Genomic DNA, 46,513 nt, shown 5'->3' with positions numbered 1-46,513 from the left:
GTCCGGTTGCGGGGGACGCCGTAAACCCATCCCTGGGGGCTTGGCCGCGGCATCCATGCCGCGGACACCCCCGCAACCGGACCCACCCCGCCTTCGACAGGTTCACGCGGCTGTTGGTGGGTGTCGACCTTGGTCGACGCGTAGATCCACGCCATGCGTGGATGACATCCAATCCATTCAATGATTTCGAAATCGGTATGAACATCCATCCACGCACGGCGTGGATCTACCAGATGGCCGGACACTGTCAGGGGTGGGGCGGTATGGGCAGGCAGGACCGTTGGCGCCATGGATGGCGCCATCGAGCCCCCATGGATGGGTTTACGGCGTGTCCTGCCTGCCCATACCGCCCCGCCCACCTCGGTAGCCCGCTTTCGCTGTTGCTTCGGCTCCGGCCTCTGCGGGTGCCGGGCGGCAGCCCGGCCAGCACCCCGCCACTTTGGTCTACACATCGGTGGTGCATTCCGCTGCGATAATGCCGCCAGGGGCGACGCGCAGTGGGCGCGGACGTAAGCAGTAACAGGACGTGGCGTGGGCGGCAGGCAGGTGCGTTTCGAAACAGGGGCGGTGCTTGTCCTGCTGCTGGTGTGGTTGGCATTGCCGTGGCTGGGCCATGCGCGCAGCGTCGACGCCGGCCGCGATTACCTGCTGGTCGGCACCGCGACGGCCGAACCTACGCCCCATCGCGCGTGCACGCCGGAGATGCTGGCCGGGCCGCGCCAGCAGACGCAGGTGAATGCACCGCCGGAAGGCTGGTCCGGCGAGCCGCAGGCGCTGGATGTCTTCAATGTCTTCGCCGGCGAAGTGCGGCTGCAGCACGGTGACCGCGAGATCTGCGGCAACATGCAGGACGCGCGCACCCGCGATTCGCGCTTCCGGGCGGGCATTGGCATGGTGGCGGTACCTGCTGCCGGCAGCCACGAACCCTTCCTGGTCTCCTGGCAGACGCCGCTGAAGGCGCGCTGGGTGCCGACATTGCAGCTGGGCGCACCCAGCCCGGTGCAGCAGAACGACACGGCCCGGCTGCTGGTGCGCGCCGCCTGCATCGCCGTGGCAATCGCGCTGGCGCTGTCGGCGCTGATGGCCTATCTGACCACCCGTGACCGCAGTTTCCTGATGTACATCGGCGCCACCCTCGTGCTGGTGCTGTGGCAGTCGATCCTCGGTGGCCTCAGCGGCTATCCCGAACCCTGGCTGCGGGTTGGCGGGCGTGGGGACGGGTGGCTGCTGGCGCTGACTGCGGCGACCCAGGCACTGGTGTTGCCGGCGTTGTGGCGCCTGAACGGCGGTGACCGCGTACTGCCACGTTCGCGCCTTGGCCAGCAACTGGTGTTGTGGTCCCTGCTGATGCTGGCGGCGGTGGTGCCGTGGTTGCAGCGCGATGGACTGGGCGTGGTCGCGCAGATCCTGCAGGGGACCTTCATTGTCGGTTGCGCACTGTCGTTGGCGATGGGCATCTGGGCCCGGCTGCGCGGCGATGTCTGGTCGCTGGCAGGACTGGCCGCACTGGCGCCGATGCTGGTGCTGATCGTGGCCGACGCTGCAAGTGCGCACTGGTTGATGGAGTACCGGGTGGAGGCCCTGCAGCTGGCGGTCACCTGGCTGCTGATGATGGCGGCCTACGCGCTCAACCTGCGCCTGGGCCGGCTGCGCCAGCAGCGTGACGAAATGCGCCAGCTCGCCGAGACCGACATGCTGACCGGCCTGCCCAACCGCCGCGCCGGTCTGCACCAGCTGGCCCAGCATCTGCAGGGCGGCGAGCGCGAGCGGGGGCCGCTGGTGATCGGCTTCCTCGATATCGATCTGTTCAAGGACATCAATGATCGCCACGGCCATGAGGTCGGCGACCAGGTGCTGGTGGCCGTGGCCCGCGCGCTTCGCGCCGCTGTCCGCAGCGAGGACCAGGTGGTGCGGATGGGGGGCGAGGAGTTCCTGCTGCTGTTGCCGGGCATGCCGCGGGAGATCGCGGCCGCCCGCCTGGAACGCCTGCGCCAGCGCATCACCGAGACCTGCCGGGACCTGCAGGTGCATGGCCTGGAGGTGACCGCGAGCATCGGCCTGGCGCAGTGGCGGCCGGCCGAAGATGACCTGGCGGCCCTGCTGCGGCGCGCCGACCACGCCATGTACGTGGCCAAGCGCAGTGGCCGCAACCGGGTGTTCGATGGAGAGACCGAAGATCCATTGACCACGGCATGAGGCGGGAAGGGCGACGATGCCGGATAATGGGGCGATGACCAGCCGACTCAACAAATACATCGCCGACACCGGCTTCTGCTCCCGTCGCGAGGCCGATCGCCTGATCGCCGCCCGCCGCGTCACCGTCAATGGCCATGCCGCCGGCACCGGCGCGGTGGTCGGCGAGGAGGACAAGGTGCTGGTCGATGGCCAGCCGTTGCGCGTGCGCACTGCCCGCAAGCCGGGCGCCCGCCGTCACGTGTACATCGTGCTGAACAAGCCGGTGGGCGTGACCTGCACCACCGAAAGCACGGTGAAGGGCAACATCGTCGACTTCGTCGGCCACGAACAGCGCATCTTCCCGATCGGCCGCCTCGATAAAGAGTCGGAAGGCCTGATCCTGATGACCAGCAACGGCGACATCGTCAACCAGATCCTGCGCGCCGAGAATGGCCACCAGAAGGAATACCTGGTGGCGGTGAACAAGCCGGTCACCGACGAATTCCTGCGCGCGATGGCTCGCGGCGTGCGAATCCATGACCAGATGACGCTGCCGTGCAAGACCTCGCGGATCGCCAAGTTCGGTTTCCGCATCATCCTGCAGCAGGGCCTGAACCGGCAGATCCGGCTGATGTCGGCCGAGTTCGGCTACCGCGTGACGCAGCTGCGGCGCGTACGCATCGACAACATCAAGATCGGTGCGCTGAAACCGGGCCAGTGGCGCAACCTGACCGAGCAGGAGCTGCATGGCCTGCTGCCGCAGCAGCAGGACTGGTAAACGACGTGTGTAGAACCGAGCCTATGCTCGGCTGCCGTTGCCCGGGTGCAGCCGAGCATGGGTGCGGCTCTACATCAGCTAGACTTTGCGGCGACCTGCCGGAACGTGACGCTGCATGATCAAGCCCGACAAGCCCGCCAACGAAGCGCTGCGTCTGGAGGCGCTGTACCGCTACCGGATCCTCGATTCCGAACGGGAACGCTCGTTCGATGATCTGGTCGCCATTGCCAAGGCGGTATGCGGCACGACGATGGCGGCCGTGACCCTGATCGACGTCGAGCGGCAGTGGTTCAAGGCGATACAGGGCATCGATGCGGCCGAGAACCTGCGCAGTGAATCGATGTGCGGCCATGCGATCCTGCAGCCGCAGGAGATCATGGTGGTCGAGGACGCGCTGCAGGACGTGCGCTTCCACGACAACCCGGTGGTGACCGGCGACCCTCACGTGCGTTTCTATGCCGGTGCGCCGTTGATCAGCAGCGACGGCCTGCCGCTGGGAACCCTGTGCGTGTTCGACGCGCGGCCGCAGCAGCTGGCGGCCGACAAGGCCGAAGCGCTGGCCGCGCTGTCCCGGCAGGTGATGGTGGTGATGGAGCTGCGCCGTTTCGCGCTGGATATCCAGCGGCACATGCTCGAGCGCCACGATTACGAACGCCTGTTGTCGGAGTACCACGATGTGCTGCTGGCCCAGAACGCCGACCTGGCCGAACAGAGCCGTACCGACGCCCTGACCGGCCTGCCCAACCGGCGTGCGATGGCAGTAGCGCTGGAGGAAGCGATGGCCGCCGCCGATGGCAGCCATCGGCAGACCTGCGTAGCGCTGGTGGACATTGACCATTTCAAGCACATCAATGATTTCCAGGGCCATGCGACCGGTGACCGGGTGCTGGCCGAACTTGGGGTACTGCTGCGCTCGCACTTCGCCGGGCGCGGCATGGCCGCACGCTATGGCGGTGAGGAATTCGTCGCACTGATGCCGGACGTGGACCTGCGCACCGCAGAACTGCAATGCGAGTTCCTGCGCGTGGCGGTGTCCAACCTACCACTGGGCTTTCCAGTGACGATCAGCATCGGTGTGGCCCAGCACCAGCCCGGTGAAACGTCTGAACAGACCCTGGTCCGTGCCGATGCCGCGTTGTACCGGGCCAAGGGCGCCGGCCGCAACCGGGTGGAAGTGGCGCCCTGAGCGCCCGCGCGGCTGCGGTAGACCCACGCCATGCGTGGTTGGCCCGCGCCTTCCAGTGCTGTCGCAGCCATTGCGATACCCGTGCTGCACCCTCAACGTCTCACCGCAAGGACGTCGACCATGCTGCAGACCCTGGCCATCGCCAACTACCGATCACTGCATGCGCTGGTGCTGCCGATGCAGCGGCTCAACGTGGTCACCGGCGACAACGGCAGTGGCAAATCCAGCCTGTACCGCGCGCTGCGCCTGCTGGCGGAAACCGCGCAGGGCGGTGTTGCCGCAGTGCTCGCCCGCGAGGGCGGATTGGGTTCGGCACTCTGGGCCGGTCCGGAAAAGATCGACCGCCGCGTGCTGGCCGGTGAGATTCCGCTTCAGGGCGGACCGCGGCAGGAATCGGTGGGGCTCAAGCTGGGCTTCGCCACCGATGAATTCGGCTACGCCATCGACCTCGGCTATCCGCCGCCAAGCCGATCGGCCTTTGCGCTGGACCCCCAGATCAAGGCCGAAGCAATCTGGGCGGGCCCCTTCCTGCGCAGCGCCAATCTGCTGGTCGACCGCCGCGGTGCGCTGGTGCGGCAGCGGCACGCGCGCGGCTGGGATCTGGTGGACGACCGACTGTCGCTGTTCGACAGCCTGTTCACCCAGGTGGGTGATCCGCAGCGCATGCCGGAAGCCATCACCTTGCGCGAATACATCCGACGTTGGCGCTTCTACGACCACTTCCGCAGCGATGCCGATGCCCCGGCGCGACAACCGGCAATGGCGACCCGCACCCCGGTGCTGCACCACGACGGCCGCGACCTCGCCGCCGCCTGGGTGACGATCCTGGAAATTGGCGATCCGCAGGCGCTGGCGCGCAGTGTCGAGGATGCATTCCCGGGGGCGACGGTGAGCTTCGAGGAACTGGATGGCCGGCTCGCGCTGCGCTTCCACCAGCCCGGGCTGCTGCGGCCACTGTCGATGGCCGAACTGTCCGACGGCACGTTGCGTTTCCTGTTGCTGGCAGCGGCGCTGCACACGCCTCGGCCGCCGCCGCTGCTGGTACTCAACGAACCAGAGACCAGCCTGCATCCAGACCTGCTGCCGGCGCTGGCACGCTTGATCATCGCCGCCAGTGCGCGCAGCCAGGTCTGGGTCGTTTCGCATGCCACGCGCTTGATCGCCGCGCTGGAGCAGGCGCCGCACTGCCACTCGATGCACCTGCTCAAGGAGCACGGGCGGACGCTGCTGAGCGGGCAGGGCCTGCTGGATGCGCCGGCCTGGCACTGGCCGCAGCGCTGAGACGGGTACCGGGAAGATCCGCGCTATGCGCGGACACACTCAATCGGCGATGTTGCGCGCTTCGGATGTGCCGAGGATCTCCGGATGCTGCACGCGCTTGCGGCGGTTCAGCAGCGGATGCAGGAACACGGCACCGACGATGATCGCCACGCCCAGGTAGAACCACGGGGTGACTTCATGCTGCTCGCGCAGCAGCACCACGGCCAGCAACACGGCGTAGACCGGTTCCAGGTTGGTGACCAGCTGCACGGTGTAGGCGCTGAGGTGGCGCAGCGCGACCAGGGCCAGGGCGAACGGCAGCAGCGTGCAGACACCGGCCAGCACCAGCAGCAGGATGCCGTCGTGCAGGTCGGGAACGATCCACAACGGACTGGCCAGCGCCGGCAGCAGGTACGGCATCAGCGGTGCCAGCAGGGTCAGGGTGATGGTGCCGGCGCCCAGTTCCAGCGCGGTGACCGTCAGCGGATCGGCATGGCTGACCATGCGCTTGTTGAGCGAGCCGAACACCGCCACCAGCAGGGCCGAGAGCGCACCGATCAACACGCCCAGGCGCATGCCGTCGGGCACGCCGCCCACCACCAGCGCCACACCGGGCAGCACGGCCAGGCCAAACGCCAGCTCGCGCATCTGGAACGGGCGTTTGGCCACCCAGGGTTCGATGATCGAAGTGAACACCGGTGCCAGCGCGATGCAGGTCGCAGCAACCGAGGCATTGGCCAGCTTCACCGCGCCATAGAACGTGAGCCAATGCAGCGCGACCAGTGCACCGATGCCGGCATAGCCGGCGACCAGCCGCAGCGGCAACGTACGCAGCCCGCGCCAGACCCGCGGCAGCAGTGCCAGCATCGCCACCACCAGCAGCATCCGCCACCACACCAGCGGCAGTGCGGGCAGGGTGATCAACTTGCCCAGGATGGCGGTGACGCCCCACAGCAGGACACAGAAGTGGATCTGCCAAAGCGCTTTGCGGGTGTCGGGTGTGGTCATCGCCCTATTGTGAGGCAAGGCCGCGCGCAACGCCCATCTGCAGGCGTTCAGTCGCCCTCGATGAGCCGTTGCAGCGCCATCGCCGCCGCTGGGTTGCGCACCTTGCCGGCGCCGATGCACAACAGGTAGACCTCGCGCGGCACAGCAGCGGCCGGTGGGGCCAGGCAGGGCAGGTCATCCACCGCCTCGCCTCGCGCCCACCTCCGCGCGCGACCGGCCCAGCGCTGCTGCATCGGCATGGGAAGACCTTCGGTCAGCCGGGCCTGGCTGCGTTTGATCCGTGCATAGACGAAGCCGGCGGTGATGTCGCCGTGCAACGGTGACTCGTCGCTGTCTTCGATCACCAGGGCCACGCCATGCCGGCGCGCCGCTTCAACCAGTTCCGGCCCATGGACGCTGGCGTTGCGCACCTCCAGCGCATGTTGCAGCACTGTTCCCTCCCGCTGCTGTGGCAGCTGTGCCATGAAGGCGTCCAGCGCCTCGGCATCGGCCGGGTGCTGCGGGTCGAACTGCCAGAGCAACGGGCCGAGCCTGTCGCCGAGAGCGATGGCTGCCTGCAGGAACGAGCCCGCTGCCTCGACCGTGGACGACAGATCGCGGCGCTGCACCAGATGGCGCGGCGCCTTCATCGAGAAGCGGAAACCGTCTGGCGTCTGCGCGGCCCACTGCGCACACTGGGTCGCTGTCGGGGTGCGGTAGAAGGTGCCGTTGATTTCGATGCAGCGCAACGCGCGACTGGCGTAGGCCAGCTCTTCGCGCTGGATCAACCCTTGTGGATAGAAGGCGCCACCACGCCATTGCGGGTACACCCAGCCGCCGATACCGCAGCGGACCGGCAGCGCAGACGCTGATCGTGCCGTCATTGCGCGTGTTCCGCCCGCCACGGATCGTAACTGCCGAACCACCACAGGTAGCCTTCCGGGTCGGCGCAGGCATAGCCACGTCCACCGTAGGGCTGGTCGGCAATATCGATGACGATGCGTGCACCGGCGGCCTTGGCCCGCGCGTAGTGGGCGTCGGCGTCGGTGACGATCACGCAGGCGCTCTGGGTCTGCCGGCCACCGACTTCATCGGGCATCACCGCCAGCTTGGCCCATTCGCCGCTGTTGCTGGCAGATCCGAGCATGATCATGCCCTGGCCGAACACCAGCTGTGCGTGGTGCACGGTATCGCCGTCGGCATACACGGCCTGCGCATGGAAACCGAACGCGCGCTGCAACCAGTCGATGGCGGCCAGCGCATCGCGATAGCGCAGGCACGGAATGATGGTGGAGCCGTTGCTGCTCTGGCCGTTCGCACCCATGACACCCCTCCTATGGCACAGGGCAGGCTGCACCCGGGACCGTTACCATCGCGCGAAACCCCGGTGACGGCCTGCACATGGCCGCTACCCCTGTTCGGAGATGGTGCTGGATGAAAACCTGGATCGGAGGAGCCGTGCTGCTCGCGTGCACGACCATGGCCAATGCGGCGACGCCGCAGCAGCTGCAGGACCTGGATGCGACCGTCGAGCGCGTGCGCGCGCAGTTCGACGTGCCCGGTATCGCCGTGGCCGTGGTCAAGGACGGGCAGGTGGTGCTGGAGCGCGGCTGGGGCGTGCGTGAACTGGGCAAGCCGGCGCCGGTCGAGGCCGATACCCTGTTCGCCATCGCCTCCAACACAAAGGCCTTCACTGCCACGTCGCTGAATCTGCTGGCCGAGGACGGCAAGCTGAAGATGGACGACAAGGTGATCGATCACCTGCCATCGTTCCGCATGTCCGATCCGTTCGTGACCGGGCAGATGACGATCCGCGACCTGCTTTCGCATCGCAGCGGCCTGAGCCTGGGCGCGGGCGACCTGCTGTTCTGGCCGACCACCTCCTACAGCAATGCCGAAGTCGTGCAGCGCCTTGGCCAGGTGCCGCTGAAAGGTGGTTTCCGCGAGCGCTATGCCTACGACAACATCCTGTATGCGGTCGCCCAGCAGGTGATCGAGCACGTCTCGGGCATGAGCTACCAGCAGTTCCTGCAGACGCGCATCTTCGACAAGGTCGGTATGGCCGGCACGCGTTACAACGCCGATCACCTCAGGGCCGGCGACAACGCTGCGGTCGGTCATGCCAAGTACGATTTCAAGGATCTGCGTACCGTTGCGCCGTTGACCTGGTCGAACAACGCCGGTGCCGGTGGCATCTATTCCAGTGCCCATGACATGGCACGCTGGATGCAGGTGCAGCTGGCCGAAGGCAAGCTGGCCGATGGCACGCCGCTGTTCACCGCCAAGAGCCAGCAGCAGATGTGGCAGATGATCACGCCGCAGACGATTCCGGCGCCAAGCGTGCCGGAGCTGGCGCCGGCGCGGGCCAACTTCGCCGGCTATGGCGAGGGCTGGAGCCTGAGCGACTATCGCGGGCAGAAGCTGGTCTGGCACACCGGTGGCTGGCCGGGCATGGTTTCGCGGCTGACCCTGGTGCCGGGCGAGAAGCTGGGCGTGGTGGTGCTGACCAACCAGGAAGTGGGTGCGGCGTTCAATGCGATCACGCTGAGCGTGCTCGATGCCTACCTGGGCGGTGAAAAGCACGACTGGGTGGATGCCTATGCCAAGGGCGTGGCCAAGGGCCAGGACAAGGCCGACGAAGCCTGGGCCAAGCACCAGGCGGAGCGTGACAAGGGCAGCAGGCCGTCGTTGCCGCTGGCCGGGTATGCGGCGACCTACCGCGACCGCTGGTATGGCGACATGGTCATCCGCGCGGAAGGCAAGGGTCTGCGACTGCGCTTTGCGAAGACCTCACAGCTGAGCGGCCGCCTGGAACACTGGCAGCACGACACCTTCATCGTGCGCTGGGATGATCGCTCGCTCAATGCCGATGCGTTCGTGAATTTCAGCCTGGACCCGGATGGAAAAGTGCGCGAGGTGCGCATGCAGCCGATCTCCGACCTGACCGATTTCAGCTTCGATTTCCAGGATCTGCTGTTCACTCCGGTGAAATAACGCCGCCGGGCATGGCCCGGCGCTACCCGGGAACGGGGGCGATCGTCGGCCGGCGTACACACGCGGCGTGGGATACTCCGCCGGCTATCGATGGCGAGGGAATGCGATGTTCCGTTGGTTTGAATCCCTGATTCCGGTGTTCCCGCCCATTGACGGGCGCATGCCGCCGCGCACCGTGGTGCCGTTCTACCTGCACTACCTGCGGCCGGTGTGGCCGGTGCTGCTGGCCACCCTGATCGCCGGCCTGCTGCTGGCGCTGGTGGAAGTGGCGATGTTCGATTTCCTCGGCCGCATCGTCGACATGGTCGCCGAGCAGCCCGGCGCGGACTTCTTCCAGCGCCATGCCGACACCCTCGGCTGGATGCTGTTCATCACGGTCATCGCGCGCCCGATCCTGGTCGGCCTGCACAACCTGCTGGTCAACCAGGCCATCGTGCCGGGCCTGAGCAATCGCTCGCGCTGGTTGATGCACAACTACGTGGTGCGGCAGAGCCTGAGCTTCTTCCAGAACGACTTCGCCGGCAGCATGGCCAACCGGGTGATGCAGACCGGCACCTCGCTGCGCGAGTCGGCGGTGCAGATGGTCGATTCGCTGTGGTACATCGTCGTCTACACCGGCACCGCGCTGTACCTGTTCGCGCAGGCCGACTGGCGGTTGATGGTGCCGCTGATCCTGTGGCTGCTGGCCTACGTGGTGATCATGATCTACTTCGTGCCGCGCGCGAAGGAGCGGGCCTGGATCGCGTCGGAGGCGCGCTCCAAGGCGATGGGACGCATCGTCGACGGCTACACCAACATTCCCACGCTGAAGCTGTTCGCCCACGGCGGCCGTGAGCAGGCCTATGTCGCCGATTCGATCCAGGAACTGGCGGTCAAGCACCGCGCGCAGACCCGGATCACCACCGGCATGGACCTGACCATCGCCATCGTCAACGGGTTCCTCATCGCCGGTACCTGCGGCCTGGCGTTGTGGTTGTGGAATGGCGGACATATCACCGTCGGCGCGATCACTTTGGCGACCGGTCTGGTGATCCGCATCCACAACATGTCCGGCTGGATCATGTGGACCATCAACGGCATCTTCGAGGACATCGGCACGGTGCAGGATGGCATCACCACCATCGCCCAGCCGCTGACCGTGCAGGACCGCGGGGATGCGGTGCCGTTGCAGGTGACACGTGGCGGTGTGCATTTCCAGGACGTCCATTTCCACTACGGCAAGAAGGGTGGCGTGATCGCTGGCCTGGACCTGGTGGTGAAGCCGGGCGAGAAGATCGGCCTGGTTGGCCCGTCCGGTGCCGGCAAGTCGACGCTGGTGAACGTGCTGCTGCGGCTGTACGACCTGGAAAGCGGGCGCATCCTGATCGACGACCAGGACATCGCCTACGTCACCCAGGAAAGCCTTCGCCAGCAGATCGGCGTGGTGACCCAGGACACCTCGCTGCTGCACCGTTCGATCCGCGACAACCTGCTGTACGGCCGCCCGGATGCAACCGATGAGCAGCTGCGCGCGGCGGTGGCCAAAGCGCGCGCGGAGGCGTTCATCGATACGCTGGTCGACGGCGAAGGGCGTCGTGGTTACGACGCGCATGTCGGCGAGCGCGGCGTGAAGCTGTCCGGTGGCCAACGTCAGCGAATTGCGATTGCCCGCGTGCTGCTGAAGGATGCGCCGATCCTGGTGCTGGACGAGGCCACCTCGGCGCTGGACTCGGAAGTGGAAGCGGCGATCCAGGACAATCTGGACGAGCTGATGGGTGGCAAGACGGTGATCGCGATCGCCCATCGCCTGTCGACCATCGCGCGCATGGACCGGCTGGTGGTGATGGACCAGGGCCGCATCGTCGAGACCGGTACCCATGCCGAGCTGATCGAGGCCGGCGGCCTGTACGCGCGCTTGTGGGCGCGGCAGACCGGTGGGTTTGTGGCGGCCGAGCAATAACGGACCTTGGACGGTGGCTGAGCAGCAGTAGATCCACGCCACGCGTGGATGCCGTACAACACAGATGAAAACGGCCCGGGTCTCCCCGGGCCGTTTTCATTCAACTCACAACCGATCCATCACTCGATCGGCTGGTCCAGCATCAGCTGGCGGGCGAAGCGCACCGGCGGTGCGCCGTAGGACAGCATCTGGTCGTGGTAGGCCTTCAGGTTGAACTTGTCACCCAGCTTGTCCTGCATCGCCTTGCGGGTGTCGAAGTGTTCCTGTGCACCGACGAAGTAGGTCGGCAGCTGTGCCGAGGTCAGCTGCGCGCGCACCCACTTGCCCGAGGCTTCGCTTTCCTGCTGGAAGGCGTCGTGGGTCATCAGGTGCATCGCCTTCTCGCGATCCCAGTTGTCCACGTGCACGCCCTGGTCGAGGATCGCGTTGGAGATCGTGCGCAGGTAGAACTTCAGCTGCACCAGGTGGAACAGCGGATCGTTGTTGAGATAACCCTGCTCCTGCATCATCCGCTCGGTGTAGACCGCCCAACCCTCGGCGAACAGGCCCGAACGCAGCACCGCGCGCAGGGTCGAGGGGAACTTGGCCGAATGCCAGCCTTCCAGGTAGTGGCCCGGGGTGCCTTCGTGGATGCTCAGCAGGTGGATCATGCGCGAGTTGTACTCACGCAGGAACGAGTCAACCTGCTTGTCGTTCCAGTCGTCCGGAATCGGCGAGACGGCGTAGAACGTCTTCAGGTTCTTGTCCAGCGGGCCCGGTGAATCGCAGTAGGCTACGGCCACGCCGCGCTGGAATTCCGGCATCAGGATGATGTCCACCGGCGCGTCGGGCAGGGTCATCAGATCGTGCTCGCGGACGAACGCGGTGGACTGTTCCAGTGCCGCCTTGGCATCGTCGACCACCTTGTCGCGCGCCGGCTTGTCAGCGTAGGCCAGCTCCAGCGCGGCCTCGATCGCCTTCTGCTGCTGTTCGTCGCTCGGCTGCGCCGGCATTTCCGGTGCGCCCGGCTTGTCCTTCAGCACGGTCTGCGCGATGCCGTACATGTCCTCGCGTACGCGCTTCAGCTCGGCACGTGCACGCTCACCGATCTCCTGTCGCGACAGCGAGGAATTCAGCGCGAACTTCAGCTTCTGGTCGTATTTTTCCGCACCGATGCGGAAATCGCCCTTGGCGTTCGGCACCAGCGTCTTGTCCAGCCAGGTCTGCTGCTCGTCCACGGCCTTCTTCAGGCCATCGATGGCAGCCTGCAGGCGCTGCTGGTCGGCCTGCGGCAGCTCGCCGATATGCGGGGTGATGAAGGTATCGACGATGCTGAGGATGCCCTTGTTCTGCTTGGCCACGGTCTCGGCATGGATCTTCGGCACGCGTGCCGGATCCAGGTTCTCGCGGGCCTGGGCAAAGATCGCCGGCAGCTTTTCCATGCGCGCGGTGGCCGACTTCAGGCGCTCCGGCAGCGGCGCGAACTCGCGCGCCATCAGGCCGTAGATCGCGCTGCCGGCGATACCGTTGTACAGCTGCGGGTCCCACTTGCCGGACTGCATCACCTCGGCATTCCAGATTTCCGACTGCAGCTGGTTGCGCAGGATCGCGGCATCCACCTGGTTCTCGCGGCCCAGCTTGGCCACCTCGATCTTGTCCAGCTCGCCCAGCAGGCCCTTGTAGGCATCCGCGGTCTTCTGCTGGCCGGCGGCGCTCAGATCGTCGATCTCGCTGTCATAGCGGTGGTCGCCGATCTGGGTGGCACTGACCGGAGACAGCTGCATCCAGGTGTCCAGGGCACGCTTGGACAGGTCTGCGAAGGCGGCATCGACCGCCGCGTCCCCAGCCTGCTGGCTGGCGGCCGGGGTGGAACCGTTGGTCGGGGCATCGGCCGGCTGGCAACCGGCGAGGGCGGCGACGAGGGCGAGGGCAAGAAGATGCGGGCGCATCGGCATTCCTGTACGGGGTCAATCCACGAGCATAGGCCCCCGGGGCTGCTTTGTCCCCGTGCCATAGGATTACCATGGGCGCACACAAGGACCCTCCAGCGGAGCGCAGGACATGGAATACCAGGGAAGCTGCCATTGCGGCAGGATCGCATTCACCGTGCAGGCTGATGCCCCCATCAAGGACGTCATCGACTGCAACTGCTCGATGTGCCGTCGCCGCGGCAGCCTGCTCTGGTTCGCCCCGCGCGAGGCGTTCCAGCTGGGCACCGACATTGCCGACGTGGCGACCTACCAGTTCAACACCCACAACATCGATCACCATCACTGCCGCGCGTGCGGCACCGCGCCGTACAGCGAGGCGGTGGATCCGCGCAGTGGCCTGCCGATGGTGGCGATCAACGTGCGCTGCCTGCCGCAGGTCGAGCTTGGTGGCTTGTCGATCACCTCGTTCGACGGAGCTTCGCGATGACGGCGCCTCGCGTGTGGACGCGCGTGGTGATGGCGCCGGCATTGCTGCTGGCGTTGGCGGCCTGCGCCAAGAACGGTGAGCGAGCGCAGGAGGCCGGTGCAGTCGCTGCCGATGCCGATGCCGCTGTCGCTGTCGCTTCGCCGGAAGGCGCCTTCCTGGCCTATGAGCACGATGTGCAGGTGCAGCTGGAAGCGGCGCAGATCGCGCCACGCATTCAGCAGGTGGCACAGGCCTGCCAGAACGCGAAGTTCGGCGAGTGCGCGGTGCTGCAGGTGGATCAGCGCAGCGGCGAACAGCCCAGTGGCGAGGTCAAGGTACGCATCGCGCCGAAGGGCGTGGAATCGCTGATCGGCCTGGCCGGCGAGGGGGGCAAGCTGCAGGCGCGCAATACGCGTGCCGAGGACCTGGCCCAGCAGGTGGCCGACACCGCGCTGACCAAGGCACGGCTGGAGAAGGAGCACGCTCGGCTGCTGTCCTACCAGGACCGCGGCGATCTGAAGATCGAGGATCTGATGGCGATCACCACGCGCTTGTCGGAGATCGAGGCGGGTGTGGAGCAGGCCACCAAGGACGCCGCCCAGCAGCGCAGGCGCATCGATACCCAGCTGGTGACGATGCATTTCGATACCACCTCGGGCCAGCGCAGCCGCAGCGAGATCGGCGAAGCCCTGAGCGAGTCGGGAAGCATCCTCAGCACCAGCGTGGCATTCCTGATCCGTGCCGCAGCCGCATTGCTGCCGGTGGGCGTGGTGGCGCTGGTGATGGCCTGGATCGTCCGTGTGCTGATCCGTCGTCGCCGTCGTAAAGCCTGATCGACACCGGGCGATGCGCTCGCCGGTCGTGGACCGGCGCTACCGAGGTGCCTCGAGCATCGGGTAGCGCCGGGCCATGCCCGGCGGACGCTCAGCCTTCGTCGGTCTCGTATTCGACGAACACATCCAGTTCCAGCGCAAGTTCCTGCACCGCATCGCGCACCTTCTGCGCGGTGCTTTCGTTGCCCACTTCCACTTCCAGTTCGTGGGTACCCGGGCCGATGTCGTCGGACAGGCCAGCCGAACTGGAATCATCGTCATCCATGTGCGGCATCAGGTCGTCGGTCTCTTCGACGTGTTCGATGCCTTCCAGGCCGAGCAGCAGGTCGCTGATCGCACGGGCATCGTCTTCGGTTCCGGTAATTCGCAGTCGCAGCAGGGCCATGGCGGAAGCACGTTGTGGGGTTCGCCTGCAGCCTAGCCAGCGCCGGGCAAAGATCGGGTGAGGGCGCAGTCAGCCGGGTGTGCTCGGGCGCCCCAGCAGGCTGTCAGGCAACGCGGGAACCGGCGTGCGTTCGTCCTGCGCCTGGACCAGCAACCAGTCGATGAACAGCCGCGCGGCGGGGCTGGGCGGCCGCCCTTCGGCATGCACCACGTAATAGGCATAGCGTGCTTTCAGTGCAGGACCTGGCAGGCGCACCAGCTCATAGCGCTGCAGATAAGGCTGAGCGACGTGGGTGCGTGCCAGCACCGCGCCCATGCCATACACCGCCGCGCGCATCGCGTCGGTACTGTCGGCGAAGGTGTGCATCGCCGGCAACGGCGACGGCGGGCGCACTCCGGCGTGGCGGAACCAGTCACGCCAGCCCTGTGGTGACAGATCACTGAGCAGCGGCAACTCAGCGATGCGTGCCGGATCTTCCAGTACTTCGACACCGGGCAGCGCCGGGGACGCGACGGGAAAGAGGTTGTCGTCCATCAGGTGCTGCGCGTGCAGTCCGGGCCACTGGCCCAGTCCATAACGGATGCCCACCTCCGGGCCGTTTTCGTCGTAGCGGTCCAGGCCACTGCCGGTGTGCAGTTCGATGCGGATGTGCGGATGGGCCTGGGTGAAACGCGGCAGCCGTGGCAGCAGCCAGCAATACGACAATGAGCGCAGCGTAGAGATCCGCAGCGGCACGCTGTCCGCATCCGGCTGCAGATGGTGGGCGACGGCGGCGACATCGGTGAACGCCGCGCTGGCGGCGTCGGCCAACTGCCGGCCCTCGGCCGTCAGGCGTACCCCACGCGCATGGCGCAGGAACAGGCGCGTGGCCAGCACTTCCTCCAGGCGACGCACATGGTGGCTGACCGCGCTGGCGGTCAGATGCAGTTCCTCCGCCGCCTGGGCGAAGTTCTGGTGGCGCGCGGCGACCGCGAATACGGCCAGCGCAGGGAGCAGGGAAGGACGCAGCAGCATGTCGAGCCTCAAACCATATTTGTGGCCAGCAGCGATACTACGCGCTTGTGCAGTGGGCGTCTGCGGCCGATCCTGTGTGGCCAGGCCAGCGCCACGTTGACGGACGGACATAGAAGATGAATGCGATATCCCAGGCGACCGAGCGCGATTGGCGCACACCGCTGGAATTGACCCTGCTCGGCGCGATCTGGGGCTGCTCGTTCCTGTTCATGCGCGTGGCGGTGCCCTCGTTCGGTCCGTTCGCCCTGGTCGAGGTGCGGCTGGTGCTGGGCGCACTGGTGCTGCTGCCGTTCCTGTGGCGCGCCCGCGCGCAGTTCCCGCCACGCCGCTGGCTGTGGCTGGCACCGATCGGTCTGGTCAATTCGGCGTTGCCGTTCGTGCTGTTCGCTTACGCCGCAGAGCGTGCGCCGGCGGCCATCGGGGCGATCTGCAATGCGATGACGGTGCTGTTCGCCGCGTTGATTGCGTTCCTGTTCTTCGGCGAGAAGATCGGTGTGCGTCGCGCAGGCGCACTGCTGGTCGGCTTTGCCGGCGTGGTGGTGCTGGCTACGGCCAAAATCTCGGGGTTGAGCATCGGCACGGCAGTGCTGGCCGGTGCGGCGGCGTCCCTGCTGTACGGCCTGGGCGTGAACCTGGTGAAGCGGCACATGACCGGTCTGCCCTCGGCTGCAGCAGCCGCTGCCACGTTGTCGTGCGCCTCATTGTGGTTGTTGCCGATGGCGCTCACGCATCTGCCGCAGGGCCCGATTCCGGGCAAGGCATGGGGTGCGGCGATCGCGCTGGGCGTGGTCTGCACCGGGTTCGCCTTCCTGATGTTCTATCGCCTGATCGGCCGCATCGGGCCGTCGCGTGCGTCAACGGTGACCTACCTGGTGCCGTTGTTCGGTGCTGCGTTTGCCTGGCTGTTCCTGGGCGAAGCGGTGACGGTGCAGATGTTGATTGCCGGTGCGTTGATTCTGGGCAGCGTGGCCGTCAGCCAGAAGGGCTGAGGCATTTTGCACGTGGCACGTGCTGAAGGTGCTTCATTGTTCATGGGCGTTACTTTTCTTTGTACGCAAAGAAAAGTAACCAAAAGAAACGTTCCGCCAGTCACGAGCCGATGCGCGTTGCGCATCGGTACCCTGCGCTCCTCGGTCCGCCGAGGGACGGCGCGGGAACTCGCTGCGCTCAGACACCCGCGCCTCTTCGCCCTCGCCGGACCTGCGGTGCTCGGCTCGCTCAAGGCGGACCCAGATCAAAGGCCACAGCTGCACCCAGTAGATCCACGCCATGCGCGGAGGCATTTGCTGTTGATCTTGACCTTTCAGTCCGCCTTGAGCGAGCCGAGCATCGCAGGGGACCGACGTGCGAAGCACGGCGGCTCGTGACCTGGCGGCGCGTTTTTTTGGTTAATTTTCTTTTCGCGCGAAAAGAAAAGCGACGCCCATGGACAGTGAAGCACCTTCAGCACGCGCCACGCGCAGAACCCCCGACGGCGTTACTTCACCGGCACCGGAATATTGCAAAGATCGATATGCCCGGCCGGGCGCTTGTAGAAGTCATCCACGCGATTGCGCCGTGCCTCCACCGTGTCGGCGAAGGTCTTCGAATCGGTGCGCAGCACCTGGATCGGTGTGCGTTCGGCCACAGGTACATCACTGACGCGACGGATCGACACGATCGGCGTGCGCAGCTTCGGGTCGACGTAGAAGCCCATCGGTGCCGGTCCACGCGGGATCGCGCTGAGCAGTTCCATGCCCTTCCGCACGCGGCCGACCAGGGTGATGTTGCGGTCCAGCTGGCGCGGCGATTGGCCGGTCACCACGTAGAGTTCTGCACCGATGCTGCTGTCCTCTTCGTTGCTGCGGCCCGCACCCAGCATGCCGTAGCAGTGCGCCAGCCAGGCCTTGCCGGCCTGCGGGTCCTGACCGACCGGGAAGCCGTCGACGAAGCCGGTCTGCGCTGCCCAGCCATCGCGATCCGGCAGCACACTCACCTTCAAACCGCTGTTGGCACGCTCGAATTCGGCCGGCAGCTTGCGCTGCGCGCTGCCGAACGGCTTGGCCTTGGTCGCATCGTCGGCGTCGGCATCGCCGAACTGCACCACGAAGTTGTCCTGCGAGCGGTAGATGCTGGTGCCGTCCCAGAAGTGCTCGTGGGCGAAGGTCTGGATGTTGCCGACATGGCGCGGGGCGAACTGCGGCGCCAGCTCGATGATCACCCGCCCGGCCGGCAGGTCCATGTACAGCAGGTTGGCCGGGTCTGGGGTGCGCCAGTCGCTGGCCGCCGAGGCATCCAGGATCTGCTGCGGGCTGCGGTAGGGCGTGGCTGCGCTGGCCAGCGAGGGCAGCAGGCAGCACAGGGCGAGGGCGGTCAGGGCAAGGCGACGGCGGTGCGGCATGGTAACCCCGGAACATGAACAAGGCTTCGATTCTGCGCGACGAGATACCGTATCGCCAAGTGACATGCGGGGCATTCGCGTCAGCCTGCGCGCCACCTCTTGGACGATCCAATCGGTCTGGCATCAACGCCTATCTTTCTTCTGCAATTAGACCGGAGTAATGGCCGAAGACAGGAACAGGTTCATAGTTGCCTGTCGGATCGTGCGTAGTTGAAGACTCTTCCAGATGATGAGGCGAGAAATTCTCCCTGGTTATCGTAAGCCGACCATCTTCATTGAAGAGGTAGCTGGTCCCTTCGGCAATGCTTTCACTCTTCTCATCGAACGTTGTATGTACCGCCATGCTCAGGAACAGATTTCCCGGTGCTACCTGCTGGAACTGATACGTCAGGCGCTCCCTTAGATGTTCATCCAGAAAGTCGACGCCAATCATGTCTTTGCCCAATAGCACATCGATAATCGCTGATGGCGTGGTGGGGGAGCCAACGAGAACCGTGTAGCGGGCCTGGTTCTCATGTCTCGCTTTGGCCTCGGATTCACTGATTATGTTTCGGGCGGACTTCTTTGCGCCAAACCAGAAGTCGCAATAGTAAAACTCAGTCATAAGTGGATGATCCCGGGATCGTCGTGCTCGCAGGAGCTGGATCAGCCGCTGCGCGTTGGAAGGTGACGGTATGTCGCGGCTCGCAGAGGGGCAAGCCAGCCAATGGGCCTGCCGGCCAGGTGGTCAGCCGGCCCACGCCAACCGGCAGAGTGACTAACGACACATTCGCTATAGCGGACTTCGCACTACTGTTGACTTCAACGTAGTGGAGGGCCGGTCATGTCCGAAGACGATGTCCACCTGAAGAAGTTCCAGAAGGAGCTCAGCGCCGGCACGGTCTCGTTGGCCCTGCTGGCGGTGCTGGCCCGCGCCGGTGAGCCGCTGTACGGCTACCTGATCGCCAAGGAGCTGGAGCGTGTGGGCGAGGGCGTGCTCAGCGGCAAGCAGAGCGCGCTGTACCCGGTGCTGCGCAACCTTGAAGGCGCCGGCCTGCTGGAGAGCCATGTGGAGCCATCCAGCAGCGGGCCGCCGCGCCGCTACTACCGCATCAACGCGCGTGGCCGGGAGGTGCTGGAGCAATGGCGCCAGGCTTGGCGCGACACCCGTGATTCCGTCGATTCCGTGTTGGAGGGGGTACCGCAATGAACGACCTGAACCTGGCAGGCAACAGTCTGCCCAGCACCATTCCGCAGTACCTGGCGCAGTTGCGTGCGGCACTGGACGGTGCCGATCCGGCGATGGTGCAGGACGCCCTGTACGACGCCGAGGAATACCTGCGCTCTGAACTGGCAGCGCAACCCGGCCGCAGCGAAGCCGAGGTCATCGCCGATGTCGCCGGCAGCTACGGTGCACCGGACGAGGTGGCGGAGATCTATCGCGAAACCGAGCTCACGGTGAACCGCGCGCTGCGTACGCCGCGGGCCGACACGGGCCCGGTGCTGCGTGCAGCGGCCGAGGCCAGCGGTGCTGCGCCGGCGGCGCAGCCGGCCGCCACCGTGCAGCGCTCGCTGCTGGCGCGCTTCTTCGGCGTGGTGACCGACCCGCACACCTACGGCGCACTGTTCTACATGCTGTTGTCGCTGGCCACCGGCATCTTCTTCTTCACCTGGGTGGTCACCGGCCTGTCGCTGTCGCTGGGCCTGCTGATCCTGATCATCGGCGTGCCGTTGACCGTGCTGTTCTTCGGCTCGGTGCGTGGGCTGGCGTTGCTGGAAGGGCGGCTGGTGGAAGCGCTGCTGGGTGAGCGCATGCCGCGCCGGCCGCAGTACACCGACCGCAGCCGCAGCTGGCTGCAGCGTATCGGCGACATGTTCACCGATGGCCGTACCTGGCTGACCCTGCTGTATTTCGTGCTGATGCTGCCGCTGGGCATCATCTACTTCACCATCGCGGTGACCCTGCTGTCGCTGTCGCTGGGTTTGATCTGGGCGCCGGTGGCGGCGATCTTCAGTGGCGATATCCCCGGCATCTACATCAACGACGTGAACGTGCTGCCGATGGCGGCCTCACCGCTGGTGGCCATCGTGGTTGCAGCGGTGGGCGTGTTGCTGCTGCTGCTGACGATGCACCTGGCACGCGGCATCGGCAAGCTGCACGGCATGCTGGCCAAGAACCTGCTGGTGCGGTTGTAACGGACCAGGGGTCGGATCCCTGTTCTGCGAACAGGGCTCTGACCCCGCATCCCATCATGCTGGGGTCAGAGCCCTTTCCGTTGGAAAGGGCTCCGACCCCAAGGCGGGGGATTACCCCGCCTTGCGGCGCAGCGGGGTGACGTTGCTCTTCTTCTTCGTCGCCTTCGCTGCCGGGGCTTCGGCATGCGCGGCGAAGAAGTCACGCACCTTCGGGTAGACCACTTCGCGCCAGCGGCGGCCGCTGAAGATGCCGTAGTGGCCGGCACCATCGACGATGAAGTGTTCACGGCGTTCTGCCGGAATACCGCTGCACAGGGCCTGCGCCGCTTCGGTCTGGCCGAGGCCGGCGATATCGTCCAGTTCGCCTTCGATGCTCAGCAACGCGGTATCGCGGATCGCCGACGGATCGACCTTCTCGCCATTGACCACCCACTCGCCACGCGGCAGCAGGAAGTCCTGGAACACCACGGAAATGGTGTCCAGGTAGTACTTGGCCGGCATGTCCAGCACGGCGTTGTACTCGTCGTAGAAATTGCGATGCGCGTCGGCATCCTCCAGGTCGCCCTTCACCAGGTCGGTGTAGAAATCCCAGTGCGAACTGAAGTGGCGGCTGGGATTCATCGACAGGAAGCCGGCGTGCTGCAGGAAGCCGGGATACACGCGGCGACCGGCACCGGGATAGCTGGCCGGCACGGTGTGGATGACATTGTTCTCGAACCACGACAGCGGGTTCTGCGTGGCCAGATTGTTGACCGCGGTCGGGCTGCAGCGCGCATCGATCGGGCCGCCCATCATCACCAGCGTGCGCGGCGTCGGTTCACCGCGGCTGGCCATCAATGACACCGCGGCCAGCACCGGTACGGTCGGCTGGCAGACACTGACCACGTGCAGGCGCTCGACGCCGAGATGGCGGATGAACTCCTGGATGTAGGCGATGTAGTCGTCCAGCCCGAACTCGCCTTCGCTGCCGGGCACCATGCGCGCGTCGACCCAGTCGGTCACATACACGCGGTGGTCGCGCAGCAGCGTGCGCACGGTGTCGCGCAGCAGTGTGGCGTGATGGCCCGACAGCGGCGCCACCACCAGCACGAACGGCTGGTTGAGCATGGTATGCAGCTGGTCGGCTTCATTGCTGTGGCGCTTGAAGCGCAGCAGCTTGCAGAACGGCTTGTTGAGTTCCTCGTGCACCACGATCGGCACGCGCTCGCCCTCGACCTCGATTTCGTTGATGCCCCATTCGGGCTTCTCGTAATCCTTGCCGATGCGATGGAACAGCTCATTGACCGCCGCCAGGCGATCAGCGCCGGGCATCTGCGACCACCAGTGTCCCTGGTTGGCGAAGAACTTGGCGTTGGCCTGGGCCTGGTGCACCCAGGGGGCGAGCAGGTTGCGGGTCAGTTCGTGCAGTTGATAGAGCATGCCGACCGAATATGTATGGTCTTATGTTGCCGCGCAGCATAGCGCATCCGACTGTCCCGGACGTTAAGCAGACTCACAGGCCGTATTCAGCGGGTCGCCTGCTCCAGCGCGGCCGCTTCACCGGCCAGTGCTGGCCCCAGCCAGAGGTGGGAACCGACTGCCTGCAGGCCTTGCCGGGTCAGCTCGAGCCGGTACCAGCGGGCCGGTCGCGACTGGAAGCCGTCATGGTCGCCCTCGAATTCATCTTCAGCAGCGAAGGTCTCGAGGAAGGCCACGCCTGCGGTCAGCTCGGCGACGCCGGCCAGCCCCGCGCGCAGTTCGCGGTTGGGCACGTAGTGCATCACGTCCGAACAGACCAGCAGATCGACCGGGGCACAGGGCCGCAGCCAGGCGAAATCGCCGAAGCTGGCCAGGTGCAGGTTGCGGGTCCGGCCGTAGCGGCGCACAGCGTACTCGCTGCTGTCGAAACCGAGGTATTCGACCTTCGGACGCAGTTTCAGCAGCGGCGCGCGCCAAGCGCCTTCGCCGCAGCCGATGTCCAGCACGCTGCGGATCGGTCGTTCCAGGTAGTACTCGGCCGTGGCCACGGCGAGGGCGACCTTGCGTGCCAGGCGCGCGCTGCCACCGATGTCGGCGCGGCGGTACCAGCGCTGGAAGTAGGCGGCGTCGTAGGTCTTGTCCATGGCGGTCCGGTGCAGTCGTGAAATCGGCGCCTATCGTACGGTGTTGCAGCACACCATGCGTCGATGTGTCGCGGCGGGTGCGCGTGCGGTGGCCTCGTCACCGCATGCGAGAATGGCGGACATCCACGCCAGCCGCCGGAGCGAGCGCATGCAGAGCTACTACTGGGTCAAGACCTTCCACATCGTGTTCGTGGTGGCGTGGATGGCCACGGTGTTCTACCTGCCGCGCATCCTGGTGAACCTGTCCGAGACGGCGGGGCAGCCGGCGGTGGTCGAGCGCCTGCAGCTGATGGGCATGCGCCTGTACCGCTTCGGCCATTCGATGTTCGGCCTGGCGTTCGTGCTCGGCCTGGTGCTGTGGCTGGGCTACAAGGTGATTCCGGATTTCCCGACCATGGTCGCCCCGGGCGGTGCGGGCTGGCTGCATGCCAAGCTGGGCCTGGTGGTGGTGCTGTTGGCGTACTTCATCTGGATCGGGCGCCTGCTCAAGGGGGTGGCCAAGGGCAGGGCGCTGCCGTCCTCGCGCGCGCTGCGCTGGATCAACGAGATTCCGTTGCTGGCGTTCATTCCGATCGTGTGGCTGGTGTTGGCCAAGCCGTTCTGAGATCCCGCATCCCGCGCGTTCGAACATGTCACTTTCTTGCTCGTGCAAGAAAGTAACCAAAGAACACGCCGCCGAACGCGAGCCGGTGCTGCGCACCGGTTCCCTGCGCTTCTCGGTGAATCAGGGGGCGGCGCCGAACGTCAACAGCCGCAGCTACCCAGTAGATCCACGCCATGCGTGGATGCCGTCAGGGCGCAAACAAAAGAGCCGGGTGTCTGCCCGGCTCTTTGCGTATCCGACGTCAGGAAACGATCACGCCGCTTCGTACGTGCCGTAGCTGCGCAGGCGCTTGTAGCGCTGGTCCAGCAGCTCTTCGGTGGACAGCGCATCCAGCGCGTCCAGTTCGTTCAGCAGCACGGCCTTCAGGCGCTTGGCCATCTGCGTCGGGTTGCGGTGGGCGCCGCCGGTCGGCTCGCGCACGACCTTGTCGACCAGGCCCAGGCCCTTCAGGCGCGGCGCGGTCAGGCCCAGCTGCTCGGCAGCGTCCTTGGCCTTGCCGGCGTCCTTCCACAGGATCGAGGCGCAGCCTTCCGGGGTGATGGTCGAGTACACCGCGTATTCCAGCATCACGGTGCGGTCGCCCACGCCCAGCGCCAGCGCGCCGCCGGAGCCGCCTTCACCGATCACGGTGCAGATGATCGGCACCTTCAGTTCGGCCATCTCGATCAGGTTGCGCGCGATCGCTTCGGACTGGCCGCGCGACTCGGCATCGATGCCCGGCCAGGCGCCGGCGGTATCGATCAGGGTCAGCACCGGCAGGCCGAAGCGCTCGGCCATCTTCATCAGGCGCAGCGCCTTGCGGTAGCCCTCGGGCTTGGGCATGCCGAAGTTGCGCTTGATCTTTTCCTTGGTGTCGCGGCCCTTCTGGTGGCCGATGACCATCACCGAACGTCCGTTGATGCGGGCCAGGCCGCCCATGATCGCCTTGTCGTCAGCGAAGGCACGGTCGCCGGCCAGTTCCTGGAACTCATCGCAGATGATGCGGATGTAGTCGGCGGTGTACGGGCGCGACGGATGGCGGGCCAGCTGCAGCACCTGCCACGAGGTCAGGTTGCGGAAGATCTGTGCGGTACGCACGCGCAGCTTGTCCTGCAGCGCATGCACTTCGGCCTCGACATTGACCGCCGGCCCGGCACTGGCGTTGCGCAGTTCCTGGATCTTGGCTTCCAGGTCGGCGATGGGTTGCTCGAAGTCGAGGTAGTTCGGATTCATCGGAAGCCGTCGTGTAAAGAAGAGGGGAATTCTAGCCGAATGCGCAGGAACGGCCCGTACGCCTTCGTCTGGAAACCGACGGTAGCGCAGTGGGGGCCGGCGGCGCCAGTCGGGCCGCCGGCCGCCGGTTCAGGGCAGGACCAGCGCGCTGCGGGCCATTTCGGTGCTGCGGATCGTCACGAAGTCGTTGTAGGCCTGGTTGGCCGCCACCGGCAGCTTCGCGCCCAGCGTCATGGTGGCGTGGGTGAAGGCCATCTGCGCCTGGAAGTCCTCCTTGCGCAGGGCCTTCTGCTCGCTGGCCGTGGTGGCCTTCAGCCAGCGCGCATAGATGTCGCGCACGGGACCGGCATGGGCCTCGAAGGCCGGGTCCAGCGCAGGCAGCGCGGGCGCCGCTTCCAGCGTGTAGGCGGGCGCAACATAGCCGGCGGGCTGCTCGCGCTTGTAGGCCCCGGGCTCGCCCATGCCGGCCTCGACATAGGCGATGAAGTCCGGCGCGGTGAAGATCTTGGTGCTGATCCTGCCGCCGGTCGAGTCGACATGGGCGACCACCTGTTCGTCGGGGAACGGCTCGCGCACGCCGAAGTTCCAGGTCTTGTCGATGAACAGGCCGTGGTGCTTTTCGTACGGTCCCTTGAATTCGACCCCACCCAGCTCGATGCCCAGGCCGCTGACGCCGAAGTTCTTCAGCTTGTCCTCGCCGGTCACATAGATCTCGCGCGCAGTCACGTACTCGCTGAGGCTGGGATTGATCAGGCCGCCGCGGCCGTCGGCGTAGACGATGAAGCGCACCTCACCCAGGCGGTCGGTGTGTAGGTGATGCTCACCGGCAGCCAGGCTGATCGACCGCGATGCGTGCGCGGCCACCGGCAGGTCCTTGCCATCGATGCTGATCGCCAGCGGCGCATCGGTCGGGTTGTCGATCTCGAAATCGACCTTGGAGGAACAGCCGGCCAGCGCGAGCGCGGCCACCATCGGCAACAACAGGTTCTTCATTGCGGGCAATCGTCCTTGACGTATGCAGCGGGAAAACAACAACGGATTCGAGGCCAGCCTCAGCTGGCCCATGGCGGGCTGTAGCGCACCTTCAGCGTGCGTACGGCCGGCTCGGCGCGCAGCGCCTCCATCAGCTTGGAATCGACGCGCACCGCGCTCTGTCCGGAGACATCGAGCATGCCGGCGATGCCGCCATCGGGTCCCTTCAGCAGCAGGTCCAGGCGCAGGGGCGTGCGGCCGGGGCGATGGCGGTCGAGCAGGGCATCGATGCGCTCCCACACCGGCCGCTGCTGGCGCAGGTCCAGCCGCAGCGACAGGCGCGTGGCGTAGTTCGCACAGACCTCGTCGAAGTCCCAGCACTGGCGGATGCGCAACGCGAAGCCGCCATTGAATTCGTCTTCGCGCAGGCCGCCCTTGACCACCAGGATCCGGTCCTTGGTCATCAGGTGGCCGAACTCGGCCATGGCATCGGAGAATGCGCTGCATTCGACGCGGCCACGACCATCTTCCAGCTGGATGAAGATCTGGCTCTCGCCCTTGCGGCGCACGCCGACCACCTGGCCGGCAAGTACGGTCTGCACTTCCGGGCGCCAGCGCTTCTCGCCGCCGCCACTGTTGCTGTTGGCGCTCCAGATTTTCTCCACCGAGCCCAGATCGGTACCGACCAGATCTCGCACGTCATCGCGCCAGGGGTCGAACGGGTGGCCGCTGAGGTAGAAGCCCAGCGTGTCGCGCTCGCCGTTGAGGCGCTGCAGCAATGGCCACTCCTCGGCTTGCGGCAGGTCGAGCTGGATCGTCGTCGCGCCGGGATCCGGACCGCCGAACAGCGAGTTCTGGCCGGACGCACGCTCGCGCGCCATCTGCTCGGTGGCCTTGATCACTTCCGGCAACTGCAGCATCAGCGAGGCACGGTTGTGGCCCAGCTCATCCAGCGCGCCGCAGTTGATCATCGCTTCCAGCGTGCGCCGGTTGAGCTTGGCCGAACCGATGCGGGTGCAGAAATCGAGCAGATCGGTGTAGTCGCCGCCGCGCAGGCGTTCGTCCACAACGGCTTCGCAGGCCCCCTGGCCGACACCCTTGATCGCACCCAGGCCGTACTGGATGGTGTCCGGCGTGGCCGCTTCAAACATGAAGGCGGACTGGTTCACCTTCGGCGGCAGCACGGTCAGGCCGAGATTCCGCACCTCGTCCAGGAAGCCGACCACCTTTTCGGTGTTGTCCATGTCCGAAGACAGCGTCGCGGCCATGAACTCGGCCGGGTAATGGCGCTTGAGCCAGGCCGTCTGGTAACTCACCAGGGCGTAGGCGGCGGCGTGCGACTTGTTGAAGCCGTAGCCGGCGAACTTCTCCATCAGGTCGAAGATCGCATCGGCCTTGGCCTCGCCGACGCCGTCCTTGGCCGCACCTTCGCGGAAGATCTCGCGGTGCTTGGCCATTTCCGCCGGCACCTTCTTGCCCATCGCACGGCGCAGCAGATCGGCGCCGCCCAGCGAGTAGCCGCCGACGATCTGCGCCATCTGCATCACCTGCTCCTGGTACACCATGATGCCGTAGGTGTCGCGCAGGATGCGCTCGGTGCGCGGATCGGGATACTCCACGTCTTCGCGCCCGTGCTTGCGGTCGACGAAGGAGGGAATCAGGTCCATCGGGCCGGGGCGGTACAGCGACACCAGCGCGATCAGGTCTTCGAAACGGTCGGGCTTGGCGTCCTTCAGCAGGCGGCGCATGCCCGAGGATTCGAACTGGAACACCGCACCGGTATTGCCCGAAGCGAAGATGTCCTTGTAGGTGGGCGCATCGTCCAGCGGCAGCTGGGTGATGTCCACCGGCGGAATGCCGGCGCGCTCGTGGCGCTTGTTGATCGCCTTCACCGCCCAGTCGATGATCGTCAGCGTGCGCAGGCCGAGGAAGTCGAACTTCACCAGGCCGACTTCTTCAACGTCGTTCTTGTCGAACTGGGTGACCGGATTCTTGCCGCGGCCCTCTTCATCGTGTTCGGCGAACAGCGGGCAGAACTCGCTCAGCGGTTCGGGCGCGATCACCACGCCACCGGCGTGCTTGCCGGCGTTGCGGGTGAGGTCTTCCAGCTGCCGCGCCAGGTCGATCAGGTCGCGGACATCGTCCTCGCTCTGGTAGCGCTGGATCAGCTCGGGCGAGGCCATCTCGCTGTCCTTGCCCTCACCCATCGCGTCCTTCAGCGAGATGCCGAGGATGTTCGGGATCAGCTTGGCGACGCCGTCGACCAGGCCATAGGGGAAGCCGAGCACGCGGCCGGAGTCGCGCACCACCGCCTTGGCCGCCATGGTGCCGTAGGTGATGATCTGGCTGACCCGCTCACGGCCATACTTGCGCGCAACGTAGTCGATGACTTCGTCGCGGCGGTCCATGCAGAAGTCGATGTCGAAGTCGGGCATCGACACGCGTTCGGGGTTGAGGAAGCGCTCGAACAGCAGGTTGTACGGCAGCGGGTCCAGATCGGTGATCTGCAGCGCCCACGCCACCAGCGAGCCGGCACCGGAACCACGGCCCGGACCGATCGGGATGCCTTGCGCTTTACCCCACTGGATGAAGTCGGCCACGATCAGGAAGTAGCCGGGGAAGCCCATCTTGATGATGGTGTCCAGCTCGAACTCGAGGCGGTCGCTGTAGTCCTGCGCGGTCATGCCGGGCGCGATGGGATTCTTTTCCAGGCGTGCGGCCAGGCCCTTGCGCGATTCGCTGCGGATCCAGCTGTCCAGCGTTTCGTCGTCGGGCACCGGATAGTCGGGCAGGAAGTAGGTGCCCAGGCGCATCTCGATGTTGCAGCGCTCGGCCAGCGCCAGCGTGTTGTCGATTGCATCGGGGATGTCGGCAAACAGCGCGCACATCTCCTCGGCCGACTTCAGGTACTGCTGGTCGCTGTACTCGCGCGGGCGCTTGGGATCATCCAGCACGCGGCCGGTGGAGATGCACACGCGCGCTTCGTGCGCGCTGAAATCGGACGGCGACAGGAAGCGCACGTCGTTGCTGGCGACCACCGGCAGGCCGCGCTGGCCGGCGGCCATCAGCGCGAACTGGTTGAAGCTCTCTTCGCCGTCGCGACCGGTGCGGGTCAGCTCCAGGTGCAGGCCATCACCGAACACGCGCTGCCAGTCGGCCAGCTGCTGTTCGGCCAGGTCATGCTTGCCATCCAGGGCCAGGCGCCCGGCCAGGCTCTCACGTCCGGCCAGGGCGAACAGGCTGGCGTTGCCGGCCTTCAGCCAGTCCGGATGCACGGCCACGCCGCCCTCGGCGCGATGTCCTTCCATCCAGGCCCGGGTCAGCAGCCGCGACAGGCTCAGATAGCCCTCGCGGTCGCGGCACAGCAGGGTCATCCGCCACGGGTCCTGGCCTTCCTCGGCGATCATCACGTCGGCGCCGGCGATGGGCTTGATGCCCACGCCCTCGGCGGCCTTGTAGAACTTGACCAGGGCGAACAGGTTGTTGAGGTCGGTCACCGCCAGCGCAGGCAGGCCCAGTTCGACCGAGCGCGACAGCAGGTTGGCCTGCTTGGCCTTCTTCGGGTCAGCCTGGTCCGGCTTGGCCGGCACGCGGATGGTCGAGTCCGCCAGCGAGAACTCGGTGTGGACGTGGAGATGTACGAAGCGGGAGTTGGACATGCCGGACCAGGTTGGAGCGCGCAGGCCCCGGGTGCAGACGCGGGAATCGTCGCCGGGGTCGGGAAGCGCTGGAGTGCCCGGTCAGGGTAGCGAGGGCAGGGGGTTGCCACAAGGCTTGACAGGGGCACGGCGTGGCGCCGGATTCAGGCGTGCGGGAGGCAGTCTTCTGTAGAGCCGAGCCCATGCTCGGCTGCTGTGGACAGCCGAGCATGGGCTCGGCTCTACAACTCCAGCAGGCTCAGGCGGTGGCCGCGACAGCCGGCGCTTCCAGGCACTCGCGCACCGGGGCGAAGCTGCGCCGGTGCTCCGCGCACGGCCCGTGTTCACGCAGGGCAGCCAGATGTGCCGGGGTGCCGTAGCCCTTGTGCTGGTCGAAGCCGTACTGCGGGTGGCGTGCATGCAGGTCCAGCATGTAGCGGTCGCGCGAGACCTTGGCCAGGATCGAGGCCGCCATGATCGCGCGGTCGATGCCATCGCCGCCGACCAGCGCCTGCGCCGGCATCACCAACCCCTTGGGTACCACGTTGCCATCGATGCGGGCGAAGCCGGCCACATGGGCCACCGCCGCGACGACATCGCGCATGCCCTGCAGCGTGGCTTGATAGATGTTCAGGCGATCGATGGCCTCCACGTCCACCAGCACCACGTGCCAGGCCAGGGCGCGGTCGAGGATGCGGTCATGCAGCTGCTCGCGGCGGGCCGCGGTCAACTGCTTGGAATCATCCAGGCCGTTCAGTCGTGGCCGCTGCGGATCGAATACCACCGCTGCCACCGCGACGGGGCCAGCCAGCGGCCCCCGCCCGGCTTCGTCGACGCCGGCGATGCGGTGGCCGGGATCGATCACCGCTGCGCCATCGAACAGGGCCAGGCTGGCCGCGGCGGCATGGCGGCGGCTCATGCTTTTTCCTGGCCACGGACCAGCAGTTCGCCGACAGCATCGGCTGCACGCGCCGATGCGTTGCGACGCAGGCGTTCATGCAGGCGTGTATAGGTGCCCTGCAGGTCGGCGATCCGCTGCGGATGGTCAAACCACTGCTGGACGGCCGCAGCCAGTTTCTCCGGCGTGCAGTCGTGCTGCATCAGTTCCGGCGCCAGGTCCTGCCCGGCAAGGATGTTGGGCAGGGCGAAGCGGTCGACCTTGATCAACCCCAGCGCCTTCACCAGGCGGTAGGTCAGCTCGTTGACCCGGTAGCCGACGACCATCGGCCGCTTCACCAGCATCGCTTCCAGCGTCGCGGTACCGGAGGCCAGCACCACTACGTCGGCGGCGATCATCGCGTTGCGCGCCTGGCCGTCCAGTACATGCGAATAGGCCACCGGCAGTGCCGAGCGTGACAGCTGCTCTTCGATCAGGCGACGGCAGGCCGCGTTGGCCGCCGGGACCACCACGTGCAGGCCGGGAATGCGTTCGGACACCTGCCAGGCGGCCTCGAAGAAGGCTTCGCCGAGCTTGGAGATCTCGCCCAGGCGGCTGCCGGGAAGTACGGCCAGCACCTTGGCCGAGGCGGGCAGGCCAAGTTCGATCCGGGCCGCTTCACGGTCGACGTGCAGCGGGATGTCATCGGCCATCGGATGGCCGACGAAGCGCGCGTCGATGCCGTGCTTGGCGTAGATCGGTGGTTCCATCGGGAACAGGCACAGCACCAGGTCGGCGCTGCTGCCGATCTTCTCGGCGCGCTTCTCGCGCCATGCCCATACCGAAGGGCTGACGTAGTGCACGGTGCGCACGCCACGCTGTTTCAGCCAGCGTTCGATGCCCAGATTGAAGTCCGGAGCATCGATGCCGATGAACACATCCGGCTGCCACTCCAGCGCACGCTGGCGGAACGCCGAACGCAGCTTGAGCAGGCGCGGCAGATGGCGCAGCACTTCGGTCAGGCCCATCACCGCCAGTTCGCTGGCATCGTGCCAGGTCTGGCAACCGGCGCTGCGCATCGCATCGCCGCCGATGCCGGCGAATTCGGCATGTGGGAAGCGGGCCTTCAGTTCGCGTATCAGACCCGCACCGAGCAGGTCGCCGGAGGCTTCACCGGCGACCAGGGCGATCCGCAACGGACGATCGCTCAGCACCCGATGCGCAGGCACGCTGCCGGCCATCGAGGCCAGCGAAATCACGTCGGCGCCGGCCGGCGCCTGGCCGGTCGCGCTGCTCATCGCAGCAGGTGCCTCTCGGTGTGTTCGATGAAGTCCAGCATCGCCTTGACGTCGTCGCTGTCGCGCGCCTGCTCGGCCAGCTGCGCCTTGGCTTCGGCCAGCGGCAGGCCCGCCACGTACAGCGTGCGGTAGGCGCGCTTGATGGCGGTGATGCGCTCGGGGTCGAAGCCGCGGCGCTTCAGGCCCTCGCTGTTGATGCCGCGCGGGCGGCCCAGCGAATCGGTGCCGACCATGGTGAACGGGGGTACGTCGCCATTGGTCAGCGCGCCCATGCCGAGGAAGGCATGCGCACCGATGCGGCAGAACTGATGCGCGCCGGCGAAGCCGCTGATGATCACGTAGTCACCCACGGTCACGTGGCCGGCCAGCGTGGTGTTGTTGGAGAACACGCAGAAGTTGCCGACGTGGCAGTCGTGGGCCACGTGCGTGTAGGCCAGCATCCAGTTGTCATCGCCGATGGTGGTGATGCCGCCGCCGCCGCCGGTGCCACGGTTGAGGGTGACGAACTCGCGGAACACGTTGCGGTCGCCGATCACCAGTTCGGTGCGTTCACCGGCGTACTTCTTGTCCTGCGGCTCGCCGCCGACCGCGACGTGGCCGATGAAGCGGTTGTCACGGCCGATCCGGGTCGGGCCGTGGATGCTGCAGTGCGGACCGACCTGGGTGCCGGCACCGATCTCGACGTCCGGGCCGATGATCGTGAACGCGCCCACGCGGACATCGTCGGCCAGGCGCGCGGACGGATCGATCACGGCAGTGGGATGGATCAGGGGGGCGTTGTCGCTCATCTCGGGCCTCCAGCCAGGGTCATTCGCGGGTGCCGGCGCACAGCACCTCGGCACAGGCGACGACTTCGCCGTCGACCTTGGCCACGCAGTCGTACACGGCCATGTTGCGGATCACGCGCTTGATCTCCACGTGCATCTCCAGCACGTCGCCCGGCACCACCTGCTTGGTGAAGCGGGCCTTGTCGACCTTGACCATGTAGAACAGCTTGGACTGCGCATCACGGCCCAGCGTCAGCTGGGTCAGCACGCCACCGGCCTGGGCCATGGCTTCGATGATCAGCACGCCGGGCATGATCGGCTGGCCCGGGAAGTGGCCCTGGAAGAACGGCTCGTTGATGCTGACGTTCTTGGTCGCGACGATCGTGCGCTTCTCATAGTCGATCGACACCACCTTGTCCACCAGCAGGAACGGGTAGCGGTGCGGAAGCAGCGTCTGGATCTGCGCCATGTCCGGCAGGGTCTGGGTGTGGCTCATTCTTTCTCCTTGCTCACAGACAGGATGCGACGGGCCAGTGCATCGAGCTGCTTGAAGCGCGCGGCATTCTTGCGCCACGTGCGGTTGTCGGTCAGGGGCGTGCCGGAGGAATACTCGCCCGGCTCGGTGATGGAGTTGCGGACCACCGATTTGCCGGTGATCACGACCTTGTCGCAGATTTCAAGATGACCGACGACGCCAACGGCGCCGCCGAGCAGGCAGTAACGGCCGATCTTGGCGCTGCCGGCAATGCCGGTGCAGCCTGCGATGGCCGAGTGGGCGCCGATCTGCACGTTGTGCGCGATCTGCACCAGGTTGTCCAGGCGGACGTCTTCGGCCAGTACGGTGTCTTCCAGCGCGCCACGGTCAACACAGGTGTTGGCGCCGATCTCGCAGTCGTCGCCGATGCGCACGCCGCCAAGCTGCGGCACCTTGATCCATTTGCCAGCGTCCATGGCCAAGCCGAAGCCATCGGCGCCCAGGACGGCGCCGGGATGGATGCGCACGCGCTTGCCCAGCTTGACGCGGGTGACCAGGGTGACGCGGGCGATCAGTTCGCAGCCGCTGTCGAGGATGCAGTCTTCGCCGATGATGCTGCCGGCGCCGATGATGCAGTTCTCGCCGATGACGCTGCGTGCGCCGATGGTGACGAACGGGCCGACGTGCGCGCTGGCGGCGACCTGCGCCTGCGGATCGATCACCGCGCTGGGGTGGATGCCGGGCGGGCGGGTCGGGGCGATGTCGAACAGCGCGCCGATCTTGGCAAAGGTGGTGTAAGGGTCCTTGGCAACCAGCGCGGTGCCGGGAGCCGCGTCGGCATCCTCGGCGCGCAGCACCACGATGCCGGCCTGGCTGTCGGCCAGCTGGGCGCGGTAGCGCGGGTTGGCAAGGAAGGTCAGCTGGCCGGCACCGGCATGGGCGAGGGTGGCCACGCCATGGATGGCGGTGCTCGGGTCGCCATGGACCTGCAGGCCGAACTGATCGGCGAGTTGCTGGGCGGTGTAGGTAGGAGTATTCACGGCGGGAGTTTAACGTGTGACGCCATTGCGGTCATGCGGGAGCGAAAGCCGGCGCCCGGTCGATCCGTGGGGCGCTGGCGCAGGGGGCTGCCCAGGACACGCCGTAAACCCATCCCTGGGGGCTCGATGGCGCCATCCATGGCGCCAACGGTCCTGGTCAGCCCCCTGCGCCAGCGCCGGATAGTCTTCCGCGCGCGAGCGGATCCAACGTCCACAGTCCCCTGCAGCGCCGAGCCATACTCGGCTCACCGCGCGTCAGCGTGCGCTTCAATAACGAAAACGCCGGGCAATGCCCGGCGCTTCGTAACCCGTCTGGTGGAGAGCCCCCCTTCTGTTAAGGGGGCGCGCCAGCGGCGCGGGGGATAGGTGAAATGCGCGGGCAATTCACCGGAGGTGGATCAGTTCTGAGGAGCGTCGTTCCTCAGAACTGGCCACCGAACGTGAACTGCAGGCGTTCGATTTCGTCGCCGTCCTTCTTCTTCAGCGGGAACGCGTAGCTGATCGAGATCGGGCCGACCGGGGCGCGCCACAGCAGGGCCACACCGGTGGACACGCGCAGCTCGTTGGCCTTGAAGTTGTCGGTGCCGTTGTAGACGTTGCCGAAGTCCACGAAGGCCGACACACGGGCCGACGGGCTGTCGAACAGGCGCGGGAAGTAGGCTTCGACCGAACCGACGGTCTTCAGCGAACCACCCAGCGGCTGGCCGTTCGGGTAGCCGGTGGTGACTTCACGCGGGCCGAGGGTGTTGTCCTCGAAGCCGCGCACCGAGTTGGTACCACCGGCGTAGAAGTTCTCGTAGAACGGCAGGCCCGAGGCAGTCACCGAGCGCAGGTTGCCGTCCTTGTCCGGCACCATCGCGGTCTTGTCGTTACCGTAGCTGTCGCCGTAGCCGACTTCCGCGCGGGTGTTGATCACCAGCGACGGGATGATCGGCCAGTACTTGCTGATCTGGTAATTCAGCTTGTAGTACTCGACGGTGGAGCCGGGCAGGGTGGTTTCCAGGCCCACACGCTGGTAGGTACCACGGGTCGGCATGAAGTAGTCATTGCGCGAGTCGCGTGCCCAGCCCAGCTCGGTGCGCCAGGAGTGGAACGTGCGGCGCCCGATCACGTTGATGTAATCGATGATCGACTGCGGGGTCGAGCCCGGGTAGGTGGTGATCTGGTTGCTGTCGATGCCGAACATCAGCGAGACGGTATCGGTCTCGGTGATCGGCACGCCGAACACCACCTGCGCCGAACCGTTGGTGCTGTTGTACTGCGCGGTGTTGAAGTCGGAGTAGTCCAGTTCGCGCCAGGACAGGTTGTAGCCCAGCGAGACGCCGTCATCGGTGAAGTACGGGTTGGTGTAGCTGAAGCCGTAGCGCTGCAGGTAGCTGCTGCGCGAGGCTTCGACCGACACGCGGTTGCCGCCGCCCAGGAAGTTGTTCTGCGACAGCTGCACCGAAGTGGTCATGCCGTAGGACTGCGAATAGCCCAGGCCGAACACGAAGCTGCCCGAGGTGGTTTCCTTGACGTTGTAGACGACGTCGACCTGGTCGTTGCTGCCGCTGACGGCCGGGGTTTCCACTTCGACGCCTTCGAAGTAGCCCAGGCGCTGCAGGCGGATCTTGGAACGGTCGATCGCGGCCTGCGAGTACCAGCTGTTCTCGAACTGGCGCATTTCGCGACGCATCACCTCGTCGGACGTGCGGGTATTGCCCTTGAAGATGATGCGGCGGACGGTCACGCGCGGGCCGGGTACGACCTGCATGTTGACCGCCACGGTCTGCTCGGCGCGGTTGGTGGTCGGAATCGGATTCACCTTGGCGAAGGCGTAACCGATGTTGGACAGCGAGTTGGTGATCGAGTCGGAGCTGAATTCCAGCAGCGCACGCGAGAACGTGTCGCCGGGCTTCTGCACGACCATGCGCTCGACGTCTTCCTGCGGCAGGATCGTATCGCCACTGACCTTGATCTCGGAGATCTTGTACTGGTCACCTTCGGTCACGCCGGCGGTGATGAACATGTCGCGCTTGTCGGGGCTGATCGACACCTGGGTCGAGTCGATGCTGAAGTCGACATAGCCGCGGTCCAGGTACCAGGAGTTGAGCTTCTCCAGGTCGCCGGACAGCTTTTCCTTGGAGTACTGGTCGTCACGGCGGTACCACGACGCCCAGTTGTGCTCCTTGGACTCCCAGTATTCCAGGATGTCCTTGCTCTCGAACTTCTCGGTGCCGACGATGTTGACGTGGCGGATCTTGGCGGCCTTGCCTTCCTTGATCGCGATGGCGATGTCGACACGGTTGCGGTCCAGCGGGCTCACCGTCGGGGTGATGTCGACGGTGTATTTGCCACGATCGTTGTACTGGCGGCGAAGTTCCTGGGTCACGCGGTCCAGGCTCAGGCGATCGAAGGTGCCGCCTTCGGTCAGGCCGATGTCGGACAGGCCCTTGAGCAGCTGGTCGGACTTGATGTCCTTGTTGCCGGTGACGGTCAGCTTGTTGATCGCCGGACGTTCCTTGACGGTCACCACCAGGATGCTGCCCTGGCGATCCAGCTGCACGTCTTCGAAGAAGCCGGTCTTGTACAGGGCGCGGATGGTCTCGCCGACCTTGCTGTCGGTGACGGTCTCGCCACGCTCGACCGGCAGGTAGGTGAACACCGTACCGGAGCTGATGCGCTGCAGGCCGTCGACGCGGATGTCGCTGACAGTGAAGGGCTCGGCTGCCTGGGCCAGGGCGGGAGCGCCGGTGACGGCGGCGAGGGCGAGGGCCAGCAGGCGGCGATTGGGGAGTCGCGTCATGTCACGTCCGGTAGGAAGGTCGATTTCATTGGTAAGGGATGCCGACGCTGTAGACGGCAAAAACATGGAAAAGTTCATCGCGGGACCAGGCCGAGGATGTCGTTGTAGAACGCCAATCCCATCAGCCCGGCCAGCAACGCCAGGCCGATGTATTGGCCGGCGGCGACGGCACGCTCGCTCAGCGGGCTGCCCTTGACCAACTCGATAAGGTAATACAGCAGGTGGCCGCCGTCCAAGATGGGGATCGGCAGCAGGTTGATGATGCACAGGCTCAGCGACAGCAGGGCGAGGAACTGGATGAACCAGTCCACGCCGCGTTTTGCCGAAATATTGGCGACCCGGGCAATGGTGACCGGGCCGGAAACGTTCTGCAGCGAGGCTTTGCCGGTAACGATCCGGCCCATCATGGCCAGTGAATCGGCGGCCATCCTGCCGGTTTCACGCACCGCCACCGTCACCGACTGCAGCGGGCCGAACTTGAGCAGGGTGTCGTAGGCAGGGCTGTAGCTCTGGGCAAAGCCGGCGCCGATCTGCCAGGTGGGTTGGCCCTTGCCGTCCTTGCCCTCGCGCGGGGTGATCTCCAGCGCCAGGCGCTCGCCGCCACGCAGCACCTCGATCATCGCCGGGCCACCGCGGCGGCCGAGGCTGCCCACTTCGCTGATGGCCTGCTCGACGCTGTCGATGCGCTGGCCGTCGATCGCCACGATCAGATCGCCGGTCTGCAGGTGACCTTCCGCCGCCGAACCCTTCACGATGTTGTCCACCAGCGGCGGCTGCAGCCACGCACGCCAGTACACGCCGGCCAGGATCGGAACCCGGCGTTCATCGAAACCGGCCGGAAGCTGCGACAGCGGCAGGGTGCGCGAGCGCAGCTGGTCTGCAGGGTCCAGAACTTCAAGGGTCACATCGCGACGGTCCATCGCCGCCGCGGTCAGGGCCATGCTGGCCTCACCCAGGGTGATCACATCACGGCCGTCCACGCTCAGCAGGCGGTCACCACTGCCGAGCCCGGCCGTGGCGGCCATGCCCGTAGCGCGGCCCACGGTTGCGGAATAGTCCTGCTTGCCGATCACGAACATCGCCCACAGCAGCAGGATGCACAGCAGCAGGTTGGCGATCGGGCCGGCGGCGACAATGGCGATGCGCTGCCATACGGTCTTGTGGTTGAAGGCCTGGCCGCGCTCGTGCGGATGGACCTCGACTTCGCGTTCGTCGAGGAATTTCACATAGCCGCCCAGCGGAATGGCGGCGATGGCGAACTCGGTGCCATGGCGGTCGCGGCGCGACCACAGCGGACGGCCGAAGCCGACCGAGAAGCGCAGTACCTTGACCCCGCACAGGCGCCCGACCCAGTAATGCCCGAATTCGTGGAAGGTGACCAGCAGCCCAAGGCTCACGATCATCCACCAGACCGATCCGATGAAGTCAGTCATGCAGGTTCACATTGGCGGACACGGGCGGCGGCGTCATACGGGATGGGTGCGCTGTTCAGGTGGCGGCGATGGCGTTCAGGGTCAGCTGGCGGGCCCGCTGGTCGGCGGACAACAGAACCTCAAGTGTATCGGCTGGTTCGGTCGGCAGTGTTGAAAGAGCGTTAGCAACCAGCGTCGGAATGGTCAGGAAGCCTATGCGGCCCTGAAGAAACGCTGAAACAGCCTCTTCGTTGGCGGCATTCAACACGGCCGGGGCGGTGCCGCCGGCGCGCATCGCCTGCCACGCCAAGGCCAGGCAGGGGAAGGCGTCGGTGTCAGGGGCTTCGAAATCCAGCCGGCCCTGGGTCAGCAGATCCAGCCCGGACACGCCCGATTCGATCCGCTGCGGCCAGCCCAGGCCCACGGCCAGGGTGGTGCGCATGTCCGGCAGGCCCATCTGCGCCAGCGTGGAGCCGTCGACGAACTCGACCAGCGAATGCACCAGGCTCTGCGGGTGTACCAGCACCTCGATGCGCTCGCCGGGGATGCCGAACAGATGGTGGGCCTCGATCACTTCCAGGCCCTTGTTCATCAACGTCGCCGAATCAACCGAGATCTTCGGCCCCATCGACCACTTCGGGTGCGCCACGGCCTGCGCCGGGGTGACCTGTTCCAGCTCGGCGCGGCTGCGCCCGCGGAACGGTCCACCCGAGGCGGTCAGCAGGATGCGGCGCACGCCGGCACCGTCGAGGCTGGCATCACGTGAACGCAGGCACTGGAAGATCGCACTGTGCTCGCTGTCGATCGGGATGATCTCTGCGCCGGCGCGTTCGGCGGTACGGGTCAGCAGCTCGCCGGCCAGTACCAGCGACTCCTTGTTGGCCAGCAGGATGCGTTTGCCGGCCGCGGCGGCGGCCAGGGTCGAGGACAGGCCGGCGGCGCCCACGATCGCGGCAACCACGGTGTCGCAGGCGTCGCTGGCCGCCAGCTGGTCCAGCGCGGCATGGCCGGCATGGGCCTGGGTGGCCAGGCCGGCATCGCGAAGGCCGTCGCGCAGTTCGGCATACAGGGTTTCATCGGCGATCACCGCGTGCGCGGGCTGGTACTGCCGGCACAGGGCCAGCAGCGCCTGTACCTGGCGGCCGGCGGCGAGCACGGTGGCTTGGTAACGCCGCGGGTGACGGGCGATCACGTCAAGCGTGGAGGCACCAATCGAGCCGGTGGCGCCGAACACGGCGACCCGGCGAAGGTCTGCAGCAGCATCCATGGTCAGAACCCGAAGATTTCCTTGCCCAGTGCGAACACCGGGATGGCCGCCAGCACGCCGTCGACGCGGTCGAGCACGCCGCCGTGGCCGGGGATCAGGTGGCCTGAATCCTTGGCGCCGGCATGGCGCTTGATCAGGCTTTCGAACAGATCGCCCAGCACCGAGGCGAATACGGCTACCACCGAGGTGATCAGCAGGCCCGGCAGGTGTGCGGCATCGATGCCGGCCAGCCAGCCGAGGCCGACGGCTACCGCGACACCGGCGATCAGTCCACCGACGAGGCCTTCCCAGGTCTTGTTCGGGCTGATCCGCGGTGCCAGCTTGTGCTTGCCGAAGTGACGGCCAGCGAAGTAGGCGCCTGAATCGGCGGCCCAGACCAGCGCCAGCGCGGCCAGCAGCCACAGGTGGCCCTGATGGCCCGGCGGGTCGCCGCCGGCATGGATCAGTACCAGTGCAGCCCACGCCGGCACGATCGCCAGGGTGCCGGCCAGCAGCTTGAGGATGCGCGCCGGACTGCCGGGCTGCGCACCGAAGTTGAAGAAGCGCAGCCACACCAGCGCGCCCAGCCACCAGGCCACGCCCACCAGGGTCGCGATCTGGAACAGCACCAGCGTGCCGGCATCGGCCCATACCAGCAGCACCATCAGCACCAGGTTCAGAACCAGCAGCACGGTACGGGCGAGGGTGTCTTCGACGTCGGCCAGCTTCAGCCATTCCCACAGGCCGATCAGCAGCACGGCAGCGGCGGCGGCGGCCAGCCATTGCGTGGGCAGCAACAGGATCGCAGCAATGGCGACCGGCGCCATGATCAGCGCGGCGAGGACTCGGGTCTTGGTCATGGGCTGGACGTCTCGGTGGCCAAGGCGGCGATCTGGGCGCTGGTCAGGCCGAAGCGGCGCTCACGGCTGGCGTAGGCATCCAGCGCCAGCTGCAGCTGCGCGGCGTCGAAATCCGGCCACAGTGCTTCGGTGAACCACAGCTCGGTATACGCCAGCTGCCACAGCAGGAAATTGCTGATGCGGGTATCGCCGCCGGTGCGGATGAACAGGTCCGGTGGCGGCAGGTCGGCCAGAGCCACCTGTCGCCCCAGCAGGGATTCGTCGATCTGCTCGGGAAGCAGGCGGCCGGCGGCCACTTCAACGGCCAGTGCGCGTGCGGCACGGGCGATGTCCTGACGGCCACCGTAACTGGCGGCGATCGACAGGGTCAGGGTGCTGTTGTCGGCGGTGCGCTGTTCGGCCAGCTGCATGCGGCTGACCAGGGCAGCACCGAAGCGCTCGCGTTCGCCGATGAAGCGCACGCGCACGCCGCGCCGATGCAGCTCGTCCACTTCGCGGTCGAGCGCGCCGAGGAACAGCTTCATCAACGCGTCGACTTCGTCCTGCGGGCGGCCCCAGTTCTCGCTGGAGAACGCGAACAGGGTCAGCGCCGGAATGCCCAGTTCCAGGCAGCGCTCGATGGTGCGGTTGACCGCACGCGCGCCGGCACGATGGCCGATCACGCGCGGGCGACGGCGCTGCTGTGCCCAACGCCCGTTGCCATCCATGATGATGGCGACGTGGCGCGGCAGGGCGGCCGGCAGGGGAGGCGGGACTGAAGGCATCGACTTCAGACCGACATCAGTTCCTTTTCCTTGTCGGCGACGACTTTATCGACATCCTTGATGTTGGCGTCGGTCAACTTCTGGATATCGTCTTCGCCGCGCTTCTTGTCGTCTTCGCTGATCGCCTTGTCCTTCAGCAGCTTGGCGATTTCCTTGTTCGCGTCCTGACGGATGTTGCGGATGGCGATCTTGGCGCCTTCGCCTTCCTTCTGTACCTGCTTGGCCAGTTCCTTGCGGCGCTCTTCGGTGGGCGGCGGCAGGTTGACGCGGATCGAGGTGCCGATGGTGTTCGGGGTCAGCTCGATGTTGTACAGGCCCTTCTCGATCTCCTTGATCATGCTCTTGTCGAAGGGCGTGACCAGCAGGGAGTGGGCGTCGGCGTTGGAGACGGACGCGACCTGGTTCAGCGGCGTGCTGGCGTTGCCGTAAGCATTGACCGTGACGCGGTCCAGCAGGGCCGGCGTTGCGCGACCGGTGCGGATCGAGGTGAGGGTGTGCTTAAGAGCGTCGATGCTCTTGGCCATGCGCGTCTGCGCGTTGTTCTTGATGTCGTTGAGCATCGCCAGGGTCCTGGATGTAACTGGAATCGGGCGATTATAGGCGAATACGGGACGCCGCCGGGCCTGAATCGGCCCGGAGGTCGCCTTGCGCTCAGCCTCAGGCCGGGTCGCGGCCCTGGACGAGGGTGCCGATGTTCTCGCCGTGCAGGATCTTCAGCAGTTCACCCGGCTGGCCCATGTCGAACACGCGCATCGGCAGGTCGCTGTCGCGGGCCAGGGCGAAGGCGGCGGTATCCATCACTTCCAGGCCACGGCGGATCACTTCGTCGTAGCTCAGGCTGTCGAAGCGGACGGCGTCGCTGTACTTGTTTGGATCCTTGTCGTAGACGCCATCGACCTTGGTGGCCTTCAGCAGCAGGTCGGCGCCGATCTCGATCGCGCGCAGGGCGGCGCCCGAGTCGGTGGTGAAGAATGGGCTGCCGACGCCGGCGGCGAAGATCACCAGGCGGCCCTTTTCCAGGTGGCGGATGGCGCGGCGGCGGATGTAGTCCTCGCACACGTCGTTGATCTTGATCGCGCTCATCACGCGGGCCTTGGCGCCCACTTTTTCCAGCGCATCCTGCATGGCCAGCGCGTTGATGACCGTGGCCAGCATGCCCATCTGATCGCCGGTGACGCGATCCATGCCGCCAGCGGCCAGGCCTGCACCGCGGAAGATGTTGCCGCCACCGATGACCAGGGCGACTTCGGCGCCGGCCTGCTGGGCCTCGACGACTTCACGGGCCAGGCGGTTGATGATCTTGGGGTCGATGCCGTAGTCCTCATCTCCCATCAGCGCCTCCCCGGAAAGTTTCAACAGGATGCGGCGATAGGCGAGCTTGGACATAGGGACCTCGGGTGCGTGGAAATCGCGGGCGATTCTACGCGCAAGCGGCGCGCGGCCAAAGCGTTTTGTGCACTGCGGCGCAAAATACCGGTGTGCCCCGTACATCCGGGGCGCACCATTCAGCCAAGCTCGGCGCCCGCGGTGGCAGACAGTTCATCATGCCCCAGTTCGCCGGGAGAGCGGGCGATGACCCGGTTGCGGCCCAGGTTCTTGGAGCGGTAGAGCACATCATCGGCGGCGCGCAGCAGGTCCTGCACACCGGCAAAACGCTCGTAGCCGCCCTGGGTGGCGACGCCGGCCGAGAAGGTGATGAACAGCGGGCCGCCTTCCAGTTCCGCCATCGGGGTGGCGACAATATTGGCCAGCACCCGGCGGATCACGTCCAAAGCCACCGATTCGCTGGTGTTGGGCAGCAGGGCGACGAACTCCTCGCCGCCGAAGCGGGCCACGGTGTCGCTGTTGCGCAGCTGCCCCTGCAGCTTGCCGGCAAAGGCGCGCAGCACCTCGTCGCCGGTCAGGTGGCCGTGCGCATCGTTGATCTTCTTGAAATCGTCCAGGTCGATGAAGGCCACCGACAACGGCCAGCCGTGGCGGCCGGCACGCAGGAATTCCTGTTCCAGCACGGCTTCGAGCTGGCGGCGGTTGAGAACCCCGGTCAAGGCATCGCGATGGGCCTGGTCGGCCAGGCGCTTGGCACGGGCCTCGAATTCATCGGCGCGTCGGCGGGCCTGGTCGGCGTCCTGCAGTTCGCGCAGGTTGCGCAGGGTGGCCAGTTCCTGGGCGTGGTCGATCAGCTCGCGCACGCGGGCTGGCGAATTCAGGCCGTTCTCGAACAGGCTGGCGATGTCCGGCAGCGCTTCGCTGATCCGGGCCAGGACCTGGTCGAAGCGTGCACTGTCCAACTCCAGCCGGTCGTGGACCTGCTGCAGGGCGCGCTCACGGGCGGCATCGGCGTCTTCATCCAGCCAGATGTCGGCAACGGCGCCAGACAGCTGTACGCAGGCCTGGAACGGATTCTCGGCGGTGCCTTCGTCTTCGCTGTGGCGGATGCTGTCCACCAGGTAGCGTGGCAGGCCCCACTCCTCGGCTACCCATGCACCAACGTCGGCGTGGCTGCAGCCGAGTTCCTGGCGCTCGCGCGCGATCAGGTCGGGGTTGTCACGGGCTTCGCGCAGCAGCGGCAGGTAGCGTTCGGATTCGGCCTGGGCCAGGCACAGCACGCCCATGTCCTGCAGCAGCCCGGCCAGCATCAGCTCCTCCAGCCGGCGCAGGCCGCGGGCCTGGCCGAGCTGGCTGGCCGCCAGCGCGCTGAGGATGCTGCGCTTCCAGGCACGTTGGCGCAGGTCGTGGTCGGCGCCGCCGTTGCCGGTCAGGCCCTGGGTGACGGTGAAACCCAGGGCGAGGCTGATCGTAGCGTTCAGCCCAAGCATGGTCAGCGCCTGGCCGAGGTTCTCGATCCGGCGCCGGCTGGCATACAGCGGTGAATTGGCGATACGCAGCATGCGTGCACTCAACGCCATGTCGATGGCGATGATGTCCGCAGCGGTTGCGATGTCCGCTTCCGGGTCCTGGGCCAGTTCGATGATGCGCAGGGCAATACCGGGCGGCGAGGGGAGGTTGCGGCAAAGCGCCAGGGCAGCTGTCAGCTCGGGAGGCATGTCGGGTCGTTCAATTCCATTAGGACAAGAATACCTAGGAATGCATCACAGTCCGCGACTTTCGTTCCTGTTATGTGACTGCAGGTTCCCTGTGCCGAGTATCGGCTTGATTCGCACGCAACGCAAAGTCCCGTGGTTCCGGTGTGCGCACCAATCGTGCGCACCCACAGCCCACATGCAGCGCACCAACGGTGCGCAGCCGCAGAAAAGGCGCCCACCGCAGGAGCAGGCACAAAAAAAGAGCCGCGGTTTTCCCGCGGCTCCTTCTGGTTTCATTACAGCCGGGAGGCTGGAATCAGACCTGCATCGCCTTGGCAACTTCGGCGGCGTAGTCTTCCACCACCTTCTCGATGCCTTCGCCAACGACCAGCAGCTGGAAGCCAGCCACGTCGGCGCCGGCAGCCTTGACCACCTGCTCGACGGTCTTGTCGCCGTCCAGCACGTAGCTCTGGCCGTACAGGGTCACTTCGCTGACGATCTTGTTGATCTTGCCGCTGATGATCTTTTCCAGGATGTCGGCCGGCTTGGACTTGTCCTTCTCGGACATCTTGGCCAGTTCGATTTCCTTTTCCTTTTCCACGAACTCGGCCGGCACATCGGCTGCCTTGTTGTGCGGCGGCTTCAGCGCAGCCACGTGCATGGCCAGGCCGCGAGCCAGTTCGGCGTCGCCGCCGATCAGGTCGACCAGCACGCCGACCTTGCCGTTGGTGTGGACGTAGGAGCCCACGTTGCCGGTGGTGTCCAGCTTGACCAGGCGGCGGATCTGGATGTTCTCACCCAGGGTCTGCACGGCGGTCGCGCGGGTTTCTTCGACGGTCTGGCCGGTCGGCAGGGTGGCGGACTTCAGGGCTTCCACGTCGGCGGCGCCCGATGCCAGGGCAGCGGCAGCGACGGAATCGACGAAGTTCTTGAAGTTGACGTCGTTGGCGACGAAGTCGGTTTCCGAGTTGATCTCGACCAGCACGGCCTTGCCACCGTTCTGGGCCAGGCCCAGGCGGCCTTCGGCGGCCACGCGGTCAGCCTTCTTGTCGGCCTTGGCAGCGCCGGACTTGCGCAGCGCTTCAGCAGCGGCGTCGATGTTGCCGCCGGCCTCGGTGAGCGCCTTCTTGCATTCCATCATGCCGGCGCCGGTGCGCTCGCGCAGTTCCTTGACCAGGGAAGCAGTGATTTCCACGGGATTACCTCACGAAAGAAAGGGGTTGGGCCGGCATGGTGGCCGGCCCGTGTGACAGCTTCCTGTCGTCGCGCCATCGGCAGCGGACAGGAAAGGTGGGCGCGTGGCGCCCACCACGGCCTGGATCAGGCCTGGGCTTCGCCCTTGTCGGCAGCGGCCTTCTTGGCCGGAGCGCGGCGAGCCGGCTTGCCTTCTTCGGCAGCAGCGTCGGCGAACTCTTCTTCACGGACGGTGGCAGCGTGCGGTGCAGCAGCCTTGCCTTCCAGCACGGCGTCAGCAGCGGCGCGTGCGTACAGCTGCACGGCACGGATGGCGTCGTCATTGCCCGGGATCGCGTAATCCACCAGCTCCGGGTTGTAGTTGGTATCGACGACAGCGATCACCGGGATGCCGAGCTTCTTGGCTTCCTTGATGGCGATGTCTTCGTGGCCGATATCGATGACGAAGATCGCGTCCGGCAGACGGTTCATGTCCTTGATGCCGCCCAGCGAGGCTTCCAGCTTGTCGCGCTCGCGACGCAGGCCCAGCACTTCGTGCTTGACCAGCTTCTCGAAGCTGCCGTCGGTTTCGCCGGCTTCCAGTTCCTTCAGGCGGGCAACCGACTGCTTGACGGTACGGAAGTTGGTCAGGGTGCCGCCCAGCCAGCGCTGGTTCATGAACGGCATGCCGCAACGCTCGGCTTCTTCGCGGATGGACTCACGCGCGCTGCGCTTGGTGCCCAGGAACAGGATGGTGCCGCGCTTCTGGGCAACCGACGAGATGAAGTTCATCGCGTCGTTGAACAGCGGGACGGTCTTTTCCAGGTTGATGATGTGGATCTTGCCGCGGGCGCCGAAGATGTACGGAGCCATTTTCGGGTTCCAGTAGCGGGTCTGGTGGCCGAAGTGGACGCCGGCTTCCAGCATCTGACGCATGGTGACCTGGGGCATTGCAATACTCCTGATGGGGAACCGGCGAATCCGCCCGCGGGATAGGTATGCGGGACGCGTGGACGCGCTGATGGTTCCGGGGTTGGGCTTCCCTGTTGCCTCCGTGGCCGAACTCCTTGCGGAGCACCCCGGCACGGATGGGGGCAGCAGGTGTGGATTCACCGGTGACGTCCGGTGTGGACGGTGTCCCGCGCACGGGGCGGCAGGACATCCGGGGGATTATAGCCCGCTTGGCTGGCTCGCTGCAATTGTGGCAGTCGACGCGGCCAGGACCACCTCTGCGCCGTCCTGCAGGCGTGCGCGGAACCGGCCGCCTGCATAGCCATCGGCGCGCGGTGGCAGCTGCCACTGGCGCTGGCGCGACGCCAGTACGTAGCCAGCCAGGCCGGGCAGCAGCAGGCTGCGGTGGCCGTCCGCCGCCTCATAGGCAAGGTCGCTCAGCCGCGCGTGCGCCCTGCCGCCATTCAATAGTCGCAGCATCAACTGCGACCCGTTGGCTACCACTTCTGCCTGCAGGCAGGGCGGAGCCGGGTCGGCCGGTTCGCCACGGAACAGGGGGAGCGAATAGCGCGGCATTGTCGGTTCCGCGGGTGCAAGGATGATACGGAACGCCTGTTCGGCGGCCACGGGCATGGAGGATGCCGGCAGCAACCAGACGCGCTGGCGCGCGCCGGCGGGCAGGTCCAGCAGGGTCGGGCTGGCCAGCACCTGCGCGCTGCGTTGCAGGTGTTCGGCGCCCGGTTGCTGGTCCCACGCCCAGATCTGCACCTGACCGCGCCAGTGGCCAGGGCCGGGATTGTGCAGCCACAGCTCGGACCGCCCCTGTGCGGCC

General features: G+C 66.2%; 41 protein-coding genes (1 of these 41 only partly in view). 12 read left to right on the top strand and 29 right to left on the bottom strand.

Translation table 11 applies throughout. The annotated features are described in order from the left end of the window. The first annotated feature begins 531 nt into the window (after nucleotides 1-531). The 4 genes from MRBLST15_RS06750 (at nucleotide 532) to MRBLST15_RS06735 (ending at nucleotide 5,420) form a co-directional block, all read left to right on the top strand. Nucleotides 532-2,196, top strand: a complete 1,665-nt coding sequence (locus tag MRBLST15_RS06750) for a sensor domain-containing diguanylate cyclase (RefSeq protein ID WP_312704999.1) — start codon at nucleotides 532-534, stop codon at nucleotides 2,194-2,196. Nucleotides 2,197-2,230: 34 nt separating this feature from the next. Next, nucleotides 2,231-2,953, top strand: a complete 723-nt coding sequence (locus MRBLST15_RS06745; RefSeq protein ID WP_265951484.1) for a pseudouridine synthase — start codon at nucleotides 2,231-2,233, stop codon at nucleotides 2,951-2,953. Between the two features lie 115 nt (nucleotides 2,954-3,068). Next, nucleotides 3,069-4,139: a GGDEF domain-containing protein gene (locus tag MRBLST15_RS06740; protein ID WP_312705000.1), complete on the top strand. Its 1,071-nt coding sequence runs from the start codon at nucleotides 3,069-3,071 to the stop codon at nucleotides 4,137-4,139. Nucleotides 4,140-4,259: 120 nt separating this feature from the next. Beyond that, nucleotides 4,260-5,420 (top strand): AAA family ATPase, encoded by a 1,161-nt coding sequence (locus MRBLST15_RS06735; protein ID WP_265951487.1) that lies wholly within the window; start codon nucleotides 4,260-4,262, stop codon nucleotides 5,418-5,420. A gap of 39 nt (nucleotides 5,421-5,459) precedes the next feature. Here the strand turns inward: MRBLST15_RS06735 and MRBLST15_RS06730 are convergent, their stop codons facing one another. Genes MRBLST15_RS06730 through MRBLST15_RS06720 form a run of 3 tightly spaced genes read right to left on the bottom strand, consistent with a single transcriptional unit; the run spans nucleotide 5,460 to nucleotide 7,710 of the window. Beyond that, nucleotides 5,460-6,407: a DMT family transporter gene (locus tag MRBLST15_RS06730; protein ID WP_367785511.1), complete on the bottom strand. Its 948-nt coding sequence runs from the start codon at nucleotides 6,405-6,407 to the stop codon at nucleotides 5,460-5,462. A gap of 47 nt (nucleotides 6,408-6,454) precedes the next feature. After that, on the bottom strand, nucleotides 6,455-7,270 hold the full coding sequence (locus MRBLST15_RS06725; RefSeq protein WP_265951489.1) for a DUF72 domain-containing protein: 816 nt from the start codon (nucleotides 7,268-7,270) through the stop codon (nucleotides 6,455-6,457). Further along, entirely contained in the window at nucleotides 7,267-7,710 is a 444-nt protein-coding gene (locus MRBLST15_RS06720) for a VOC family protein (RefSeq protein WP_312705003.1), read from the bottom strand. The genes MRBLST15_RS06725 and MRBLST15_RS06720 overlap by 4 nt, the downstream gene beginning before the upstream one ends. A 110-nt stretch (nucleotides 7,711-7,820) precedes the next feature. On the opposite strand from MRBLST15_RS06720, the gene MRBLST15_RS06715 reads away from it, so the two are divergent. Then, nucleotides 7,821-9,380 (top strand): serine hydrolase, encoded by a 1,560-nt coding sequence (locus MRBLST15_RS06715; protein ID WP_312705004.1) that lies wholly within the window; start codon nucleotides 7,821-7,823, stop codon nucleotides 9,378-9,380. A 106-nt stretch (nucleotides 9,381-9,486) separates the two neighbouring features. Beyond that, nucleotides 9,487-11,319 carry a multidrug efflux ABC transporter SmrA gene (smrA, locus tag MRBLST15_RS06710; protein ID WP_367785510.1) on the top strand — a complete coding sequence of 611 codons (1,833 nt, stop codon included), beginning with the start codon at nucleotides 9,487-9,489 and terminating at the stop codon, nucleotides 11,317-11,319. Between the two features lie 119 nt (nucleotides 11,320-11,438). Here smrA and MRBLST15_RS06705 read toward each other — a convergent pair whose 3' ends face one another. Continuing rightward, entirely contained in the window at nucleotides 11,439-13,247 is a 1,809-nt protein-coding gene (locus MRBLST15_RS06705; protein WP_367785509.1) for a DUF885 domain-containing protein, read from the bottom strand. A 112-nt stretch (nucleotides 13,248-13,359) separates the two neighbouring features. On the opposite strand from MRBLST15_RS06705, the gene MRBLST15_RS06700 reads away from it, so the two are divergent. After that, the gene (locus MRBLST15_RS06700; protein ID WP_089239800.1) at nucleotides 13,360-13,716 is read left to right on the top strand and encodes a GFA family protein; all 357 of its coding nucleotides are present in this window, start codon (nucleotides 13,360-13,362) and stop codon (nucleotides 13,714-13,716) included. Next, nucleotides 13,713-14,528 (top strand): DUF4349 domain-containing protein, encoded by an 816-nt coding sequence (locus MRBLST15_RS06695; RefSeq protein ID WP_367785508.1) that lies wholly within the window; start codon nucleotides 13,713-13,715, stop codon nucleotides 14,526-14,528. The genes MRBLST15_RS06700 and MRBLST15_RS06695 overlap by 4 nt, the downstream gene beginning before the upstream one ends. 91 nt (nucleotides 14,529-14,619) lie before the next feature. Here the strand turns inward: MRBLST15_RS06695 and MRBLST15_RS06690 are convergent, their stop codons facing one another. Then, entirely contained in the window at nucleotides 14,620-14,913 is a 294-nt protein-coding gene (locus MRBLST15_RS06690; RefSeq protein ID WP_025877698.1) for a hypothetical protein, read from the bottom strand. Between the two features lie 69 nt (nucleotides 14,914-14,982). Next, nucleotides 14,983-15,927 (bottom strand): LysR substrate-binding domain-containing protein, encoded by a 945-nt coding sequence (locus tag MRBLST15_RS06685; protein ID WP_312705006.1) that lies wholly within the window; start codon nucleotides 15,925-15,927, stop codon nucleotides 14,983-14,985. Between the two features lie 116 nt (nucleotides 15,928-16,043). Here MRBLST15_RS06685 and MRBLST15_RS06680 point away from each other — a divergent pair, with 116 nt between their 5' ends. Beyond that, nucleotides 16,044-16,916, top strand: a complete 873-nt coding sequence (locus MRBLST15_RS06680; RefSeq protein WP_180164144.1) for a DMT family transporter — start codon at nucleotides 16,044-16,046, stop codon at nucleotides 16,914-16,916. A 488-nt stretch (nucleotides 16,917-17,404) separates the two neighbouring features. Here MRBLST15_RS06680 and MRBLST15_RS06675 read toward each other — a convergent pair whose 3' ends face one another. Together MRBLST15_RS06675 and MRBLST15_RS06670 are read right to left on the bottom strand one after the other, a co-directional pair. After that, nucleotides 17,405-18,307: a peptidylprolyl isomerase gene (locus MRBLST15_RS06675; RefSeq protein WP_367785507.1), complete on the bottom strand. Its 903-nt coding sequence runs from the start codon at nucleotides 18,305-18,307 to the stop codon at nucleotides 17,405-17,407. 130 nt (nucleotides 18,308-18,437) lie between these two features. Then, nucleotides 18,438-18,911: a hypothetical protein gene (locus tag MRBLST15_RS06670; RefSeq protein ID WP_236511347.1), complete on the bottom strand. Its 474-nt coding sequence runs from the start codon at nucleotides 18,909-18,911 to the stop codon at nucleotides 18,438-18,440. Nucleotides 18,912-19,130: 219 nt separating this feature from the next. Between MRBLST15_RS06670 and MRBLST15_RS06665 the strand changes: the two genes are divergently transcribed. Together MRBLST15_RS06665 and MRBLST15_RS06660 are read left to right on the top strand one after the other, a co-directional pair. After that, nucleotides 19,131-19,496 (top strand): PadR family transcriptional regulator, encoded by a 366-nt coding sequence (locus tag MRBLST15_RS06665; protein ID WP_099821443.1) that lies wholly within the window; start codon nucleotides 19,131-19,133, stop codon nucleotides 19,494-19,496. Then, nucleotides 19,493-20,482 (top strand): sensor domain-containing protein, encoded by a 990-nt coding sequence (locus MRBLST15_RS06660; protein WP_265951499.1) that lies wholly within the window; start codon nucleotides 19,493-19,495, stop codon nucleotides 20,480-20,482. Before MRBLST15_RS06665 ends, MRBLST15_RS06660 begins: the two co-directional genes overlap by 4 nt. A gap of 111 nt (nucleotides 20,483-20,593) precedes the next feature. On the opposite strand, the gene MRBLST15_RS06655 is transcribed toward MRBLST15_RS06660, so the two are convergent. Together MRBLST15_RS06655 and MRBLST15_RS06650 are read right to left on the bottom strand one after the other, a co-directional pair. Continuing rightward, nucleotides 20,594-21,901 (bottom strand): polyhydroxyalkanoate depolymerase, encoded by a 1,308-nt coding sequence (locus tag MRBLST15_RS06655; protein ID WP_367785506.1) that lies wholly within the window; start codon nucleotides 21,899-21,901, stop codon nucleotides 20,594-20,596. Nucleotides 21,902-21,987: 86 nt separating this feature from the next. Then, on the bottom strand, nucleotides 21,988-22,584 hold the full coding sequence (locus tag MRBLST15_RS06650) for a class I SAM-dependent DNA methyltransferase (protein ID WP_367785505.1): 597 nt from the start codon (nucleotides 22,582-22,584) through the stop codon (nucleotides 21,988-21,990). Nucleotides 22,585-22,732: 148 nt separating this feature from the next. Here MRBLST15_RS06650 and MRBLST15_RS06645 point away from each other — a divergent pair, with 148 nt between their 5' ends. Next, a complete protein-coding gene (locus MRBLST15_RS06645; protein WP_025877688.1) occupies nucleotides 22,733-23,188 on the top strand; it encodes a CopD family protein in 456 nt (151 codons plus the stop codon). A 252-nt stretch (nucleotides 23,189-23,440) separates the two neighbouring features. On the opposite strand, the gene MRBLST15_RS06640 is transcribed toward MRBLST15_RS06645, so the two are convergent. The 19 genes from MRBLST15_RS06640 to MRBLST15_RS06550 form a co-directional block, all read right to left on the bottom strand. Continuing rightward, nucleotides 23,441-24,400 carry an acetyl-CoA carboxylase carboxyltransferase subunit alpha gene (locus MRBLST15_RS06640; RefSeq protein ID WP_025877686.1) on the bottom strand — a complete coding sequence of 320 codons (960 nt, stop codon included), beginning with the start codon at nucleotides 24,398-24,400 and terminating at the stop codon, nucleotides 23,441-23,443. A gap of 129 nt (nucleotides 24,401-24,529) precedes the next feature. Beyond that, nucleotides 24,530-25,393 (bottom strand): hypothetical protein, encoded by an 864-nt coding sequence (locus MRBLST15_RS06635; RefSeq protein ID WP_367785504.1) that lies wholly within the window; start codon nucleotides 25,391-25,393, stop codon nucleotides 24,530-24,532. A gap of 59 nt (nucleotides 25,394-25,452) precedes the next feature. Then, entirely contained in the window at nucleotides 25,453-29,031 is a 3,579-nt protein-coding gene (dnaE, locus tag MRBLST15_RS06630; RefSeq protein WP_265951505.1) for a DNA polymerase III subunit alpha, read from the bottom strand. Between the two features lie 238 nt (nucleotides 29,032-29,269). Then, nucleotides 29,270-29,929, bottom strand: coding sequence for a ribonuclease HII (locus tag MRBLST15_RS06625; protein ID WP_265951506.1), 660 nt, complete (start codon nucleotides 29,927-29,929; stop codon nucleotides 29,270-29,272). Next, nucleotides 29,926-31,128 (bottom strand): lipid-A-disaccharide synthase, encoded by a 1,203-nt coding sequence (gene lpxB / locus MRBLST15_RS06620; protein ID WP_240196373.1) that lies wholly within the window; start codon nucleotides 31,126-31,128, stop codon nucleotides 29,926-29,928. Before lpxB ends, MRBLST15_RS06625 begins: the two co-directional genes overlap by 4 nt. Before the next feature lie 53 nt (nucleotides 31,129-31,181). Further along, nucleotides 31,182-31,973, bottom strand: a complete 792-nt coding sequence (gene lpxA / locus MRBLST15_RS06615; protein WP_265951507.1) for an acyl-ACP--UDP-N-acetylglucosamine O-acyltransferase — start codon at nucleotides 31,971-31,973, stop codon at nucleotides 31,182-31,184. 19 nt (nucleotides 31,974-31,992) lie between these two features. Continuing rightward, nucleotides 31,993-32,448 (bottom strand): 3-hydroxyacyl-ACP dehydratase FabZ, encoded by a 456-nt coding sequence (fabZ, locus tag MRBLST15_RS06610; protein WP_025877675.1) that lies wholly within the window; start codon nucleotides 32,446-32,448, stop codon nucleotides 31,993-31,995. Beyond that, a complete protein-coding gene (gene lpxD, locus MRBLST15_RS06605) occupies nucleotides 32,445-33,467 on the bottom strand; it encodes a UDP-3-O-(3-hydroxymyristoyl)glucosamine N-acyltransferase (protein ID WP_312705012.1) in 1,023 nt (340 codons plus the stop codon). The genes fabZ and lpxD overlap by 4 nt, the downstream gene beginning before the upstream one ends. 421 nt (nucleotides 33,468-33,888) lie before the next feature. Beyond that, complete coding sequence (bamA, locus tag MRBLST15_RS06600; protein ID WP_265955230.1) at nucleotides 33,889-36,252, bottom strand: outer membrane protein assembly factor BamA; 2,364 nt, start codon at nucleotides 36,250-36,252, stop codon at nucleotides 33,889-33,891. 74 nt (nucleotides 36,253-36,326) lie between these two features. Continuing rightward, complete coding sequence (gene rseP / locus MRBLST15_RS06595) at nucleotides 36,327-37,685, bottom strand: RIP metalloprotease RseP (protein WP_180164160.1); 1,359 nt, start codon at nucleotides 37,683-37,685, stop codon at nucleotides 36,327-36,329. Nucleotides 37,686-37,740: 55 nt separating this feature from the next. Beyond that, entirely contained in the window at nucleotides 37,741-38,931 is a 1,191-nt protein-coding gene (locus tag MRBLST15_RS06590; RefSeq protein WP_367785503.1) for a 1-deoxy-D-xylulose-5-phosphate reductoisomerase, read from the bottom strand. Nucleotides 38,932-38,933: 2 nt separating this feature from the next. Beyond that, nucleotides 38,934-39,770 (bottom strand): phosphatidate cytidylyltransferase, encoded by an 837-nt coding sequence (locus MRBLST15_RS06585; protein WP_049465362.1) that lies wholly within the window; start codon nucleotides 39,768-39,770, stop codon nucleotides 38,934-38,936. Next, nucleotides 39,767-40,534 carry a polyprenyl diphosphate synthase gene (uppS, locus tag MRBLST15_RS06580; protein ID WP_265955239.1) on the bottom strand — a complete coding sequence of 256 codons (768 nt, stop codon included), beginning with the start codon at nucleotides 40,532-40,534 and terminating at the stop codon, nucleotides 39,767-39,769. Before uppS ends, MRBLST15_RS06585 begins: the two co-directional genes overlap by 4 nt. A gap of 5 nt (nucleotides 40,535-40,539) precedes the next feature. Further along, complete coding sequence (gene frr, locus MRBLST15_RS06575) at nucleotides 40,540-41,094, bottom strand: ribosome recycling factor (protein ID WP_265955240.1); 555 nt, start codon at nucleotides 41,092-41,094, stop codon at nucleotides 40,540-40,542. Nucleotides 41,095-41,191: 97 nt separating this feature from the next. Then, complete coding sequence (pyrH, locus tag MRBLST15_RS06570; RefSeq protein WP_025877663.1) at nucleotides 41,192-41,920, bottom strand: UMP kinase; 729 nt, start codon at nucleotides 41,918-41,920, stop codon at nucleotides 41,192-41,194. A gap of 119 nt (nucleotides 41,921-42,039) precedes the next feature. After that, entirely contained in the window at nucleotides 42,040-43,578 is a 1,539-nt protein-coding gene (locus tag MRBLST15_RS06565; protein WP_265955241.1) for a sensor domain-containing diguanylate cyclase, read from the bottom strand. Between the two features lie 295 nt (nucleotides 43,579-43,873). Further along, nucleotides 43,874-44,752 (bottom strand): translation elongation factor Ts, encoded by an 879-nt coding sequence (gene tsf, locus MRBLST15_RS06560; RefSeq protein ID WP_312705015.1) that lies wholly within the window; start codon nucleotides 44,750-44,752, stop codon nucleotides 43,874-43,876. 125 nt (nucleotides 44,753-44,877) lie between these two features. Next, on the bottom strand, nucleotides 44,878-45,681 hold the full coding sequence (gene rpsB / locus MRBLST15_RS06555) for a 30S ribosomal protein S2 (RefSeq protein WP_265955650.1): 804 nt from the start codon (nucleotides 45,679-45,681) through the stop codon (nucleotides 44,878-44,880). 219 nt (nucleotides 45,682-45,900) lie between these two features. Then, on the bottom strand, nucleotides 45,901-46,513 hold the 3' portion of the coding sequence (locus MRBLST15_RS06550; RefSeq protein WP_312705016.1) for a fimbrial biogenesis chaperone. 86 nt of this gene lie beyond the right edge of the window; 613 of the gene's 699 nt are visible here — the last part of the coding sequence; its start codon lies beyond the right edge, outside the window; it ends in the stop codon at nucleotides 45,901-45,903.

Source organism: Stenotrophomonas sp. LST15-1-1.1, assembly GCF_040815575.1.
Lineage (GTDB): Bacteria > Pseudomonadota > Gammaproteobacteria > Xanthomonadales > Xanthomonadaceae > Stenotrophomonas > Stenotrophomonas lactitubi_B.
Note: the sequence above shows the minus strand (reverse complement) of the source record. Positions and strands in the feature narration are given on the sequence as shown.

Bases quoted from the DNA above. Each gene is read 5' to 3' on its own strand.
- uppS (WP_265955239.1), bottom strand. From the start codon at position 40,534: ATGCCTTCAGTCCCGCCTCCCCTGCCGGCCGCCCTGCCGCGCCACGTC.
- MRBLST15_RS06675 (WP_367785507.1), bottom strand. From the start codon at position 18,307: ATGCCGCACCGCCGTCGCCTTGCCCTGACCGCCCTCGCCCTGTGCTGC.
- MRBLST15_RS06730 (WP_367785511.1), bottom strand. From the start codon at position 6,407: ATGACCACACCCGACACCCGCAAAGCGCTTTGGCAGATCCACTTCTGT.
- MRBLST15_RS06690 (WP_025877698.1), bottom strand. From the start codon at position 14,913: ATGGCCCTGCTGCGACTGCGAATTACCGGAACCGAAGACGATGCCCGT.
- pyrH (WP_025877663.1), bottom strand. From the start codon at position 41,920: ATGTCCAAGCTCGCCTATCGCCGCATCCTGTTGAAACTTTCCGGGGAG.
- MRBLST15_RS06665 (WP_099821443.1), top strand. From the start codon at position 19,131: ATGTCCGAAGACGATGTCCACCTGAAGAAGTTCCAGAAGGAGCTCAGC.
- dnaE (WP_265951505.1), bottom strand. From the start codon at position 29,031: ATGTCCAACTCCCGCTTCGTACATCTCCACGTCCACACCGAGTTCTCG.
- MRBLST15_RS06715 (WP_312705004.1), top strand. From the start codon at position 7,821: ATGAAAACCTGGATCGGAGGAGCCGTGCTGCTCGCGTGCACGACCATG.
- lpxB (WP_240196373.1), bottom strand. From the start codon at position 31,128: ATGGCCGGCAGCGTGCCTGCGCATCGGGTGCTGAGCGATCGTCCGTTG.
- bamA (WP_265955230.1), bottom strand. From the start codon at position 36,252: ATGACGCGACTCCCCAATCGCCGCCTGCTGGCCCTCGCCCTCGCCGCC.
- MRBLST15_RS06625 (WP_265951506.1), bottom strand. From the start codon at position 29,929: ATGAGCCGCCGCCATGCCGCCGCGGCCAGCCTGGCCCTGTTCGATGGC.
- MRBLST15_RS06650 (WP_367785505.1), bottom strand. From the start codon at position 22,584: ATGGACAAGACCTACGACGCCGCCTACTTCCAGCGCTGGTACCGCCGC.
- MRBLST15_RS06735 (WP_265951487.1), top strand. From the start codon at position 4,260: ATGCTGCAGACCCTGGCCATCGCCAACTACCGATCACTGCATGCGCTG.
- rseP (WP_180164160.1), bottom strand. From the start codon at position 37,685: ATGACTGACTTCATCGGATCGGTCTGGTGGATGATCGTGAGCCTTGGG.
- fabZ (WP_025877675.1), bottom strand. From the start codon at position 32,448: ATGAGCCACACCCAGACCCTGCCGGACATGGCGCAGATCCAGACGCTG.
- lpxA (WP_265951507.1), bottom strand. From the start codon at position 31,973: ATGAGCGACAACGCCCCCCTGATCCATCCCACTGCCGTGATCGATCCG.
- MRBLST15_RS06640 (WP_025877686.1), bottom strand. From the start codon at position 24,400: ATGAATCCGAACTACCTCGACTTCGAGCAACCCATCGCCGACCTGGAA.
- MRBLST15_RS06725 (WP_265951489.1), bottom strand. From the start codon at position 7,270: ATGACGGCACGATCAGCGTCTGCGCTGCCGGTCCGCTGCGGTATCGGC.
- MRBLST15_RS06680 (WP_180164144.1), top strand. From the start codon at position 16,044: ATGAATGCGATATCCCAGGCGACCGAGCGCGATTGGCGCACACCGCTG.
- MRBLST15_RS06645 (WP_025877688.1), top strand. From the start codon at position 22,733: ATGCAGAGCTACTACTGGGTCAAGACCTTCCACATCGTGTTCGTGGTG.
- MRBLST15_RS06590 (WP_367785503.1), bottom strand. From the start codon at position 38,931: ATGGATGCTGCTGCAGACCTTCGCCGGGTCGCCGTGTTCGGCGCCACC.
- frr (WP_265955240.1), bottom strand. From the start codon at position 41,094: ATGCTCAACGACATCAAGAACAACGCGCAGACGCGCATGGCCAAGAGC.
- MRBLST15_RS06705 (WP_367785509.1), bottom strand. From the start codon at position 13,247: ATGCGCCCGCATCTTCTTGCCCTCGCCCTCGTCGCCGCCCTCGCCGGT.
- MRBLST15_RS06565 (WP_265955241.1), bottom strand. From the start codon at position 43,578: ATGCCTCCCGAGCTGACAGCTGCCCTGGCGCTTTGCCGCAACCTCCCC.
- MRBLST15_RS06720 (WP_312705003.1), bottom strand. From the start codon at position 7,710: ATGGGTGCGAACGGCCAGAGCAGCAACGGCTCCACCATCATTCCGTGC.
- MRBLST15_RS06740 (WP_312705000.1), top strand. From the start codon at position 3,069: ATGATCAAGCCCGACAAGCCCGCCAACGAAGCGCTGCGTCTGGAGGCG.
- MRBLST15_RS06695 (WP_367785508.1), top strand. From the start codon at position 13,713: ATGACGGCGCCTCGCGTGTGGACGCGCGTGGTGATGGCGCCGGCATTG.
- rpsB (WP_265955650.1), bottom strand. From the start codon at position 45,681: ATGCCCCAGGTCACCATGCGTCAGATGCTGGAAGCCGGCGTCCACTTC.
- MRBLST15_RS06745 (WP_265951484.1), top strand. From the start codon at position 2,231: ATGACCAGCCGACTCAACAAATACATCGCCGACACCGGCTTCTGCTCC.
- MRBLST15_RS06700 (WP_089239800.1), top strand. From the start codon at position 13,360: ATGGAATACCAGGGAAGCTGCCATTGCGGCAGGATCGCATTCACCGTG.
- MRBLST15_RS06685 (WP_312705006.1), bottom strand. From the start codon at position 15,927: ATGCTGCTGCGTCCTTCCCTGCTCCCTGCGCTGGCCGTATTCGCGGTC.
- MRBLST15_RS06585 (WP_049465362.1), bottom strand. From the start codon at position 39,770: ATGACCAAGACCCGAGTCCTCGCCGCGCTGATCATGGCGCCGGTCGCC.
- MRBLST15_RS06660 (WP_265951499.1), top strand. From the start codon at position 19,493: ATGAACGACCTGAACCTGGCAGGCAACAGTCTGCCCAGCACCATTCCG.
- smrA (WP_367785510.1), top strand. From the start codon at position 9,487: ATGTTCCGTTGGTTTGAATCCCTGATTCCGGTGTTCCCGCCCATTGAC.
- MRBLST15_RS06655 (WP_367785506.1), bottom strand. From the start codon at position 21,901: ATGCTCTATCAACTGCACGAACTGACCCGCAACCTGCTCGCCCCCTGG.
- MRBLST15_RS06635 (WP_367785504.1), bottom strand. From the start codon at position 25,393: ATGAAGAACCTGTTGTTGCCGATGGTGGCCGCGCTCGCGCTGGCCGGC.
- MRBLST15_RS06670 (WP_236511347.1), bottom strand. From the start codon at position 18,911: ATGACTGAGTTTTACTATTGCGACTTCTGGTTTGGCGCAAAGAAGTCC.